The 55810-nt window shown below is 72.3% G+C and carries 53 protein-coding genes, 2 pseudogenes and 1 riboswitch (2 of these 56 running past the window's edge); of the genes and pseudogenes, 31 read left to right on the top strand and 24 right to left on the bottom strand.

Going from position 1 to position 55810, the window contains the following annotated elements:
* Window positions 1-192, bottom strand: partial view of a class D beta-lactamase gene (gene blaOXA / locus BJ999_RS04925; protein WP_179832177.1) — the 5' portion only. It extends 696 nt beyond the left edge of the window; 192 of the gene's 888 nt are visible here — the first part of the coding sequence; the start codon lies at window positions 190-192; its stop codon lies beyond the left edge, outside the window.
* A 240-nt stretch (window positions 193-432) separates the two neighbouring features.
* On the opposite strand from blaOXA, the gene BJ999_RS04920 reads away from it, so the two are divergent.
* The 3 genes from BJ999_RS04920 (at window position 433) to BJ999_RS04910 (ending at window position 3609) form a co-directional block, all read left to right on the top strand.
* A complete protein-coding gene (locus BJ999_RS04920; RefSeq protein WP_179832176.1) occupies window positions 433-2292 on the top strand; it encodes a glycoside hydrolase family 15 protein in 1860 nt (619 codons plus the stop codon).
* Window positions 2289-2774, top strand: a complete 486-nt coding sequence (locus BJ999_RS04915) for a hypothetical protein (protein WP_179832175.1) — start codon at window positions 2289-2291, stop codon at window positions 2772-2774. The genes BJ999_RS04920 and BJ999_RS04915 overlap by 4 nt, the downstream gene beginning before the upstream one ends.
* 88 nt (window positions 2775-2862) lie before the next feature.
* On the top strand, window positions 2863-3609 hold the full coding sequence (locus BJ999_RS04910; protein ID WP_179832174.1) for a sporulation protein: 747 nt from the start codon (window positions 2863-2865) through the stop codon (window positions 3607-3609).
* A gap of 7 nt (window positions 3610-3616) precedes the next feature.
* On the opposite strand, the gene tcuA is transcribed toward BJ999_RS04910, so the two are convergent.
* Complete coding sequence (tcuA, locus tag BJ999_RS04905; RefSeq protein WP_179832173.1) at window positions 3617-5098, bottom strand: FAD-dependent tricarballylate dehydrogenase TcuA; 1482 nt, start codon at window positions 5096-5098, stop codon at window positions 3617-3619.
* A 285-nt stretch (window positions 5099-5383) separates the two neighbouring features.
* On the opposite strand from tcuA, the gene BJ999_RS04900 reads away from it, so the two are divergent.
* From BJ999_RS04900 to BJ999_RS04870, 7 genes are all read left to right on the top strand, one after another.
* Window positions 5384-7054, top strand: a complete 1671-nt coding sequence (locus tag BJ999_RS04900) for a thiamine pyrophosphate-binding protein (protein ID WP_179832172.1) — start codon at window positions 5384-5386, stop codon at window positions 7052-7054.
* Between the two features lie 294 nt (window positions 7055-7348).
* On the top strand, window positions 7349-8695 hold the full coding sequence (locus tag BJ999_RS04895; RefSeq protein WP_229810232.1) for an MFS transporter: 1347 nt from the start codon (window positions 7349-7351) through the stop codon (window positions 8693-8695).
* Window positions 8692-10026, top strand: coding sequence for an MmgE/PrpD family protein (locus BJ999_RS04890; RefSeq protein WP_179832170.1), 1335 nt, complete (start codon window positions 8692-8694; stop codon window positions 10024-10026). The genes BJ999_RS04895 and BJ999_RS04890 overlap by 4 nt, the downstream gene beginning before the upstream one ends.
* A 52-nt stretch (window positions 10027-10078) precedes the next feature.
* Complete coding sequence (locus BJ999_RS04885) at window positions 10079-11035, top strand: asparaginase (RefSeq protein WP_179832169.1); 957 nt, start codon at window positions 10079-10081, stop codon at window positions 11033-11035.
* Between the two features lie 62 nt (window positions 11036-11097).
* Entirely contained in the window at window positions 11098-12009 is a 912-nt protein-coding gene (locus BJ999_RS04880; RefSeq protein ID WP_179832168.1) for a polysaccharide deacetylase family protein, read from the top strand.
* 226 nt (window positions 12010-12235) lie between these two features.
* Complete coding sequence (locus BJ999_RS04875; RefSeq protein ID WP_179832167.1) at window positions 12236-12916, top strand: GntR family transcriptional regulator; 681 nt, start codon at window positions 12236-12238, stop codon at window positions 12914-12916.
* Window positions 12917-13090: 174 nt separating this feature from the next.
* Window positions 13091-16000, top strand: coding sequence for a hypothetical protein (locus BJ999_RS04870; RefSeq protein WP_179832166.1), 2910 nt, complete (start codon window positions 13091-13093; stop codon window positions 15998-16000).
* Window positions 16001-16008: 8 nt separating this feature from the next.
* Here the strand turns inward: BJ999_RS04870 and BJ999_RS42800 are convergent, their stop codons facing one another.
* Together BJ999_RS42800 and BJ999_RS04860 are read right to left on the bottom strand one after the other, a co-directional pair.
* Complete coding sequence (locus tag BJ999_RS42800; protein WP_179832165.1) at window positions 16009-16392, bottom strand: histidine kinase dimerization/phospho-acceptor domain-containing protein; 384 nt, start codon at window positions 16390-16392, stop codon at window positions 16009-16011.
* A gap of 96 nt (window positions 16393-16488) precedes the next feature.
* Window positions 16489-18834: an ATP-binding protein gene (locus BJ999_RS04860; RefSeq protein WP_189269928.1), complete on the bottom strand. Its 2346-nt coding sequence runs from the start codon at window positions 18832-18834 to the stop codon at window positions 16489-16491.
* A gap of 174 nt (window positions 18835-19008) precedes the next feature.
* Here BJ999_RS04860 and BJ999_RS04855 point away from each other — a divergent pair, with 174 nt between their 5' ends.
* Both BJ999_RS04855 and BJ999_RS04850 read left to right on the top strand, forming a co-directional pair.
* Window positions 19009-20265, top strand: coding sequence for a serine/threonine-protein kinase (locus BJ999_RS04855; RefSeq protein ID WP_179832163.1), 1257 nt, complete (start codon window positions 19009-19011; stop codon window positions 20263-20265).
* 14 nt (window positions 20266-20279) lie between these two features.
* On the top strand, window positions 20280-20555 hold the full coding sequence (locus BJ999_RS04850; protein ID WP_179832162.1) for a hypothetical protein: 276 nt from the start codon (window positions 20280-20282) through the stop codon (window positions 20553-20555).
* A gap of 69 nt (window positions 20556-20624) precedes the next feature.
* Here BJ999_RS04850 and BJ999_RS04845 read toward each other — a convergent pair whose 3' ends face one another.
* Complete coding sequence (locus BJ999_RS04845; RefSeq protein ID WP_179832161.1) at window positions 20625-22844, bottom strand: DUF4132 domain-containing protein; 2220 nt, start codon at window positions 22842-22844, stop codon at window positions 20625-20627.
* Between the two features lie 225 nt (window positions 22845-23069).
* On the opposite strand from BJ999_RS04845, the gene BJ999_RS04840 reads away from it, so the two are divergent.
* Entirely contained in the window at window positions 23070-23408 is a 339-nt protein-coding gene (locus tag BJ999_RS04840; RefSeq protein ID WP_179832160.1) for a hypothetical protein, read from the top strand.
* Window positions 23409-23577: 169 nt separating this feature from the next.
* Here BJ999_RS04840 and BJ999_RS04835 read toward each other — a convergent pair whose 3' ends face one another.
* Complete coding sequence (locus BJ999_RS04835) at window positions 23578-24033, bottom strand: DUF6069 family protein (protein WP_218934940.1); 456 nt, start codon at window positions 24031-24033, stop codon at window positions 23578-23580.
* A 112-nt stretch (window positions 24034-24145) separates the two neighbouring features.
* On the opposite strand from BJ999_RS04835, the gene BJ999_RS04830 reads away from it, so the two are divergent.
* The 6 genes from BJ999_RS04830 (at window position 24146) to BJ999_RS04805 (ending at window position 27747) form a co-directional block, all read left to right on the top strand.
* Window positions 24146-24820: a TetR/AcrR family transcriptional regulator gene (locus BJ999_RS04830; protein WP_179832159.1), complete on the top strand. Its 675-nt coding sequence runs from the start codon at window positions 24146-24148 to the stop codon at window positions 24818-24820.
* Window positions 24817-25209, top strand: a complete 393-nt coding sequence (locus tag BJ999_RS04825) for a nuclear transport factor 2 family protein (protein WP_179832158.1) — start codon at window positions 24817-24819, stop codon at window positions 25207-25209. The genes BJ999_RS04830 and BJ999_RS04825 overlap by 4 nt, the downstream gene beginning before the upstream one ends.
* A gap of 132 nt (window positions 25210-25341) precedes the next feature.
* A complete protein-coding gene (locus tag BJ999_RS43960) occupies window positions 25342-25764 on the top strand; it encodes an alpha/beta fold hydrolase (RefSeq protein WP_373292720.1) in 423 nt (140 codons plus the stop codon).
* Entirely contained in the window at window positions 25683-26657 is a 975-nt protein-coding gene (locus BJ999_RS04815; protein ID WP_179832157.1) for a LysR family transcriptional regulator, read from the top strand. Before BJ999_RS43960 ends, BJ999_RS04815 begins: the two co-directional genes overlap by 82 nt.
* A 17-nt stretch (window positions 26658-26674) precedes the next feature.
* Window positions 26675-27217: a sugar O-acetyltransferase gene (locus BJ999_RS04810; RefSeq protein WP_179832156.1), complete on the top strand. Its 543-nt coding sequence runs from the start codon at window positions 26675-26677 to the stop codon at window positions 27215-27217.
* A gap of 74 nt (window positions 27218-27291) precedes the next feature.
* Window positions 27292-27747, top strand: coding sequence for a tellurite resistance TerB family protein (locus BJ999_RS04805; RefSeq protein WP_179832155.1), 456 nt, complete (start codon window positions 27292-27294; stop codon window positions 27745-27747).
* A gap of 27 nt (window positions 27748-27774) precedes the next feature.
* On the opposite strand, the gene BJ999_RS04800 is transcribed toward BJ999_RS04805, so the two are convergent.
* From BJ999_RS04800 to BJ999_RS04790, 3 genes are read right to left on the bottom strand one after another with little or no spacing between them, the layout of a single operon-like run.
* Window positions 27775-28665 carry a M56 family metallopeptidase gene (locus BJ999_RS04800; RefSeq protein WP_179832154.1) on the bottom strand — a complete coding sequence of 297 codons (891 nt, stop codon included), beginning with the start codon at window positions 28663-28665 and terminating at the stop codon, window positions 27775-27777.
* Window positions 28662-29024, bottom strand: coding sequence for a BlaI/MecI/CopY family transcriptional regulator (locus BJ999_RS04795; RefSeq protein WP_179832153.1), 363 nt, complete (start codon window positions 29022-29024; stop codon window positions 28662-28664). Before BJ999_RS04795 ends, BJ999_RS04800 begins: the two co-directional genes overlap by 4 nt.
* Window positions 29025-29029: 5 nt before the next feature.
* Complete coding sequence (locus BJ999_RS04790; RefSeq protein WP_179832152.1) at window positions 29030-29950, bottom strand: cation diffusion facilitator family transporter; 921 nt, start codon at window positions 29948-29950, stop codon at window positions 29030-29032.
* Window positions 29951-30203: 253 nt separating this feature from the next.
* On the opposite strand from BJ999_RS04790, the gene BJ999_RS04785 reads away from it, so the two are divergent.
* Window positions 30204-31619, top strand: coding sequence for a dihydrolipoyl dehydrogenase family protein (locus tag BJ999_RS04785; protein ID WP_179832151.1), 1416 nt, complete (start codon window positions 30204-30206; stop codon window positions 31617-31619).
* A gap of 181 nt (window positions 31620-31800) precedes the next feature.
* Here the strand turns inward: BJ999_RS04785 and BJ999_RS04780 are convergent, their stop codons facing one another.
* From BJ999_RS04780 to BJ999_RS04770, 3 genes are read right to left on the bottom strand one after another with little or no spacing between them, the layout of a single operon-like run.
* A complete protein-coding gene (locus BJ999_RS04780; protein WP_179832150.1) occupies window positions 31801-32313 on the bottom strand; it encodes a dihydrofolate reductase family protein in 513 nt (170 codons plus the stop codon).
* Window positions 32310-33803, bottom strand: a complete 1494-nt coding sequence (locus tag BJ999_RS04775; RefSeq protein ID WP_179832149.1) for an MFS transporter — start codon at window positions 33801-33803, stop codon at window positions 32310-32312. Before BJ999_RS04775 ends, BJ999_RS04780 begins: the two co-directional genes overlap by 4 nt.
* A complete protein-coding gene (locus tag BJ999_RS04770; RefSeq protein ID WP_179832148.1) occupies window positions 33800-34318 on the bottom strand; it encodes an alpha/beta hydrolase fold domain-containing protein in 519 nt (172 codons plus the stop codon). The genes BJ999_RS04775 and BJ999_RS04770 overlap by 4 nt, the downstream gene beginning before the upstream one ends.
* A gap of 109 nt (window positions 34319-34427) precedes the next feature.
* Here BJ999_RS04770 and BJ999_RS04765 point away from each other — a divergent pair, with 109 nt between their 5' ends.
* Window positions 34428-35654, top strand: a complete 1227-nt coding sequence (locus BJ999_RS04765; protein ID WP_218934938.1) for an alpha/beta hydrolase fold domain-containing protein — start codon at window positions 34428-34430, stop codon at window positions 35652-35654.
* 33 nt (window positions 35655-35687) lie between these two features.
* On the opposite strand, the gene BJ999_RS04760 is transcribed toward BJ999_RS04765, so the two are convergent.
* The 6 genes from BJ999_RS04760 to BJ999_RS04735 form a co-directional block, all read right to left on the bottom strand.
* Complete coding sequence (locus tag BJ999_RS04760; RefSeq protein WP_179832147.1) at window positions 35688-36311, bottom strand: DUF305 domain-containing protein; 624 nt, start codon at window positions 36309-36311, stop codon at window positions 35688-35690.
* Window positions 36312-36387: 76 nt separating this feature from the next.
* The gene (locus BJ999_RS04755; RefSeq protein WP_179832146.1) at window positions 36388-36873 is read right to left on the bottom strand and encodes a DUF6153 family protein; all 486 of its coding nucleotides are present in this window, start codon (window positions 36871-36873) and stop codon (window positions 36388-36390) included.
* A gap of 111 nt (window positions 36874-36984) precedes the next feature.
* Window positions 36985-38028 carry a C40 family peptidase gene (locus tag BJ999_RS04750; protein ID WP_179832145.1) on the bottom strand — a complete coding sequence of 348 codons (1044 nt, stop codon included), beginning with the start codon at window positions 38026-38028 and terminating at the stop codon, window positions 36985-36987.
* Window positions 38029-38031: 3 nt separating this feature from the next.
* Window positions 38032-38177: riboswitch (cyclic di-AMP (ydaO/yuaA leader) on the bottom strand.
* A 105-nt stretch (window positions 38178-38282) separates the two neighbouring features.
* On the bottom strand, window positions 38283-39221 hold the full coding sequence (locus tag BJ999_RS04745) for a M56 family metallopeptidase (RefSeq protein ID WP_179832144.1): 939 nt from the start codon (window positions 39219-39221) through the stop codon (window positions 38283-38285).
* Between the two features lie 4 nt (window positions 39222-39225).
* Window positions 39226-39603: a BlaI/MecI/CopY family transcriptional regulator gene (locus BJ999_RS04740; protein ID WP_179832143.1), complete on the bottom strand. Its 378-nt coding sequence runs from the start codon at window positions 39601-39603 to the stop codon at window positions 39226-39228.
* A gap of 4 nt (window positions 39604-39607) precedes the next feature.
* Window positions 39608-41800: an MMPL family transporter gene (locus tag BJ999_RS04735; RefSeq protein WP_179832142.1), complete on the bottom strand. Its 2193-nt coding sequence runs from the start codon at window positions 41798-41800 to the stop codon at window positions 39608-39610.
* A gap of 165 nt (window positions 41801-41965) precedes the next feature.
* On the opposite strand from BJ999_RS04735, the gene BJ999_RS04730 reads away from it, so the two are divergent.
* From BJ999_RS04730 to BJ999_RS04705, 6 genes are all read left to right on the top strand, one after another.
* Entirely contained in the window at window positions 41966-43180 is a 1215-nt protein-coding gene (locus tag BJ999_RS04730) for a sensor histidine kinase (RefSeq protein WP_179832141.1), read from the top strand.
* Window positions 43177-43860: a response regulator gene (locus BJ999_RS04725; RefSeq protein ID WP_179832140.1), complete on the top strand. Its 684-nt coding sequence runs from the start codon at window positions 43177-43179 to the stop codon at window positions 43858-43860. The genes BJ999_RS04730 and BJ999_RS04725 overlap by 4 nt, the downstream gene beginning before the upstream one ends.
* 86 nt (window positions 43861-43946) lie before the next feature.
* Window positions 43947-44558, top strand: a complete 612-nt coding sequence (locus BJ999_RS04720) for a hypothetical protein (protein WP_179832139.1) — start codon at window positions 43947-43949, stop codon at window positions 44556-44558.
* Window positions 44559-44689: 131 nt separating this feature from the next.
* A complete protein-coding gene (locus BJ999_RS04715; RefSeq protein WP_179832138.1) occupies window positions 44690-45775 on the top strand; it encodes an ABC transporter substrate-binding protein in 1086 nt (361 codons plus the stop codon).
* The gene (locus BJ999_RS04710) at window positions 45768-46865 is read left to right on the top strand and encodes a FecCD family ABC transporter permease (RefSeq protein WP_179832137.1); all 1098 of its coding nucleotides are present in this window, start codon (window positions 45768-45770) and stop codon (window positions 46863-46865) included. The genes BJ999_RS04715 and BJ999_RS04710 overlap by 8 nt, the downstream gene beginning before the upstream one ends.
* Window positions 46855-47646: an ABC transporter ATP-binding protein gene (locus tag BJ999_RS04705; RefSeq protein ID WP_179832136.1), complete on the top strand. Its 792-nt coding sequence runs from the start codon at window positions 46855-46857 to the stop codon at window positions 47644-47646. Before BJ999_RS04710 ends, BJ999_RS04705 begins: the two co-directional genes overlap by 11 nt.
* Before the next feature lie 115 nt (window positions 47647-47761).
* Here BJ999_RS04705 and BJ999_RS04700 read toward each other — a convergent pair whose 3' ends face one another.
* Window positions 47762-48250 (bottom strand): nitroreductase family deazaflavin-dependent oxidoreductase, encoded by a 489-nt coding sequence (locus BJ999_RS04700; protein WP_179832135.1) that lies wholly within the window; start codon window positions 48248-48250, stop codon window positions 47762-47764.
* A 38-nt stretch (window positions 48251-48288) separates the two neighbouring features.
* Window positions 48289-48882: a TetR/AcrR family transcriptional regulator gene (locus BJ999_RS04695; protein ID WP_179832134.1), complete on the bottom strand. Its 594-nt coding sequence runs from the start codon at window positions 48880-48882 to the stop codon at window positions 48289-48291.
* 49 nt (window positions 48883-48931) lie between these two features.
* Between BJ999_RS04695 and BJ999_RS04690 the strand changes: the two genes are divergently transcribed.
* Window positions 48932-49723: a fasciclin domain-containing protein gene (locus tag BJ999_RS04690; protein WP_308427243.1), complete on the top strand. Its 792-nt coding sequence runs from the start codon at window positions 48932-48934 to the stop codon at window positions 49721-49723.
* A 312-nt stretch (window positions 49724-50035) separates the two neighbouring features.
* On the opposite strand, the gene BJ999_RS04685 is transcribed toward BJ999_RS04690, so the two are convergent.
* Window positions 50036-50416 (bottom strand): STAS domain-containing protein, encoded by a 381-nt coding sequence (locus BJ999_RS04685; protein ID WP_179832133.1) that lies wholly within the window; start codon window positions 50414-50416, stop codon window positions 50036-50038.
* A 327-nt stretch (window positions 50417-50743) separates the two neighbouring features.
* Here BJ999_RS04685 and BJ999_RS04680 point away from each other — a divergent pair, with 327 nt between their 5' ends.
* Genes BJ999_RS04680 through BJ999_RS04670 form a run of 3 tightly spaced genes read left to right on the top strand, consistent with a single transcriptional unit; the run spans window position 50744 to window position 53975 of the window.
* Window positions 50744-52462: a PP2C family protein-serine/threonine phosphatase gene (locus tag BJ999_RS04680; RefSeq protein WP_179832132.1), complete on the top strand. Its 1719-nt coding sequence runs from the start codon at window positions 50744-50746 to the stop codon at window positions 52460-52462.
* On the top strand, window positions 52459-53571 hold the full coding sequence (locus BJ999_RS04675; RefSeq protein ID WP_229810233.1) for a cobalamin-dependent protein: 1113 nt from the start codon (window positions 52459-52461) through the stop codon (window positions 53569-53571). The genes BJ999_RS04680 and BJ999_RS04675 overlap by 4 nt, the downstream gene beginning before the upstream one ends.
* Window positions 53568-53975, top strand: coding sequence for an STAS domain-containing protein (locus BJ999_RS04670; protein ID WP_179832130.1), 408 nt, complete (start codon window positions 53568-53570; stop codon window positions 53973-53975). The genes BJ999_RS04675 and BJ999_RS04670 overlap by 4 nt, the downstream gene beginning before the upstream one ends.
* A 27-nt stretch (window positions 53976-54002) precedes the next feature.
* Here BJ999_RS04670 and BJ999_RS04665 read toward each other — a convergent pair.
* The 3 genes and pseudogenes from BJ999_RS04665 to BJ999_RS04655 form a co-directional block, all read right to left on the bottom strand.
* A pseudogene (locus tag BJ999_RS04665) lies at window positions 54003-54533 on the bottom strand (response regulator transcription factor); the annotation flags it as partial.
* A 223-nt stretch (window positions 54534-54756) separates the two neighbouring features.
* A pseudogene (locus BJ999_RS41750) lies at window positions 54757-54960 on the bottom strand (histidine kinase); the annotation flags it as partial.
* 386 nt (window positions 54961-55346) lie between these two features.
* A protein-coding gene (locus BJ999_RS04655; protein WP_179832129.1) for an ArsR/SmtB family transcription factor crosses the window boundary here: on the bottom strand, window positions 55347-55810 show its 3' end. It continues 550 nt past the right edge of the window; 464 of the gene's 1014 nt are visible here — the last part of the coding sequence; the start codon falls outside the window, past its right edge; its stop codon occupies window positions 55347-55349.

Here is a 55810-nt window from a genome sequence, read left to right as displayed (position 1 = left end):
GTCGAAGACGGCCCGCAGATCGTCACGCTCGGTGATGCCGGGCCGGATCTGATCGGCGGCGGCGACGACGGCGGCGCCGCGCGGGGCGGAGTCATGGGCGGCGCCGCACGCGGCGGTGCCGAAGAGGGTGAGCGCGGCGAGCGTGGTGGCACCCAGCCGGACGCGCAGAGTTCGGGAGGAAGGCTTGGTCATGCGGTCACTTGATCACCACATGACGGCCTCTGTCCAATATGGATATCGATCAATGAATCATAGTGAACTGCATATCGTTGCAGCTCACCCAAGCGATCCGGCGGTCAGGCGACGTGGCGCCCAACCGACCGCCGCAGCGCTTCCTGCCGGCGAGCGGTCCCGGGCGACGTGGGGGAATCCTGAGGGACATATGAGACAGGAAGGAATGGATGCCCTGAAAACGGATGAGAGCATGGGCTCATGAGAGTCGGCGGTCATCCCGTTGACACCCCGTCCGATCCCGGGCGCACCACGGCCTTCCGGAGCGACGGCTACGCCCCGCTGCGGGACTACGCGGTGATCGGAGACGGACGGAGTGCCGCGCTGATCGCCGCCGACGGGTCCGTGGACTGGCTGGGGATGCCGGATCTGGACTCGCCCTCGGTGTTCGCCGCCCTCCTGGACCCCGTCCGAGGCGGCCGCTTCCTGCTGGAGCCAGAGGAGCCCTACACGGTCGCGCGCCGGTATCTCCCTGGCACGAACGTGCTGGAGACCACGTTCACCACCGGCGGCGGCAGCCTGCGGGTCACCGACGCGCTGACCCTGGAGGCCGATGGGGCCCTGGGGCCGATGCGGGAACTGCAGCGGCGCATCGACGGCGTGGCGGGGACGGTGCCGCTGCGCTGGAGCGTGCAGCCGCGGTTCGGTTACGGTGCCCGCCGCCCACGTATCGCCAGGCGCGCCGGCGTCCCGGTCGCGGTGGCCGGCGCGGACGCGCTCGCCGTCTGCGCCTGGGACGCGGGTGAACCGGAATGCACCGACCGGGCGATCAACGGCCGCCTCGATCTGCGGCGAGGACAGCGGGCCCTGCTGGCGATCCCGCTCGCCCACCAGGAACCGCTCGTCCTGCCGGCCCGTCCCGAATGCGATGCCCGCATGGACCACACCATCGCGGCCTGGCGCGGCTGGGCCCGAGAACGCTCGAACGAGGGCATGTGGCGGGACGCCGTGCTGCGCAGCGCGCTGGCGCTCAAGCTCCTGATCTTCGCGCCCTCGGGGGCGATCGCCGCCGCGGTGACCTCCTCGCTGCCGGAACAGGTCGGAGGCGAACGGAACTGGGACTACCGCTTCTCCTGGGTCCGCGACTCGGCGTTCACCCTCGACGCGTTCCTGAGCCTGGGCTGCCCCGCCGAGGCGCATGCCTACTTCTGGTGGCTCATGCACGCCTCCCAGCTCACACATCCGCGGCTGCGGGTGCTCTACCGGCTGAACGGCGGCGGCCACGCGACGGAACGGACGCTCCCCCTCGACGGATACCGCGGCTCCAGACCGGTGCGGATCGGCAATGCGGCGGGCGCGCAGACCCAGATGGACACCTATGGCGAGCTTTTGCAGATCGGCTGGCTGTACGCGGGCGCCGCCGGACGGCTGGACGCGGACATCGCCCGGCGCCTGGCGGAACTGGCCGACTTCGTCTGCGCCGCCTGGCGGGGGCCGGACTCGGGGATCTGGGAGGTGCGCAGCGCTCCCCTGCACTTCACGCAATCGAAGATGATGTGCTGGGTCGCGCTCGACCGGGCCATCGACCTCTGCGAGCGCGGCCTGATCCAGAGCCGCGGTTCGGCCCGCTGGCGGCTGGCCCGCGCGCAGATACGCGACTTCGTCGAGACGCGTTGCTTCTCCTCACTTCACCACTGCTACACGCGCTCCGCCGGCAGCTCGGACCTGGACGCGGCCGTGCTCCTCGGTCTTCTGCACGGCTACGCGCCTCCGGGCGATCCCCGCATGCGCGCCACGGTCGACACGGTGGCACGGGAGCTCCGGCACGGCCCGTTCGTCGACAGGTACTCCGGCGAGGACGGGGTGAGCGGTACCGAAGGCGCGTTCCTGGCCTGTTCCTTCTGGCTGGCCGAGTGCCTCGCCCGCACCGGGCGCCTCGAACAGGCCACAGCGCTGATGGACGACCTGGTCGGGCTGGCCAACGACGTCGGCCTGTACGGCGAGGAGATCGACCCGGCCACCGGGGCCTTCCTGGGGAACCTGCCCCAGGGGCTGAGTCACCTGGCGTTGATCAGTGCCGCGTGCACCATCGACTCGATCGCCGCCGAGGCGGACGGGTGAGCGCCTGGGGGACCGCCGCGGGCGCCTTCGTCGGCACGCTGGCGCTGACCACCGCCCTTCGCACCGCCAGCGAGCTCAGGCTCACCCGCATGGACCTGCCGTTCCTGCTCGGGACGGCCGTGACCGCCGACCGGGCCCGCGCCAAGGCCATCGGCTACCTCATCCACTTCGCCAACGGAGAGCTGTTCGCGTTCGTCTACTACGCCGTCTTTCTCGCCATCGGCCACGCCGGCTGGTGGCTCGGAGCCCTCTTCGGTCTGGTGCACGGATTGTTCGCCGGCACCGCGCTGGTGAACATCCTGCTGCCGTTGGCCCACCCCCGGATGGGCAGCCCGATGACCAGCGCCCCCAAGGTCGCCCTCTTGGAACCCCCGGGCTTCCTGATGCTCAACTACGGGCCCAGCACACCACTGGTCACCGTCCTCGCCCATGTCGGCTTCGGAGCCATAGTCGGAGGTTTCACCACGCTCGGTCCTGGATGAGCGTCCGGCCGGACGGTGATCGGGCTCGCCCGCCAGGCCTGCGCACGTGATCGATTTCAGGGAGACTGCGTCGGTGATGTTCAGACGTATGCAGAGGTGGTCCGGCGGCGGGGCGGTCGAGGTCGATGCGCAGGTGTTCGCCGGGTCCGTCCGTCCTGGCGGCACCTTCCCCGGGCAGGTGGTCCTCCGGGCAGTCGGGAGGGAGGCCCGGGTAGAGACGATCGTCCTGCGGGTCGTCGCCGAGTATCCGAGTCTGGACACCGGCGAGGCGGAGACCGACGAGATCGGATGCCACTACCTCGACGGGCCGTTCATCATGCGGGAGGAGCAGGAGCATCAGGCCCGCTTCTCGATGCGGCTGCCGTGGGAGACGCCGATCACCGAGTTGGCGGGACAGGCCCTGGGGCCGGTCGTACGGCTACGGACCGCACTGGACGACGAGGACTCGGAGGGAGACGCCGACCATGACCTGATCCATGTCTCCTCGCTCCCGCTCCACGAGGCGATCATGGACGCCTTCGCGGTGGCCGGCTGGACCCTGCAGTCCAGCCGGCTCGTGGGGGAACGCGTGCCGCCCACGGATCAGATCTTCGACTTCCACCAGTCGTACACGCTCACCGACCGCCGCTCCACCGCCGACGGGCCGGGCGACCTGGAGGTCACCTTCCTCACCAACGCGGTCGGCTGTGAGGTGTTCGTCCGGCCCGCCGCGCCCGAGACGCGGTACTGGAGCGACAAGCCTCCCGCCCGCCGTTTCGTCGCGGCGCACCACGACCTCGATCAGGTCGACTGGCCGGCGGAAGCCCGGCGCTGGATCGGTGAAGCGGTCCGCTAGGCCGTCGTCAGGTCGCCGGTGCGAGAGCCGAGGCGAGTCTGCCCGCTTCCGTTCCCGCCTTGCGGCCGAACACCGTGCCCGCCGACAGGCCGCTGCCGCCGGGATAGTTGTGGTAGAAGAGGCCGCCGACCATCTCTCCCGCGGCGAACAGCCCGGGAATCGCCTCACTCTCGTGATCGAGCACCCGTCCGGAGTCGTCGATCCTCACTCCGCCGAAGGTGAACGTGATGCCGCAGGTCACGCCATAAGCCAGATAGGGCGGCTCGTCGAGGGGGAGGGCCCAGTTGCTCTTGGGGGGACGGAGGCCGGCCGTGCTCAGGCCGTCCTTGACGGAGGGATCGAAGTGCCCCGGCCGGGTGGCGGCGTTGTAGTTCTCGACGGTGGCGGTCAGGCCGGAGACGTCGATGCCGGCGAGTTCGGCGAGTTCGGCGATCGAGTTCGCCTCGAATCGGGTGACGCCGGGAACCTGGTACTCGGCCTCGCGCAGGAGCGGTGCCGTCTTGGCGTCGAAGAGCTGGAAGGCACGGGCTCCGGGCTGGAGGAGGATCTGCGCACCGTACTTGGCGTAGGTGTAGTTGCGCAGTTCGGCGCCCTCGTCGAGGAAACGCCTTCCTTCGGTGTTGACCACGATGCTCAGCGGATACGACTGCTTGGTGTGCCGGTTGGTCAGCTCGAAGTCGCCGGTCTCTGGAGCGTTGGCGTCCCAGGCCACCGCGTGGCAGCCGCTCCAGTGCCCGGCGGGCTGGGCGCCCGCGTCCAGTGCCGCCAGCAGGGCCGCACCGGTGTTGTACGGCGTACCGCGCACTTTGGCCAGGTCCCAGTTCGGGCCGAGGTACTGCGCCCGCAGCAACCGGTTGGCCTGGAATCCGCCGGCGGCCAGCACGACCGCCTCGGCGTGGAACTCCTGTTCACCGGCCCCGACACCGACCACTCGGCCGTCGGCGTCCCGCAGCAGCCGGTCCACGGGGGTGGAGCAGCGGATCGTGACGCCCTCCCGTTCGGCTATGAGCCGGTGCCGGGCCACCAGTCCCTTGCCGCCGTCGACGACGGCCAGCGGGAGCCCTCCCCAGAACCGGTAGCGTCCGTCCACTTCGTACGCCTGCCTCTCGTACTGGAGGCGGAAGCGGATTCCGAGATCGTGCATCCAGGTCAGGGCGTTCGCGATGTCATGCACCATCGCGCGGGTCAGTGAGGGATCGCACCGCCCGAGCGTGACGCGGTCCATGTCGCTGCCGAAGTCGTCGGCGGTGTACGGCGCGATGTCGGTGCGCGCGTGGCGTTCGTCGTCCACGACCAGCTCCGTCAGTTCGTCCAGGCCCTGGTACGTCGTCCGGATCGCCCCAGCGGTGAAGTAGGTGTTGCCACCGATCGCCTCGGCCGGGCCCTTCTCCAGCATCAGCACCCGCGCGCCGTACTGGGCGGCCGCATGCGCGGCGCAGAACCCGGCGTTGCCGGTGCCCACGACGATGACGTCTGCCTTGTTGTCCATGGGGGAGCCTTTCGAGTCGGCCGGTCGTGGAGCGGTGACGGGGCTGGGTGCGCCCGGGAGGCGCGCAGCGGACTGGTTCCACGTTCGCAGTGTACATGTGTATACGACGGCCCTCCAGAGTCGGAACCCCGCTCGTGACAGAGCTGATCGCTTCCTCAGGGCGCGGCATCTCGACCATCGACCAACCTCAGACATGGCGTTGATTGTGCAGGTGAGGACGATTTCTCCAATTCCTCGAAACTAGTCATTGAGGATCGTGAATTCATCTGTGTACACTCGCATGCCATGAGCGAGGATGTGGAAGACGTCACAGGCGCGGTCGTCGCCGCCCTGGTCGCCGAGGACACGGACGTGATCTTCGCGCTGATGGGAGACGGCAACGTGGACCTGCTCGCGCGGACAGCGACCGGAACCGACATCACGCTGGTGCACGCCTGCCACGAGCAGGGGGCCGTCGCCATGGCCGACGGCTACGCGCGGTTCTCGGGCAGGCCGGGGGTGGCGAGCGTGACGCACGGCCCCGGCCTCAGCAACACGGCCACCTCGCTGCTGACCGCCGCGGCCGCCCGTTCCGGCGTCGTGCTGCTGGCACCCGACACGCCGACCGGCGATCTCGATCACCCCCAGCGCTTCGACCAGCGCGGATTCGTCGGTGCTGCGGGCGCGTACTTCCGGCCGCTGCACCGGCCCGGCACGGTGTACACCGACACCGCCGCCGTCTTCCGCCATGTGCGCGCCGGCCGGGGGCCGGCGGTGCTCAACGCCCCCACCGACGTCATGCACGCCCGGTTGCCCGCCGGGACCGGTTCCTACGAGCCGTCGGCCGCCCCGCCCTCCCCACCGCCGCCCGATCCCCGCCTCGTCGCCGAAGCGGCGGCGGCCCTCACCGCCGCCCGGCGCCCGGCGATCCTGGTCGGACGGGGGGTGGCCCCGGGCGGCGGGGCGGCCGCCGTGGGAGAGCTCGCCGACCTGCTGGCAGCACCGATCGCCACCACCCTCAAGGCGAAAGGCCTGCTGGCCCACCATGCGCGGCACCTCGGCGTGGCAGGCGGGCTCGGCTCCGGGCGTGCCGGCAGGGTGCTCGCCGAAGCCGACTGCGTCCTCGTGCTCGGAGCGTCGGCCAACCAGTGGACCACCGACGGCGGCACCGTCCTCTCCGGCGGCATGGTGGTGCAGGTCGATCGGGACGGCGAGGCCATCGGCAGGCATTCCGCGGCGGACCTCGCCGTCGTGGGAGACGCCGCGGCCACCGCGGGCGCCCTCTGTGCCCTCATCGGGGGCACCGGCCGCCCCGCCCCCGATGAATGGACGGTCCCGGACGGCCCCGACCAGTTCGTTCCGTCGGCACCCGGCACTTCGCCGGTCCATCCCCGGCTCGCCGTGGAAGCGCTCGACGCCGTCCTGCCGGAGGACCGGCTGCTCGTCGTCGACGCCGGGCACTTCGGCTCCTACGCCCAGCAGACCCTGCGCAGCTGGGATCCCCGCCGCTATGCCTTCACCCACGATTTCGGCGCGATCGGCCAGGCGCTGGGGGTGGCGATCGGCGCCGCGGTCGCCTGTCCCGGTGAACGGGTGACGGCCGTTCTCGGCGACGGATGCCTGATGATGAGCCTGAGCGAACTGTCAACGGTCGTGCGGTACCACATTCCGTTGACCCTCTTCGTCATGAACGACGGGGGCTACGGACAGGAACGCCACAGCCTGACCGCCAAGGGCCTGCCGGACACCGAGGCATGGCACGCGTGGCCGGACATCGGCGACGTGGCCCGGGGGTTCGGCATCCCCGCTCATTGCATCCGGTCCGTACGGGACCTCGACGTGCTCCAGACGCTGCCGGAGACGACCGGACCCGTGCTGTTCGACGTCCACATCGACCCGGAACCACGAAACCCCGCGTTCGCCGAGATCGCCCACCGGCTGGGCGGAGCCGCCCTCAGACAGCCCCCGTCCACGTGACCCTCAGGCCGGCGGCAGGCCGCCCGCCGGCCCGAAAGACGCGGCATCCCGCGTGAGGCCGACCCACCGGAGGCCACCCCTCCGCAACGCCATCAGGGACGACGCCGCACGGCGCCTCCGATCCTCCGCGTCCGCCGGCGCGGCGGGTCGCCAGAGCAGAGCTTGACGCGGCCCCGCCGTGACCCGTCCGAACCGGTCACCACGCCGTTCGCATCCGGTGCCGAGCCATCGGCGGTGCCGAGCCGTCGGCGCCCACGCACCACCGCACGTTCCACGGTGCCACAACCGAAGGAGATGGAAGTTGTGCCGCACGTTCAGGAAAACAAAGACGATACCGGTACTCCGACACCGTCCCTGGCGGAAGCCACAAAAGTAGCCAAGGCCGCCTTTCTCGGCACCGCCATCGAATGGTACGACTTCTACATCTACGCCAGCACCGCGGCACTGGTATTCGGCAAGCAATTCTTTCCCGAGATGTCCGATGTCGCCGCCACCCTCGCCTCCTTCGCGACCATCGCGGTGGCCTTCGCCGCCCGGCCGATCGGGGGGCTGATCTTCGCTCACTTCGGGGACCGCATCGGCCGCAAGGCGACCCTGGTGGTGTCCCTGGTCCTGATGGGCGTCAGCACGATGCTCGTGGGCGTCCTGCCGACGTATGCGACGGCGGGCGCGATCGCCCCCGTGCTCCTGGTGCTGCTCCGCTTCGTCCAGGGGGCCGCCGTGGGCGGCGAATGGGGCGGAGCCGTGCTGATGGCCACCGAGTTCGCCCCGCACGACCGCAGGGCCCGGCTCTCCGCCTGGCCGCAGCAGGGTGTCACCGCGGGGCTGGCCCTCTCGACGGCCGTGCTCCTGCTGATCACCCTCGTCATCCCCGAACAGACCTACCTCGACTGGGGCTGGCGAGTGCCCTTCCTGTCCAGCGCCGCGCTGATCGTGGTGGGGCTGGTGCTCCGGCTGCGGATCAACGAATCCCCCGTGTTCGAGGCCGGCCGCAGGAAGGCCGCCGCCCACGCCGATCCGGGGAAGGTCTCCGGGCTGCCGATCGTGAGCGTCGTCCAGCAGGCTCGCCGGACCACCGTGCTCGCCACCCTCGCCTACGTGTCGGTCAGCACCACGTTCTACGTCGCCTTCATCTTCCTGCTGGCCCACGCGACGGGCGAACTGGAGATGAGCAAGGCCTCCGCCCTCACCGCGGTGCTCATCTCGGCCGGCGCCTACAGCATCGGCCTGCGCCTGTCGGCGGGAACGGCCGACAAGCACGGCAGGCGCACGGCCCTGCTGTGGGGACTGGGCGGAGCCATCGCGGCGATCTTCCCGGTGCTCGCGCTCGTCGAGACCGGGGAGCCGGTTCTCTTCACGGTCGCCCTGGTGCTGTTCGCCTTCCCGGTCGGCTTCGCCTACGCCCCGGTGGGCGTGTACTTCGCCGAGTTGTTCCCGACCGCCATCCGGTACTCGGGCGTGACGGCTGCCAACCAGGCCGGCTCGCTTCTGGGAGCGGCCGTGGCCCCCTTCATCGCCGTCGGCCTCTACGAAGGGATCGGCATGTACGCCGTCGGAGGCTACGTGGTGCTGGTCTCCGTGATCAGCGCCGGCGCCGTCCGGGCGCTCGGCGAGACCCGGCATCTCGACCTGAGGAGGTGAGCGCGACCGTGCACAGCATCGACGACGCCGTGGCCGCGGCGGCCGATCTGGAGATGGGCCGGGTACCCGAGCCGGCCGTCCGGCACGCTCAGCGCGTGATCGCCGACACCGTCGCCGCCGCCGGGGCCACGACACCCGAGATCGCCGCCCTGGTCGCCCTCGACGAGCGCAACGGCCTGGTGACACCGGCCGGCAGGGCGGGGCCGGGGCACACCGCGACAGTGCTCCCGGCACCCGGCAGGCGCACGTATCCCGAGCACGCCGCGTTCCTCAACGCGACCGCCGGAACCGCATTGGAGTTGGACGAGGGCATGCGCCCGACCGGTCATCCGGCCGTGCAGGTGGTCCCGGCGGCGCTCGCCGTCGCCGAACATCTGCACGCATCCGGCACCGACCTCCTGCGCTCGGTCATCGCGGGATACGAGGTGAGCAGCCGGCTGTTCCGGGCGTTCCGGCTGCGGCCGGGCGTGCATCCGCACGGACACCTGGGCGCCCTCGGCGCCGCGGTCGCCGTGGCACTGCTCGACGGCACCGACCCGGTGGCGGCGGCCCGCATCGCCGCCACCGGCCCCGTCCTGGCGATGTGGCAGCCCTGCTACGAGGGCGCGACCGCGCGCAACGCCTTCACCGGGCACGCCGCTGCGAGCGGGGTGCGCGCCACGGCGATGGCGCAGGCCGGGTACAGCGGTTCGGCGGGGGCGCTGGAGGAGGCGTTCGGCCGGGTGGCTGGCGAGATCGTGGACGGCCCGGAGCTGTCGGGACCGCTGGACTACGGCAGGCTCGGCATCACCCGGAACTACTTCAAGGTCCACAGTGCCTGCGCCCTGACGCACTGCGCGATCGAGGCGGCACTGGACCTCGGGACGGTGCCGGCCGCTGCGATCCGGGAGATCCGGGTGGACACGGTCAGCGTCAACCTCAAGATCAACCGGCAGCCGGCCGCGAACGACCTGTCCGGCCGGTTCTCTCTGCCGTACGCGGTGGCGACCGCCCTGCTCCTCGGCGACAGCGGCGTCGAGGCCTTCCGCCACCGCCCCGAAGTCGCCGAACTGGCGCGCAAGGTGACGGTTCGGGCCGATGCCGGGTTCGACGCACGGTGGCCGGAGGCCGCCCCGGCCCGTGTCACCGTGCGGACCGACGGCGGCACCCTGACCTCCGTCGTCGACAACCCGCGCGGTCATCACACCCGGCCTCTCGGCGCGGAGGAGCATCGTGAGAAGTTCGTGGCGCTCCTGGGCGACTCGCCGACCTCCAGAGCATGGTGGGAGCGTCTCACCGGGCTGTCCGCGGTGACCGACTGTGCGGAACTGTTCGCGCGGGCGGAGAGATGATCGGAGGCGGAGCTGTGCGAGAAGGCCGAGCGTCACGAGCGGGGGCGGGACGATGAGCAACGGCACCGTGAGCCTGCTGGCCATGGGCGGCACCGTCGCGGCGGCTCCCGACGAGGGCGGCGCGGCGGCGCGCCATGGCGCGGGCGACCTGGCGGGCACGGTGGGCGGGCTCCCGGTCGCCGTCCGGCCGCGCGACGTGCGCACCGTCTCCAGCCGGGCCGTCACCCTCGACGACATGTGGGCGCTGGCCGCCGCGGTGCGCGAGGAGATCGAGGGCGGCGCCGAGGGCGTCGTGGTCACCCACGGCACCGACACCCTGGAGGAGACGGCGTACGCGCTGGCGATGCTGGTGGACACGGTCGTCCCCGTCGTGGTCACCGGGGCCATGCGCGCCCCCCACCTGCCGGGCGCCGACGGGCCGGCCAACATCAGGGCGGCCATCAGCGCGGCGCTGCACGCACCTCTCGCCCGGTACGGTCCCGTGGTGGTCTTCCAGGACGAGATCCATGTGGCTCGGCTGGTGACCAAGCACCACAGCACCCGGATCGCGGCCTTCGCCTCCCCCTCCGCCGGCCCGGTCGGGTTCCTGGCGGAGGACGAGGTGGAACTGCTGCTCGGCCCGCCGCCCGTCACCGACCGGCTTCCGGCCACCGCACCGCCGGACCGGAGGGTGGAGATCGTACCGGCGATGGCCGGTGCGGACGGGCGGCTGGTCGACGCCATCGCCGCCGAGGTGGACGCCCTCGTGGTGGCCGGGACGGGCGCCGGGCACCTGCCGCCGCCACTGGCCGACGCGCTGGTACGCGTCGTTCGCGGAGACCGGCCCGTGGTCCTCGCCAGCAGATGTGAGGACGGGCCCATCCTGCGGCGCACCTACCGCGGCCACGGTTCGGAGACCCAGCTGCTGGCCGACGGGCTGGTCGCCTCGCGGACGCTGTCACCGCTCAAGGCGAGGCTCCGCCTGGTGTTCGGCCTCTCCGCCGGACTGACCGCCCGGCAGCTCTTCTGATCCCGCCCGCCTCCCGTCCTCGCCGCGCCCGCCGGCCACACCGTCGCCGTTGGAGGAGACAAATGGACACCCTGGCACCACGCGATTTCGTCGGCTACGGTCCGAACCCGCCGGACTTCGTCTGGCCGAACGGCGCACGGCTCGCCGTCAACTTCGTCGTCAACTACGAAGAGGGCGCCGAACGCAACGTCCTGGACGGCGATCCTGCACATGAGACCCTCGTCGAAGCCAGGTACGAGGTTCCGGCCGGGGAGCGTGAACTGTTCGCCGAGTCGACGTTCGAGTACGGCAGCCGCGTCGGCGTGTGGCGGCTGCTGGAGGCGCTGGACGAGCACGGGATCGTGCCCACCATCTTCGCCTCGGCCCTCGCGCTGGAACGCAACACCGCCGTGACCGAGGCGATCAAGGAGCGCGGCTGCGACGTGGTGGGGCACGGCTACCGCTGGATCCCGCACACCGGCCTCACCGCCGAGCAGGAACGCCGCAACATCGTCAACTGCGTCGAAACGCTTGAGCGCCTCACCGGCCGTGCGGTCCAGGGCTGGTTCACCCGTCCTCCCAACACCGTGCGCACACGCTCATTGCTGGCACAGGCCGGCCTGGTCTACGACGCGGGCTCGGTCAGCGACGACATCCCCTACTACGAGGCGGTGGACGGCCGCCCCTTCCTGATCGTCCCTTACTCGCTCGACGTCAACGACACGAAGTTCTACAAGGGGCAGTTCTTCACCGCCGACGACTTCGCGCGCTACGCGATCGACTGCTTCGACACCCTCGCGGGCGAAAGCGTGCGGCGCCCCCGGTTGATGTCGGTCGGCCTGCACCCGAGGATCATCGGCCGTCCGGCCCGGTTGCCCGGACTGCTGCGCCTGATCGAGCACCTCAGCGCGAACGGCGACATCTGGATCGCGGGCCGTGACGAGATCGCCCGCTTCTGGCTGGAGACCTTCCCGCCCGGGTCCGCGCACGGCTGAGCCGGCTCCGGGAGCGCCGACCGGCTGTATACAGCGGCCTACGATCTGGCCCAGGACTCGCTGAGGAGGGGATCCCGGAGCCACTTCGGCGTGCACCCTCCCGCGTGACTTTGGACCGCGATCTGCTGCTGTAGAGGGCGAGTCGACAGCTTCACCTGGGTGCGGCTAGATTGTATGCGGCTGCGCACTGACCTGCGCCGGCAGCGCCACACGACGAAGGAGCGGTATGAAGTCTGCCTCGGCCGGACCGAACCGATCGATCGCGGGCCTCCCCGAGAACCGGCGCCACGCCCTGTACGAGCAACTCAAGCAGTCGATCTATCTCGGCGACCTGGAGCCCGGCCGGTATCTGGTCGAGAGCACGCTCGCAGCCATGTACGAGGTCAGCCGCACTCCCGTCCGGGAGGCGCTGCTGCGCCTGGAGCAGGACGGGCTGGTCGTCCGGGACGGGAGCGGCCTGACGGTCCGCGACCACAGCCCCGACGAGATCCTGGACCTCTACGAGGTGCGGATCCTCCTGGAGCGCGAGGCGGGACGGGCCGCCGCGGGTCGGCGCACGACGCACGACCTGCTGACATTACGGAAAGCAGCCAAGCGCTACGAGTCGGTCGACGTCGACAATCCGCGGGGAATGGTCGAGACGAACCGGGAGTTCCACCAGGCCGTCTGGCGATGTACTCACCAGCTCGCGCTGCTCGACCTGCTCGAACGTCTCGACCTGCACCTGGGCCGCTTCCCCAATACGACACTGACGTACCCGAACCGGCGGGAAGCGACCATCGAGCAGCACCGCGCGATCGTGCGCGCCGTCGAGGCACGGGAACAGGAACGGGCGGGCGACCTCTGCGCCCAGCACTTCAGCGACGCCCGCGACATCCGACTGGCCCAGTGGGAGAACGAGGACTGAGCCGGCAGCGCCGCGCGGCGGAACGGCGACCCGCCGGGTCTTGTCGCCGTCGCACCGGACCGACCACCGCGCCACCGCGCGGCACCGTTCGATGCGCCCGCCGCGGAACCGATCACCCGGGCGGACCGTCGCAGGGTTTCACGGTCGTTCAGAAGATCAGGGACGAAGGGCGCGATGACTCAGTTCCCGCAGTTGCCCGCACCGGCGGACCTCGCCGCCGCCGGGCCCAAGGGCGCCAAGAAGATGCTGGTCAAGGCTGCGGACCCGGTGCCCGCCGCCGAGCTGGCGCCGTTCTTCGAGCACGCCTGCCGGGAGCTCGTGCGGGCGGGCGAGAGCGAGCTCGCGTTCTGGGCGTTCGGGCAGGCGCGCAAGGTCGAGAAGGACCATCCCGCGCTCCTCGACCTCGACCGGGTCCAGGGCGTCTTCCTCGAACTGGTGCCCGCGGGCGGCGTCGGACCGGCCGCGCTGCGCGACTACGCCAAGACGCTCGCCGCGACGTTGCCGGCGGAGGAGGCGCACGCCCGCTTCCGCGAGGTGGTCTGCGCGGGATTCGACGCCGGGCTCATCCCGTACGCCCGGATCTTCCCTGACCTGCGCGCGCTGGCCCGCGCCGCGAAGATCAAGAAGCGGGACGAGGAGGAGTTCCTGGCCGGGCGGCTGCTCCGCGCCGGGCTCATGCCCATCGCGTCCCACCAGGTCTGGGCGGCCGCCCGTGAGCCGCTCGTCGCGATGGCCGGACGCGACGACGACCTGATGAAGCTGCTGATCGCCGCCGAACCCGACCGCGCCCGGCACGAGGAGGAGAGCGGCGAGGAGGTCGCCGAGGAGATCCGGCAGATGTGGCTGGAGTCCTTGGCCGAGAGCGGGGCGGGGGCGCACCTGCCGGCCCGGTGGTTCGGCACCACGGGACGGGGTTGCGCGGCCGAAGTCCTGCTGAAGCTCGCCGACCAGGCAGGGGATCGACTTTTCCCGGACGCCGAGGTGGTCTTCGGCGAGGAGACGGACCCGGCGCTTCCGCCTCCCGACCACCGGCACATCATCCCCCAGGGGCGGATGGGCACCGACTCGCCCCGCTGGTGGGGTTCGGGCTTCGACCTGGGGCAACTGGCCGCGGACGTGGCATCCGGGCCAGAAGGACGCGAGCGTTTCGCCGGCCTGCTGGAGGCGTTCGTCCGCGACCTGGGGTATTACGGCAACGTCGACTACCCGGCCACGGTGAAAGCGCTCTGGGATCTGCCGGAGACCCGGGAGGTGCTGCGCGAAGCCGTCGACGGCTGGAAGGCCGACGCGGGCCGCCCGGACCTTCCCTTCCTGTACAGCGCCCTGCACCAGTTGGTGCGGCTCACCGCCTGCAGCGGTCTGCTCGACCTGGAGCCGGGTGTCGCGGACGGGCTCGACCCCGCCGATCCCGTGGACGCCCTGCTGGCGGCCCTGCGCGGCGGCATCCCCGCCGAGCTGGCCGTTTCCGGCGACGGGACGCCGTCGAAGTCGCCGAAAGCAGGCCGGACGATCGTCCAGCATCTCGGATACCTCACCATCACGGAACGGTCCTGGCACGCCCACGCGTCCGTCACCGGCGACGACGCCCTGTCGATGAGTCTTCCCCAACTGCCCGACGGGCTGCTGCCCTGGTACGACGGCAAGACCGGCCTCCTGTCCCGCATCCAGGACGGCGTCTGGCAGACGTTCCAGGTCGAGGGGCGGACGGGCCGGACCGTCGCGTTGACCCTGGACCCGGGCACCGCCACCGCACGGCCCCAGGCGCCAGGCGCCGCCGAGGTGACGTTCCCGGGCGCCGCCGGGCCGAGCGAGGTCCGGTTGAGCCGCGGTGCGATCACGGTCACCGCCCCCGATGGGACCCGGACGGCGCGGCTGCCCTTCTCGCCTGTCATGAGCACGAAGAGCGGGCTCGTGCCGCCGCCCGGCTGGTGGACGCGGCGGGACCCGGTGGACCCGGACGGATCGGCGGCGCTGCGACGTCTCGACCGCGAGCGGGCGGCGCGCCTGCTGGAGGCGGCGCTGACCGGACCGCGCGCGGCCGCCGACGCGCTGGAGGCCGTGCTGCCCGAGGTGACCGCGCCGGCCCTGCGCGACGGCGTCCTCGAAGCGGCCCGTACGGCCGTCGAGTGCCTCCTGCTGTCCATCGAGTTGCGCGACCGGATCGGCCGTCCCCAGCCTCCTGCACTGCCCGCATTGGTCGTGCCGGCCTCCGACCTCCCCTTCAGGCGCACCAGGGCGCAGACGAGGTGGCTCGTGCGCCAACGGCTCGTGGCCCAAGCGCTTGAGTCGGCGACGACCGACGAACCCGCGGCCGACAGGCCCTACCTCGTCCGGACGGTCTCCCTGCCACCCCGCGGTTACGTGGGCGTCGAGCCGGACACCCTGGCGGGCTACGCGCTCCCGGCCGTCCTGCCGTGGACTTCTGACTCACAGCGCGAAGGCATCCTCGACGTCCTGCGCCTCTGGGCCAACGCTCCGATCGGCGACGGCACGGGCTCCTGCCGGACACTGCGCATCACTCCGGCGGGTGGCGAGGGGCAGTCCAACGCCGAACGTCAGCTGGTCGACAGGCAACTGGAGCGGGAAGCGCCCGGGGAGCTCTGGCGTACCCCGAACGGCGCCCTGCTGATCTTGGACTACCAGCGACACGACCGGACCGCGACGGCCCTGGAGTACGCGCCCGGCGGAACGTTCGAACCGGGCGAGCCGCCCGGCTGGCAGGCGGCTCGGCCGCCCGTCCCCTGCTGGGGCACCGCCGGCCGCGTCGTCCGGCTCATCCGGTTGCTGGCCGATCGCGGTCCCGCGCCGATCGACGCCGCCGCCACCGTCCACGACCTGGCGGAACGTGCGGGCTTCGGGGTGGCGGCCGCCGTCACGGTCTGCAAGATCCCCGCCGAGGTCCTGGACGACGACCTTCCCACCACGGGCGCCGCACTCTCCTACCCCATGCGCGACGCGGTACGGGAACGCCTGCTGCCCGACGACCCGGCCGACCTCTGGATCACCGGCCTCGCGGTGGACGCGGCGGCCGACTGGTGGCGAACCCACGGCGAAGGGCCGTCCGGCCGGACTGGCGGGGGATGACACGGCCGCTAAGGGCGCTCCGAAGCGTCCCTTTGGAGCAACCAGAGCAGGGCGATCACCGTGTTCTCCAAGCGCTCGACGCTCTGCAACGCCTCCTTCAGCGCCGCGAAGGGGTCGGCGACGTCCCTGTTGGTCAGGGCTTCTTCCAACTCCAGTCGTAGCGCGGCAAGCGGTGTGCGCATCTCGTGCGAGACCTGGACGACGAATCGGCGCCGCCTCTCGGCCGGCAGCCATCCCCGGCCGCCCGCACCGACCCCGAGTTCAGGAGTCTCGCCACGACGGTGGGCGTCTGACTGGGGTTCGATCGTTGAGCCGCTCAACATCTTGCCCGTTCCTTTGCGGTCGCTGGTCGTTACACCATCGACTCTCGCTTCCACCAGCGCCCACGACACCGGGAGGACTACCTGTCCGGTACCTGTCCGGCGCTCCCCACGCTCCCCCCGAGCTCCTCGGGCAGATGCCACCACGCACACTCCATCGAGCTCACGTCAGTGGCGATGGAACCAGGCGACGAGCTGAGAGCGGGATGTCAAGTTCAGTTTGCTCAGGATGTTCTCGATATGCCCTTCGGCGGTGCGCTGGGCGATGACGAGCGCGACTGCGATCTGTTTGTTCGACAGGCCCTGAGCGGCCAGTTCGGCGACCTGCCGCTCGCGGCGAGTCAGCGGAGAAGCCGCCTCGGTCGAAGCGGGGGCATGAGAGGGACTGTCCGGTTTCTCACCCAGAGCGTACGCGACGGCTTGGGACAGGGTCAGTTCGGCGCCCCGAGACAATTCGTCCTCATACACTTCGTCCCCCAGGGACTGCCGCGCCTGAACCGCACATCTATCATGTATGGCAAAATATAGCTCAGATCCGAAGAGGAAGAGTTCTTGCTCTTTCTCCCATGCCCGCCGCACGAATCCGAACAGTCGCGCCGCTTTTGCTTCGTTCCCACTGGCGACAAGGAACCAGGCCAGATACTCGATTCCACCGAGCGTCCCCGGGATCTCCGCGAAAGCCTGCTTGATACGCAGAGATTCGGCCAGGTACGTCATGCCTTGCCGGCACCTGCCGGGGTTCGGGGCTCCCTCTCCCCACAAAGCGACGGCATACGCCTGCTGCATGAACGAGTAATTGTAGCTCTCGCCATGGGCCCTGGAAATGTCGATCGCCTCCTGGGCCAGGCTGATGGCGCGTTCGAGATTCCCCTGAAACGCCGTTGCCATCACCAGTGGGGCGCGCAGCAGCACCAGAAGATTCAACTCCCCGAGCGCCCGCTGACGCGTTGTGGTCTCTTCCCCCAGGGCGCTTGCCCGAGCCAGGTCGCCTTGGAAGAAGGAAGCCATGCCCTCGACCGCACGAGCGTGCATCAGGCCGGACTCATCACCCAGCTCACCTGCCAGAGTTCGGCACTTTTCGCACAAGTCATCGATGGCTCGGACGTCCCCCTGCCACAGGGCGATCAAGGCGTCGGCCCACAGTGCCCTGACCCGCTCCCTGGTGGGCCCGGTGTCGCGGGCCACTGCCCGCTCCAGCCAGTATCGGCCTTCGGCAGTCCCGCCACTCATCCAGTAGAAGGCCAGAATTCCCACCATCCGAAGACCGGCATGGGCGTGGTCGGAGGTGGCGAGACCGTAGTCCAACGCGGCCTGCAGATTACTGTGTTCCCGTCTCAGCCTGGCGAGCTTCAGCATCTGATCGGGACCGAACCATTCCGCTTCGGTGCGCTCGGCCAGGGAAAGGTAATGATCTCGATGCCGGGTCTGAAAGATCTGCTCCTGCCCCGAGTCCTCCAGCCGGCCCTCTCCGTACTGGCGCAGGGTCTCCAATAGCCGAAATCGGACTTCGTCGCCATGCTGCTCGCGCAACAACACTGATTTCTCGACCAGACCGGCCAACAGCTTCACCATCGCATCGCCGGTGAGACCGTCATCGACGTCGCTGCCGGCGCAGACGGTCTCGACCGCCTCCAGATCGAAACTGCCGGCGAACACCGAGAGCCGTGCCCACAGCGCCTGCTCCTGTTCGCTGCACAGTTCGAAGCTCCAGTCCATCACGGACCGCAGGGTCTGGTGACGCGGCAGCAATGCCGGATGGTCCTTGCCCCGCAACCGGAACCAGTCGTCCAACCTGGCCACCAGCTCATGGGGCGACAGTACTCGCAAGTAGGGCGCCGCCAACTCCAAGGCCAAGGGGATACCGTCCAGCCGGCGACCGATCTGGACCACATCCGCCCAGTTCTCCTCCGTGATGGTGAACCCGGGTACGACGGCTGAGACACGGTCCGTGAACAACGTCAGCGCCTCATACTGGGGCGCCCCCTTCGACGCCGGGAAACGCGCGTCCCGCTCAGGGACCGGCAGCGGCGGCACCCACAGCGCCTGCTCGCCCGCGACCCCGAGCACATGCCGGCTGGTCGCCAGCACCCGCAGGTCCGGCGCCGACCGCAACAACGTGTTGATGACGAACGCGCACGGCTCCACCAGGTGCTCGCAGTTGTCCACCACCAGGAGCAGATGTCGATCTCGCACGTGATCGACCAGCACCTGCAGCGGCTCGCGGGTGGACCGCTCGTCGACTCCCAAGGCAGCGGCCATGGTGTGCGGAATCAGCGCCGCATCACCCAACTCGGCGAGTTGAACCACCCACACACCGTCGCTGAACGCCCGGTCCAGCTTCCGAGCCGCCCGCATCGCCAACCGGGTCTTGCCCACCCCGCCCACGCCGGTCAACGTCACCAGCCTCGACGTGGACAGTGCGTTCCGCACTGCCGCCAGCTCGTGACGACGGCCCACGAAGTTCGTCACCTCGGCGGGAAGATTCCCCCGCTGACGGTGCCCCTGAACAGGCATGACAGCTTGAGTATAGGCAGGCGACCCCAACTGGGGACAAACCCCGCCCAGAGCCCAGGGCGGCCCCCTTCCCGTCCGGGGGCCCGCCCGGCGGCGGCGACCAGATAGACACGAGTGTCTGGCAGTTGTCCGGATCACTTTCTCACGGCCGTTCCGGACCGATAGATTCCGATCATGGGCTGGGACGGCGACGGGGTACTGGCGGGCCGGTACCGCAATCTCGGCCGGATCGGCCAGGGCGGCATGGGTTCGGTGTGGCGCGCGCACGACATCGACCTCGACCGCGAGGTCGCCGTCAAGGAGCTCCGGGTGCCCGAACAGGCCACCGACCAGGAGCGGCGCGTCTGGTACGCCCGGATGGAGCGCGAGGCCCGCGCCGCCGCCCGGCTGAGGCACACCGGCATCGTCACCGTCTACGACCGGGTGATGGGCCAGGACGGCCGTCCCTGGATCATCATGGAGCTGGTGCGCGGCCGCTCCCTCGAACAGCTGCTGGCCGAGCAGCAGGCGCTCCCCCCGCGCCAGGTCGCCGCGATCGGGCTCGCGATGCTGGACGCCCTCTCGGCCGCCCACGTCCAGGGCGTCGTCCATCGCGACGTCAAGCCCGCCAACGTGCTCCTCGAAGGCGACCGGGTCCTCCTCACCGACTTCGGCATCGCCGCGCTGGAGGGCGACGTCACCATCACCCGTTCGGGCATGGTGCTCGGCACGCCCGCCTACATGTCCCCCGAACAGGTGGAGGGCAAGGCCGTCACCCAGGCCTCGGACCTGTGGTCCCTGGCCGCCACCCTGTACGCGGCGGTCGAGGGGCGCCGTCCGTTCGACGGGCCGAGCCATGGAGCCGTCTTCGTCGCGATCGCCACCCGGCAGCCGCCACCGCCCCAGTGCGGGGGTCCGCTGGCGCAGGTCCTGAACGGCCTGCTGCGCAAGGACCCGAACGAACGGCTCTCCCCCGCCCAGGTCCGCGACCTGCTCAACGCCGTCCTGGACCCCACCGCCGCCACCGCCGAAACCGCGGCCGACGCCGGCCCGCCCTTCCCCCACCGGCCGCCCCGCACCGCGGTCCTCCACCCGCCCACCAGCGACATCCCGCTCCGTCGCTACCGGACGGCCCTCGTCAGAGCCGCCCTCCTGTGCACCGCGCTCGGCGTCCTGGCCTTCCTGACCGGGCCGTGGAGAGGAACCAGCGAGGACCTTCCCCTGGAGTCGTCTTCGGGCAGGGCGGTCCTTCTGCTGCTGCCCGTCGTCGTCGCGTTCATCCTCATCTGCGGGCTGTGGTTCCTGCCGCACCGGCCGACGCTCGTCCTCGCCCTCGTGTCCGCGATCCTCGGGGCCTTCACGTGGAGGCCCTCCTCGTCTTCGTGTACCGGCAGTCCGGCAGGGTCCCGGCCGTCGAACCCAACGTCGGATTCGAGATCTCCTGGATACTGAGCACGCTCGCGTTGATGTTCGCCTTCGCCGCGGTGAACCCGTCACTCGCCGGACGGGTGACGGACCCGCTCGCCCGCCGCGCCCTGCTCACCGCGGCCGTGCTCGTCGAAGGCCTGGTGGCCCTCGCCTGGGTCGTGCCCATCTACGAGCTGGCAGGGTCGGGCCTGGACCTGGACTCCGACCACAGCGCCCCCCTCATGGCCCCTCTCATGCTCCTCGGCCTGATCTGGCTCGGCGCCCAGCCGTTCATCTGGTCGAGCAAGGTCAGAGCCGAGTTCTCCCGCCACTAGAGGAACGGGCGGCCTGCGGTCGGCGCGCTGTTCCGGTCGAGCCGGGCGAGCGGACCGGAGGAGATGTGGTCACTCGGTGAGGCGGTGCAGGTCGGTGATGACCTCGGAGGCGGCCACGGGGTCGAGGTCGCCGAAGGCGAGGGGTCTGCCGGAGTGGCGGCCCGTCATGAGCATGACGCGTCCGATGTGCTGCTCGGCATGCTCCTCGGGGTCGAAGACGCGGATGCCGGGCTCGAAGGTGACCATCACGTGCCGGTCGTCCGGCGTCATGAGCATGACCTGCCGGCGGAAGCCGCCGGTCTCCTTCTCGCCGAGTTCCCAGCCGCGGGACGTCATGCCGAGAATCCTGCCGAAGTGGACCGTGCCGCCCTCGAAGCGCCGCAGGCGGTCGCCGCCCCGTTCGTCCTCCCGGAGGATGTGGACGGGACGTCCGAGCTGCGGGAAAGGCTGCAGGACCTCGTAGTCGGCGAGGATCGCGGCCCAGGCCTGGACGGCCCCCTCGCCGAGGACGAGCGGGTGCGGCAGGGCGATTCGGGCGTCGCCGGGAAGCGTGAAGGCGTCGTCGCGGACGTCGGCGAGGGTGCCGTCCTCGGCCACCCGGAACGTGTCCGTCCCGGCCGACCACACCAGGCGGCGGGCGAGGTGGCGCATGAGCGGGTGCGCGACGAACAGGGAGGCGAACTCCCCGGCCGTCCAGGTGCGCCCGGCCGCCATCGCCGCCTCCAACCGCTTGATCTGGTCCGCGGCGACCGTGCGGACCTCCTTCTTGAGGACGGTGAAGCGTTCGTAGGCCGCGGGGGCGAGGGCGTCGTCGTCCTTCACGCCCGGCTTCGGCAGCGTCTTGCGGGGCTTGCCGCTCTCGTCGGTGACGAAAGGCCTGAGCTCCTCGTCGAAGCCCACCACGAAGCGGCGAGGCCCGTAGTCGAGCGTCATGGAGCCGCCGGCGTCCAAGCCCAGGGCGGGAACGAGCCGGTCGGCCAGTTGCTCCTGGGTGAGCCCGCGCCGTTCGGCGGCGCGCTTCAACGCCTCGCGCGCGGACCGCCGGATCCATTTGTGGTCCTCGGCCTTGTTCGCGAGCCGGTCCAGATGGCGGAGCGCCGCGTCGGTGCCGAGACGGCTGAACAGGCGGAGCGCGGACTGCCCGCCCGATTCCCACACGTACGCCCTGGACCACCGGGCGACGATCGGCGCGAGCCGGTCGGCGGTCCTGTCGTCGCCGAACTCGGCCAAGGCGTACTGCACGCCGGGCGACGCCCACAGTTTGGGATGGCGGTCGGCCCTGTAGAGGGCCCAGGCGAACTCGGCGAGCGACTCCGGATCCAGAGGGCCCACGACCAAGGGCACGCCCGCGTACGGCTTGCGGTTCTCCGAGATGGACAGCATCGTCAGCAGATGCCGGGTCGCGGCCAAGGGGAGCGCGTGCCGGCGCCGGCGAAGCAGGATCCGCGGCAGCTTCTCGGGGTCCCAGCCCTCCGGGAGGCCCGGCAGCGGGTCGGGGTACACGTCGAGCGGGTCGGTGCGCAGCACTGAGACCGCCTGCACGGCCTCGTCCCCGTAGTACCCGGCGGCCTCCACGAGGACGTCGTGGCCGTGGCGTTCCGCCACCGAGCGCAGCGCGGCCTCGGCGCGTTCCCGTTTCGGGCCCGGTTTGCGCAGCGCGTCCGGGATCGTCAGCCTCACGGCGTCCGTCCCGTGCAGTGCGTACCAGGCCTCCTGCGCATCGTTGCGCCCGTCGTCACCGAAGTCCTTGATCATGCCTTGGGCGACGGCGTGGTCCAGGAAGGGTTCGAGGGCGTAGACGCTCCATTTCCTCTTCTTCAACTGGTGCATCACCAGGGGGTAGGCGGCCATCTCGTGACGCGCCACCGCACCGCGATCGGCGCCGACGTTCGAGAAGTCGGCGAAAGCGTCCCAGTAGCGTTCGTCGGCGAGCAGCTTCTCGGCGAGTTCCCGGGGCGCCTGCATGACGAGTCCTATGTAGAGGCGCTCGAACCGCGACCTGGACTGCCACTCGCGCGGCTTCCACAGCTGCAGGGCCTGGCCACCGGCGAAGAACGCGGCGAGTTCGTCCCAGTCGGTGTCCTCGGGCATGCGTTCCTGCGCGTACTTGTACGGGGCCTCCAGCCACTCCTCCCGCCGGCCGGGCGCCCAGCGGACGAAGGTCGGCTCCCTGGGCGTCTTCAACTTGAGGACGACCGGTTCCCCCTTCCCACCGGACCAGGGCGGCTGAACGAGCAGGACGGGCAGCGCGCTGTCGGGGGCGTCCTCGACTTGTCGATCTTGGCTCATCCTGCCCAGTATCGCGGCCGGGAGCACGCCGGTGTCCCGCGTTCGCGTCCACAAGCTCGCGATCCCACCGTCACGCGCCGCCGACCGCGCACCCCGGCCCGTCACGCTCCGCGATGGAGTCGTCACCTGGACGCAAGCGCAGTCCCACCAGCAGGGCAATCGCGCCCCCATGGACTTCGTCCGTACGGTTTGGGTCTTCCCCCGCCACTTCCCCCCGGAGGACTCATGAGACTGCCCTCACGCGCCGCGCCGGCCATCGCGGGCGCCGTTCTGGTGATGGCCGCTCCCGCCGTCACGCCCGCGTCCGCGTCGACCGTCGGCGTGCGCGCCACGGGCATCTTCTTCTACCACTCCCCCGACTCGGGTGATGTGGAGATCGAGGACCCCGACAACGGTGAGTGCCGCCTGTTGCTCCAGGGCGCCACCAGTGCGGACAACCGCACCGACGCCCGCGCGACGCTCTTCCTCGACCAACTCTGCGAAGAGCCCGCGGGCATCACCCTCGATCCCGGCGAGAACAGGACCTTCGCCGGCCCCATCCCGCACAGCGCCATGTTCGGGTGACTCGGACCTGGCGATTCGCAGGTCGTCAGTGGTGCCGCAGCCCGCGGCAGCGGAGCGGCACCACCCTCCGGTTCAGGAGGCCACGCGGTCGGTCACATGCGTGACCGGGCCTCGATCATCGCCCTGACCTCCTTCGCGGTGGGCTCCCTGTCACGCATCCGGTCGGTCGCTATCGGGTGCGGGCGGGCAGGCGGGCGGCGACGAGGGGGATGACGATCGACGCGGCCACGAGGTGGGCGGCGATCAGGGTGAGCCTCGTCCCGACCGTCGCCGAGACGATCAGATCGGGCACGATCGACAGCGCGGTGAGGACGGCGGTGGCCGCGAGGAACGTGCGTCTGGGCGACGCGGCCCAGCGGCGCAGCGCCAGGGCCAGCAGCACGCCGATCGCGCTGAACAGCAGCGTCAGCTGGGTGAAGCCGAGCAGCGGGATCGGCTCGCCGTCGATCTCCAGGGGCACCCCCGCGCCCCTGCCGGCCGCGGCGACGGCGGTGGTGGCCGCGGCGGCGGCGACGCACCCGAACAGGCCGGCGCGCCACATCGGAACGGTGCGGGGGGCCGTCGTGGCGGCGGTCATCGGGGCCTGGACGGCGCCGAGGCCGCTGGAGCCGACGTTGCTGGTCATGGTCTGACCTGACCTTTCGCTGGGGGGGAGGCGTCCACAAGAGACTATGTGTCCGCCGGACACCTGATGTAAGCTAGACACATCGGTGCCGGGTTGACAAGAGGGTGGTGGGATGAAGGCGCTCTGGGATCTCAGCGACCAGCCGGAGAGGCGGCCGCGCATACCGCTCTCGGTGTCGGCGATCGTCGAGGCGGCCATCGCGGTCGCCGACGCGGACGGTATCGAGGCGGTCTCCATGCAGCGCGTCGCCGCCGCCCTCGGCTTCACCAAGATGTCGCTCTACCGGCATGTCTCGAACAAGTCCGAGCTGCTCAGCATCATGATCGACACGGCCGTGGGAGAGCCGCCCGACCTGGGCGAGGTGCCCGGCGGCTGGCGGGCCAGGCTGGAGGAGTTCGTCCGGCGGCTCGCCGAGGTCTGGCGGCGGCACCCCTGGCTGCCCACCGTCACCGTGGGCACCCGCGTCATGGGCCCCCGCGAGGCCGGGTGGACCGAGAGCGCGGTGGCCGCACTGGCCGGAACCGGTCTCACCGGCGACGAGCGCATGGCCGCCGCGTTCCTGCTGTTCGGGCACGTCCGCACCACCCAGTCGATGACCACGGCCGGCACCCAGGCCTGGTCGGGCGGCAGCGAGACGGCCGAACTGATCCGCGGCCGGGCGGACCTGTTCCCCGAGCTCAGCAAGGCGTTGAGCGGCCCCACCCCGACCCTGGACGACAACGCCCGCGCCTTCGGCCTGGACCGCCTCCTCGACGGCCTGGACGCCCTCATCAAGGAGCGATCATGACCGCCCGCAAGCTGGCCGCGGACTATCTCGCCGCCCTGGAGCGCGGCGACCTGGAGGGCGTCCTGGCGCTCTTCCACCCTGAGGCGGTCGTCCACTCCCCGCTGTACGGGCCGCTGCCCGCCGCGGAGTTCTACCCGAGACTGCTGGCCGACACCGGCCGCTCCGAGCTCCACCTTCGCGGCGTCACCCAGGGCGAACGGCTCGTCGGCGTCTGGTTCCGCTTCGACTGGACGCTGTCCTCGGGCACCGCGGCCGGCTTCGAGTGCGTGGACATGCTGGAGCTCGACGGCGAAGGCCTGATCACGACGCTGCGCATCTTCTACGACACCGCGACCACCCGCTCGGCGTTCGAACGCGAGACGGGCGGCTCCTGGCGCCACACCACCTGACGCGACCGGCGCGCAGGCCCGGGGCCGCGGCTTCCCGAAGGTCGTCCGGCCCCGGCGAACCAGCTTCGAAGAGGCCGATTCACGGCGCCGGGCCGGACGGGGCCAGGCGTCGGCGAGGTCGGCGAGCGGGCACTGATCGGCGACTGGTGGGAGCAGTGGCTCCGCTCCACCTGCCCCGCGCTGCTGGTGCACGGCCTGGACAGCTTCGTGCTGCCCACCCCCATGGCCAGGCTGATGGCCCGGCGCCGCCCCGACACGGTGCTGCGCGAGATGCCCGGCTGCGGCCACTGGCCCCACGACGACGACCCCGACGCCTTCGCCGAAACGGTCCGCACGTTCCTCGACCGCCTGAACGGAGCCGGGACGGCCTTCGCACTGCGCGGCTTCCGAGCATCTGGAGACTCCTCCGGCCGTTCGCACAACCGGTCTCCGGCGTGCTCCAACGGTCGGTTGTGCGGGCCTAGGGTGTGCCGGTGGACACCGAGGCATGGCGATCATTCGTCCGGGCGGCCGAGCTCGGGCAGTTGCAGCATGCGGCCGATGAGCTGGGCGTGACGCAGCAGGCGGTCTCCAAGCGGATCGCCGCCCTGGAGCGCGATCTGGAAGTCCGCCTGTTCACACGGACCGCACGCGGGGTCGAGCTGACACTGGACGGCCAGGCGTTCCTTCCCCACGCGCGGAGCGTCGTCGCGGGTGTGGATCGGGCCGTCGCCGCGGTCAGGCCCGGCTCCCGGGCCCTGCGGATCGACGTTCTCGGCTTTCGAAGCGCCCAGTCCGTGGTCATGCACGAGTACTGGCGGTCGCATCCCGGGTCCGACCTCGACCTGGTGACCCTCAGGGTCGACGACCCGCGCGTGGCGGTCGCGGCCATCGAGGCGGGCGATATCGACGCCTCGTTCCGTACCGTCACCGACCCGGCCGTCCTGCCTGCCGACGTGCGGATGGTGCACGCGTTCGACTCCCCGCTGGAACTGCTCGTCGGCCCGAGGCATCCGCTCGCCTCCGCCCGGAAGCTGACGCCGCCGCAGCTGCGCAGGCACCGGATATGGGTTCCGGGCATCGCGCCCCGAAGCGAATGGGGAGAGTTCTACGACCAGCTCGCCACCGAGTTCGACCTGCGCATCGACGCGGCGGGCCCGCATTTCGGAAACGAGGTGCTCCTGGACACCCTCGCGGACTCCGCGGACGTGGCGACTCTTGTCGGGGCACGCGACCGATACCTCTGGCCGACGAGCCACGATCTGCGCCGCATCCCCATCGTGGATCCGGCCATCGCCTACCCGCTCTCGCTCATGATCCCGAGAACGAATCCGCATCCGGAACTGCGTGGAATCATCACCCACCTCGGATGCCTGCCAAGGCTTCCCGAGACGGTCTGGCTCCCGTCCTGGGCGAGGACGCGCGGCGACGGCGGCAGCGCGAACGGTCGCCTGGCGAAGGTGAACTGACCGGATAGGAGCGTGGCATGCCCAGCGGCCATCTCATGCGCATTCACGGCGCCGAGTTCCAGGCCATGGCCGAGAGGGTGCTGCGGGCCACCGAGCTCACCTCGCGTCTGAACGTCCTGCCCTTCGAGGACGAACCGGGCAAGGCCGAGCTGTTCGAGCAGATCCTCGGCAGGCCGCTGCCGGCGAGAGTCACGATCTACCCGCCCTTCTACACCGACCACGGCCTCCGCCTGGACCTGGCGGAGCGGGTGTTCATCAACCAGAACTGCACGTTCCTGGACTACGCCGGCATCCGGCTCGGCGAGCGCGTGATGATCGGACCGAAGGCCACGTTCATCACCGTCGGCCATCCGGTCGATCCCGGGGAGCGGCGGGAGTGGCTGACCGGCGGGCCCATCGACGTGGCGGAGAACGTGTGGATCGGCGCCGGTGCCACGATCCTGCCCGGCGTCTCCATCGGCCGCGACTCTGTGATCGCCGCCGGCGCGGTCGTGGCCGATGACGTCCCGCCGGCGAGCCTCGTGACCGGCGGCAAGGCGACGCTGAACCGGCAGTGGTGACGGCCCGTCAGCTACTACATCTGTAGCAGGGCGGTTAGGGTCGGAAGAGACGACCCGACGAGCGGAGGATCACGATGCCTTTCTGGGACAAGCTGCGCGACTCCACCCAGAGCATGCAGACGCAGCTGCTCAGCAAGAAGAACGAACTGAAGAGCGGGGCTTTCCGGGACGCGAGCATGGCGATGTGCGCGCTGGTCGCGGCGGCCGACGGCAGCGTGGACCCGTCCGAGCGGCAGCGGACCGCGTCCCTGATCGCCTCCAACGAGGTGCTGCAGAACTTCCCGTCCGACGACCTGCAGCGGCGGTTCAACGACAACGTCTCCAAGCTCACCGCCGACTTCGACTTCGGGAAGGTGGCGGTCCTGCAGGACATCGGCAAGACGAAGAAGAAGCCCGCCGAGGCGCGCGCGGTCATCCAGATCGGCATCGTGATCGGCGGTGCGGACGGGCACTTCGACGACAGCGAGAAGGCCGTCGTCCGCGAGGCGTGCTTCGCCGTCGGCCTGGACCCCGCCGAGTTCGAGCTGTGACGGACGGCTCTCACGGACGGCGTCCCGTCACCGGAACGCGAGCAGCGACACCAGGACCGACACGAGAACGTGGTCGAGCTGGAGGGTCGCGGCGGTCAGCGACCCGGTGACGACGCCGTTGCCCATGAACAGCAGCGGGCCGGTGACCGCGTTCTTGGCCGGAGGCGTGCCCAGCAGCGCCTCGACGCGTTCGACGACCCCGGAGTCGGCGAACGCGCTCACCGGCCCGGGGCCCCGCGGCTGCGCGAGGGCGACCTTGGCGATCGTCCGGGCGACGGCGGCGCGGTCGCCGGTCGCCTCCGCGGCGTCCTCGTCCGCCCAGCGCTCCGTCGCCAGCCGCAGCCGGGCGGCCAGGGACCGCAGCGGCGGCAGGACGGCCGAGGCGAGGGCGCCGGCGGCGAGGTAGCGGTGGTGCCGGTGCCTGAGGTGGGACGTCTCGTGCTGGAAGACGACGTGGAGCTCCTCGGACGTCAGATCGCGCAGCAGGCCCCGGGAGACCAGGACCCCGCCGTGCCGGCCGGGGATCGCGACGGCGATCGGGACATCGGTGTCGAGGGGCTCGCGGGCGTCCGCCCGCGCGGTGCGGAGCGCGGCGGCCCGGCGGGCGGCGGCCCTGCCCGCGGCCCCCAGCCCGGCGGCCGACAGCACGGCCGAAGGGATCCCCACCGCGTCCGGGACGGGGCGGTCGTCCCCGAACAGCGCCCATTCGGGGACGTGCGCGGCGGCGGACGGCGCCAGCGTCGCCGCGTAGTTGACGGCCACGAAGAAGCCGGTGCCGAGCGCGGCCACGGCGGTCATCGCCCCGGTCGTCGCCAGCAGCCGCGCCGACCATGACGGATGGAGCCGTAACGGCACCTTCGCCAGCGCGGCGCTCAGCGTCAGCATCAGGGCGAGGGGCAGGAAGGTGAACCAGTTCACCCGCCGGCCTCCGGAGGGTCGAGGAACTCGCGCAGCTTCCGCGCCTCCTCGGCGCTGAGCGACCGCGCGAACCGGTTCAGCACGTTCCCCGGGTCGCTGGCGTGCCGTAGATGGTCGCGCATGCGCCCCGCCACCAGCTCGGACTCGTCGACGGCGAGCCGGTACCGGTAGTGCCGGCCCGCCCGGGTGCGCGAGACCAGCTTCTTCTCGTGCAGCCGGTGCAGGATGGTGTTCACCGTCGTGTAGGCGGGATCACCGTCCAGCCGCTCCACCAGTTCCGCGGTGCTGGCCGCCCCGCCGAGCCCGGCCAGCGCGGCGAGCACCTCTGCCTCCAGTTGCCCGAGCGGCCTGCGCGACACCGTCCTCAGCCCCCCTTCCGCAGCACGTCCGGCTCGAGGTAGACGAGCCGGGCGATCGGAACCGCCGCGCGGATGCGGGCCTCGGCGTCGTTGATCGCGTCGGTCACCTCCCGCGCGTCGTCCTGGAGGTCCACGGCGACCTTCGCGGCGACGAGCAGCTCGTCCGGCCCGAGGTGCATGGTGCGCATGTGGATCACCGCGGGGACGTCGCGGCCCTCCACGATCGCCTGCCTGATCAGCCGCAGGTGCTCCGGGGTCGCGGACTCCCCGACGAGCAGGCTCTTGACCTCGGTGGCCAGCACGATCGCGATGGCCGCCAGCAGCACGCCGATCGCGGCGGTGCCGATCCCGTCCCAGACGCCGTCGCCGGTGATCAGGGTCAGGCCGACGCCCGCGAGCGCGAACACCAGCCCGATCAGCGCACCGGTGTCCTCCAGCAGGATCACCGGCAGCTCCGGCGACTTGGACCGGCGGACGAACTGGACCCAGCTCGACCGTCCGCGGCTGCGGTTCGACTCCTGGACCGCGGTGCGCAGCGCCGCCCCCTCCAGGACGATCGCGACCAGCAGGACGGCGATGGGCACCCACTGCCACTCCTCGATCGGGTGCGGATCGCTGATCTTGTGCCAGGCCTCGTACAGCGCGAACAGCCCGCCCAGGCTGAACAGGACGATCGCCACCAGGAACGCGTAGATGTAGCGCTCCCGCCCGTACCCGAACGGATGCTCCTCGGTCGCGTCCCGTTCCGCGCGCTTCCCGCCGATCAGCAGCAGCGCCTGGTTGCTGGAGTCGGCCACCGAGTGGATCGCCTCCGCCAGCATCGACGACGAACCCGTCAGCGCGAACGCCACGAACTTGGTGACCGCGATCCCGAGGTTCGCGCCCAGCGCGGTGATGACGGCCCTGGTACTGCCTTCGGCGCTCACGGACTCCCCTGTCGTACCGCGCTTGGCAACGTCCGGCCAAGCGTAGGCGGTGATCGCCGCCGATCGCGTTCATCTTCGAGCCGCCGCCCTGCCGGCACCCCTTGTAACTACACTTGTAGCAGAAACGAGGGGCCTCACGCGGACCGACCCTCCGCGGTTTGCGATCATTGACGGGCGGCCGCCCTGCCGAACGCCGCGGAATCCGGCAGGATCCAGGTGGACGAGACTGCGGCCGATCGGAGGGGCTGGGGGCATGGACGAGTTCGATGTCGTGGTGGTGGGGGCCGGGCCGACGGGTGAGAACCTGGCCGAGCGGGCGCACGCCGGCGGGCTAAGCGTGGCGGTCGTGGAGAGCGAGCTGGTAGGCGGGGAGTGTTCGTACTGGGCCTGCATGCCCAGCAAGGCACTGCTGCGCCCGGCCGCCGCACTGGCGGACGCGCGGCGGCTGGCCGGCGCCCGCGAGGCGGTGACCGGGACGCTGGACGCCGAAGCGGTCCTCAGGCGCCGGGACGAGTTCACATCGCACTGGAAGGACGACGGCCAGGTCGCGTGGCTGAACGGTGCCGGGCTCGTCCTGGTACGCGGCCACGGGCGGCTGGACGGGCCCAAGCGCGTCGCGGTGCAGACCCCCGACGGCGGGCGGCGGGTGCTGACCGCCCGCCACGCCGTCGCGGTGTGCACGGGCACCCGCGCGGCGCTGCCCGGGCTGCCGGGCCTGGCCGAGGTGCGCCCCTGGACCAGCCGCGAGGCGACCTCGTCCGAACGGGTGCCGCCGCGGCTGGCCGTCATCGGCGGCGGCGTGGTGGCGTGCGAGATGGCCACGGCCTGGCGGGCGCTCGGCAGCGAGGTGGTGCAGCTGGTGCGCGGGTCGCGCCTGCTGCCGCGGACGGAGCCGTTCGCCGGGGAGGCCGTGGCCGAGGGCCTGCGCGCGGCCGGGGTCGACCTGCGCTTCGGCGCGTCGGTCACCGGAGTCCGCCGCGACGGGCAGGTGACGCTCACCCTGGACGGCGGCGACACGGTCACCGCCGACGAGGTCCTGTTCGCCACCGGACGGACGCCCGCCACCGACGACCTCGGGCTGGACACGGTCGGGCTGGCCCCGGGCCGGCCGATCGAGATCGACTCCACCGGGCTGGCGGCCGGGGTGTCCGGTGGGTGGCTCTACGCGGCCGGGGACGTCAACGGACGCGCGCTGCTGACCCACCAGGGGAAGTACCAGGGACGGATCTTCGGCACGGTGATCGCCGACCGCGCCGCCGGACGCCCCCTCGACACCGCCGCCTGGGGGCGCAGCGTGGCGACCGCCGACGAGCGGGCGGTCCCGCAGGTCGTCTTCACCGATCCCGAGGTCGCGGCCGTCGGCCCCACCCTGGAGGAGGCGACCCGGGAGGGGCGCCGGGTACGGGCGGTCGACTACGCCCTCGGCGACGTCTCCGGGGCCGCGCTGTACGCCGACGGCTACCAGGGCCACGCCCGCGCGGTGGTCGACCTGGACCACGAGACACTCCTCGGCGTCACCTTCGTCGGCGCCGGCGTGGCCGAACTGCTCCACTCCGCCACCATCGCGGTCACCGCCGAAGTCCCCATCTCCCGCCTCTGGCACGCCGTCCCCTCCTACCCCACCATGAGCGAGGTCTGGCTCCGTCTCCTGGAGACCTACCGCGGCTGAACACCCTCGGAATGCGCCGAGACCGCCCCTTCGCACCTCCGGGCCCCGCCAGGAACGCCGGGCCCATCTCGCCGGCGCGCGGCCGCCCGAGGATCCGGTAGTGCCCGGTCCGCTCCAGGTCACGCGATCCGACCGCCCCGGAAGGTGCCGGGACGGCCGGACGCCGGGCCGGTGCCCGCCTCTACCGGACGGGCCGGTAGGTGATCGAGACCGAGCCGGACGGGAACTCGCGGCAGGCCGCGCGCTCGAAGGCGGCCGGAGCCTCGAAGAGCCGCCCGCCGGACCCGGCCACGACCGGATCGACCACGAGGCGCAACTCGTCCAGCAGACCGCGGGCGAGCAGGCCGCGCACCAGGGTCGGGCTGCCGGTGACCAGGAGCGTGCCGTCCAGCCCGGTCACCTCGTCGAGGCCGGAGAGCGGCGTCGAGTTCGCCCACTCCAGCCGGACGTCCGACGAGGTGACGACGTACTTCTGGAAGGCGTTCATGCGGTCGGCCATCGCGCCGTCCGCCGTCGGCCAGTAGGCGGCGTGGTCCTCGTAGGTGCGGCGGCCGACCAGCAGGGCGTCCGCCTCGTCCATACCCGCCATGACGGCGCCGTCGACCTCGTCGTCGTGGAAAGGACCGTGCCACTTCTCCGGGCCTTCGACGACGCCGTCGAGCGTGCTGAACAGTTCCGCGACGATCTTCCTCATGACGCTGCTCCTTCGAGAACGGGGGCCTGAGCCGGGACTTCGGCGGGGCCGGGGACGGGCAGATGCCGGAGCGTCCGCGCGACGAGCACGGCCACGGCGGCCAGCAGGACCGCGCAGACCAGCGCGATCACGTGCAGTTCGGTGGTGAACGCCGCGCGCGCCTCGGCGACGCCCGACCCGTGCGCGACGGCGTGGGCGAGGCCGTCCCGGGCGGCGGACGGCAGGCCGGGCGCGGCCCGGTACACGATCGTGCCGACGCTGCCGAGCAGGGCGACGCCGAGGGCGGAGCCGAGCTCGCTGCCGGTCTGCGACAGCCCTGCCGCCGACCCGGCCCGCTCGGGCGGCAGTGAGCCGAGGACGATGGTGGTGCCGACGCTGATGAGGGGGCCGCTGCCCAGGCAGGTGACGGCGAACCCGGCGGCCAGCGCCGTCGCGTCCGCCGCCGTCGCCACGGCGAGGAACCCCGCGACCGTGACGGCCATCCCGCCCGGCAGCAGCAGCCCCGGCCGGACGCGGCGGCCGAGCAGCGGCGCGGCCTGGAAGGACGCCATCGCCGCGAGCATGCCGGGCAGCATCACCGCCCCCGTCTCCAGCGGCGACAGGCCGTCCACCAGCTGGAAGTGCTGCGCGATGAAGGTCATGGCGCCGCCGGACACCAGGGGGAAGACGGTCAGCGCCGCCATGACGACCGCGAAGACCCGGCCGCCGAACAGCGAGACGTCCAGCAGCGGGTCGGGCAGGCGGCGCTGGCGGCGGACGAACAGCACCCCCGCCGCGACCCCGGCGGGCAGCGCGGCGGCCGGCAGCGGGTGCGGCCCGTGCGCGGCCAGCTCCTTGAGCCCGTAGACGACGGGCAGGATCGTCGCCAGCGACAGCAGGACGCTGGCCGCGTCGAGCCGTCCGCCCGAGAGGTCGCGGTGCTCGGGCAGCAGGAACGGGCCGGCCAGCAGCAGCGGGACCATCGCGGGCACGCCGAGCAGCAGCACCGAGCCCCACCAGAAGTGGTCGAGCAGAAGCCCGCCCGCCAGTGGCCCGACGATGGCGCCGAGCGTGAAGCAGCCCGCCCACACGCCGATCGCGCTCGCCCGCTGCCGGGGATCGGCGAACATCGTCGTGATCATGCCGAGGGTGCACGGGGTGAGCGCGGCCCCGGCGACGCCGAGCACGGCGCGCGCCGCGATCAGCGCGGCCGGGCTCGCGGCGGACGCGGCCAGGCACGAGGCGATCCCGAACGCGGCGGCGCCGGCCAGCAGCAGCCGCCGGCGGCCGATCCGGTCGCCGAGCGCGCCCATCGTGACGAGGAACCCGGCGACCATGAACCCGTACACGTCCATGATCCACAGCTGCTCGGTGCCGCTCGCGCCGAGGGCGATGCTCAGCTCCGGCAGCGCCATGATCATGACGAACATGTCCACCGAGACCAGCAGCGCCGGCAGGGCGAGGACGGCCAGCGCGATCCATTCGCGGCGTCCGGCGCGGGGCGGGGTCATCGGGCGCTCCCCTCGTCGGCGGGGATCTGGTCGACGGGGACGCCGGCGGCCCGCAGGCGCCCGGCGTAGGCGCGCCCGTCGTCGTCCGGGCCGGTGACGACGGTGGCGTCGGCGACCCCGGCCAGGTCGGGCGCGAACCCTTCGGGCAGCCGGGGGCGCACGAGGATCTGGCGTTCCAGCGGCGGCCAGCCCTCGTCCCGGGCCAGCAGGGCGAGCCCGGCGGCGATGGCCGCCCCGGCTCCCCGCCCGGCGACGACGAGGCGCGCGGGCGCGGCACCGAGTTCGGCGGCGTGGTCGGCGGCCCAGCCGAGCGCGGCGGCCGCGTCGTCCAGCGCGCCGGGCCGGGCGGCGTCGAGTTCCGGGGAGAGGGCGACGGCGTGCGGGCCGAGGCCGTCCGGTGCCCCGTCGAAGTGCAGCAACAGGCGCGTGTCGTCCGTACCGGACCAGCGCACGCCGGCCCTCAGTGGCCCGGACGCGCCGCGCAGGTGGATGTCCACCCGTTTCGTCGTTGTCATGGCATCGACCGTGGCAGCGCGGCCCGTCCTGAGGGAAAGGCCGTTCGTGCATGACGGTCGTGCGTGAACGGCATCACCACGGCGGGCGCGGCCCGGCGACAATGGCGGCATGCCGGACGACACCCCACCGCGCGTGCTCAGGCTGCCCCAGGCGCCCGACGCGATCGAGCTGCGCCATCTGCGCGCGTTCGTCGCCGTCGCCGAGGAGCTGAACTTCGGCCGCGCCGCCGGGCGCCTGTACCTGTCGCAGCCCGCACTGAGCCGCCAGATCCAGGGCCTGGAACGCCTGGTCGGCTGCGACCTGCTGAACCGCTCGACGCACCGGGTGGAGCTGACCCTCGCCGGCGAGGCCCTGCTCGACCGGGCGAGGACCCTGCTGGCCGGCGTGGACGACGCGATCGCGACCACCCGCTCGATCGGCGGCGAGGCGTCCGGCCGCGCTGGCAGGCTGTGGCAGCCGATCGCCGACCGCAACCGCCTCGGCGGCGACCTCGGGGAGATGGGTTCCGAGTACGAGACCATGCTCGCCGGCTTCGAGCCGCCGCCGGAGGTCGCGGTCAGGCCGGTGAAGGCGGGCGGCGTCCCGGCCCTGCGGCTGACGCCGCCGGACGCCTCACCGTCGCGCGTCCTCCACCTGCACGGGGGCGGCTTCGTGATGGGCTCGGCGTACGGGTACCGGCCCCTGGCGGGGGCGCTCGCGGCGGCCGCCGGGTGCGAGGTGGTCGTCCCGGACTACCGGCTCGCGCCGGAGTTCCCCTTCCCGGCGGCCCTCGACGACGCGGCGGGCGCCTACCTCTGGCTGCTCGAAACGACACCGCCCGAGCAGATCGTGATCGCCGCCGACTCCTCGGGGGCGAGCCTGGCCCTGTCCCTGCTGCTCGCGCTGAAGGACCGGCGCCTCCCCCTGCCCGGCGGCGCCGCCCTGTTCTGCCCGTGGATCGACCTGGCCTGCACGGTCCTCGAAGAGGAGCCGGCCGGCCCCCAGCCCGTGGTGACCGGCCGCGTGATGCGCCAGTGCGTCGAGCACTACCTCGCGGGGCACACCCTGGACGACCCGCTGGTGAACCCGCTGGCCCGCCCGGACCACCTGCGGGGCCTGCCGCCCCTGCTGGTCCAGGCGGGCACGGGCGACCACCTCGTCGGCCAGGCCCGCCGCCTGGCGGAGGAGGCCTGCGAGCAGGACGTGGACGCGCGCCTGGAGCTCTACCCGGTGGCCACCCACGGGTTCCACCTCTTCTGGACGTTCCTCCCAGAGGCGGCCCGAGCCCTGGACCAGGCAGGACGCTTCATCCGCGACGTCACCACGCCGTCCACCCAACACCGAACCGGCTCCTGAAGAGGGCCGCTCCCGCCCGGCGCCGGGCGATCGTCACCGCTTCAGCAGGGTCCGCATCTTGGCGATCTCGGCGGTCTGGGAGGAGACGATGTTCCCGGCCAACTGCTGGGCGGGCGGGAACTGCCCGGACGACCGTTCGGTCCCGGCCATCGCCACGGCGCCCTCGTGATGCTCGATCATCATCTTCAGGAACGCCTTGTCGAACGCCTCGCCCTTGGCCGCCCCCAGCTCCTTCATGTCCTTCTCGCTCATCATGCCGTCCGTGCCGCCGTGGTGCATGCCGCCCATGCCGGTCGTGCCCGGCGAGGGAACCGGGGCGTCCCAGCTCTTCAGCCACGCGCCGAGCTGCTGGATCTCCGGTGCCTGCGCCTTCTTGATGTCGGCGGCCAGGGCCTTCACCTGCGTCGACGAGGCGCGGGTGGCGGCGAGGCCGGCCATCTCGATCGCCTGCCGGTGATGCGGGATCATCATCTGCGCGAACATGACGTCCTGGCCGTTGTGCGGTCCGGCCTGCCCGCCGCCCGGCGACGCCGAGTGGCCGGGCATGGAGTGAGAGGGCATCGGGTGGCCCGTCGAGCCGCCGTCGTCGCCGTCGCCACAGGCGGCCAGCGCGATCGCCAGGGCCGGGACGGTGAGGAGCGCGAACGCTCGCTTCATGGTGGTGAGCCTTCCGTGTCGAGTGCTGTGATCGGTGGTCGGCGGCGGCGCCCGCTCTCGGGCGCCGCTGGACCTGTCACAGCCTCAGCACGCTCAATCGGTGCAGGGACGGTCTCGGCGGCGGCCGTCCGACCAGCAGGATGCGGATCCGTGTCAGCCTCGACACGGCCACCGGCGGCGTCCTCCGCAGGCACAGCGTGAGAAGAACCGTGACGAGCGCGAGCAGCGTCAGCATGGCCAGGCAGACCTGGCCGCCGGGATGGTCCGAGTGGCGGTCGGAGTGATGGTCGCCGGACCGGTCGTCCTGGGGCGGGCGGTGCCCCGTCACCGCTCCGGTGACGGGGGCCGCGTGCCCGGCGGCCATGGACGGCAGCGGAACGCCGCTCATCTCGACCGGGCTCGACGTGGCTTGGAAGCCGTGCATCGCCAGCAGACCGAGAAGCACGAACAGGCCGGACGCAAGCCGGAGGACGTCGCGGCGCAACGACCGCCTCAGCCGTCCCGCCCGCCGTCCGGTGTTCGCGCCGTCCCGTCCAGGGCGGCCGCCGACGTGCGTTCTCATCCCGGAGCCCAGGGCGGCGAAGGGTGATCGGCCATCGGCGGCCGGGCACCGGGGGCGGGCGGCATCTCGGAGGTCAGGCGGCATCTCGGGGGTCAGGCGACATCTCGGGGGTCAGGCGACACGGACTCCGCCGGCGAACGGGCGGCCGGCGAGGGGGGCGATCTTGACGACGTCGCCGGTCTGCGGTGCGTGGACCATGTTGCCGTTGCCGATGTACATGCCCATGTGGTGCAGGTCGCTGTGGAAGAACACCAGGTCGCCGGGCTTCAGCTGGCTCATGCTCACGTGGGTCCCGGCGTTGTACTGGCTGCCGGTGTAGTGGCCGAGGGTGATGCCGACCTGCGCGTAGGCGTACAGGGTCAGGCCGGAGCAGTCGAAGCCCTTGATGTTGGCGCCCTGCGCGGTGCCGTAGCTCGGGCCGGACGCGGTGCCGCCGCCCCAGGAGTAGGGCACGCCCTGCTGGGCCAGGGCGGCCCGGACGGCCGTCATCGCCTTGGCCGAGGCTCCGCCGGAGCTGAGGTTGGGGATGGAGCCGGGCCGCGCGCCGGCGGTCTTGAACGTGCCGAGCTGCTTCTCGACCTTCTTGAGCTTGACCTGGAGTTCCCGGCGCTTCTTCTTCGCCTCGCCGGTGAGCGCGCGCACCTGGGCGGCGCGCTGCTCGGCGGCCTTGCGGGACCGGTCGGCGCCCTGCATCACCTGGAGCATCTGCGTGATGCGGGTGTCGTTCTGCTTGGCGAAGTAGTTGAGGGTGGCCGACTGGTCCAGGACGGCCTGCGGGTCGGAGGACGAGGCGAAGGTGATGGCCGGGTCCGCCGGGCCGTTCTTGTAGCTGTCCGCGGCGATCTTCGCCATGCGTTCGCGCGCCTCGTCCAGTGCCTGCTTCTGGCGCAGGGCGCTGCCCTTGGCGAGTTTCGCGGCGTGCTCGGCCTGCTTGAGGCGTTCGCGCAGGCCGTTGTACTGCTCGCTGAGCTTCTCGGCCTCGTCGGCGAGCTTCTCCTGTTGCGCGGTCAGTTGCTTGCGCGTCGGCTTGGGCTCGGCGTGGGCGGGCGCGGGCGCGAGGAGCCCGGCGGACAGCGCGAAGGCGGCCGTCCATGCCGTGCCGGTGCGGATCCTGCGGCGGGCTGTCGTTCGGGGGCCGGCAGCTCGTCGCTGCATGCGGTGTCCTCTCCTGTACCGCCTACCGGGTCAGCTGACGGGTTCGGGCCGGAGTCGCCCTACCGTCCTGGTGGGACGGATTCACCCCTGAAGATCGGGTCCCCGGTTCCCCGGACGGAGCCGTCCGCGGGATTCGGCGCGGTCGCCGGCCGTCCCCGGCGGGGACGTCGGACCGTGACCTCCTACGGAGCGTAGGAGGTTTACGGTCGGTTCGCCACCGAAGCGGAGGATTTCCCCAAAAGCCACATACCGCCTCAGCACGTCGCGGCGAGCTCGGCGATCGCCACGGCCCCGGCCAGGAGCGGCGCGGCCACCGCCGCCACCACGAAGAGACCCGCCGCGAGCCGGACGGCGCGCCGCGGCCTCGCCCGAGCGGCGCCCTCCAACCGCAGCACCCGCTCCATCAGCGCACCGGCGGCCGGCGCGCCCGCGGCCCCGAGCGCCCCCGCGACGGCGGGCGCCGCCGAAAGCCGGCACAGCGCGCCGACCAGCGGCTGCGTGCCGTGGGCGCGGACCGCGGCGTCGTCCGCGGCCATCTCCAGCAGCAGCGGCAGCCGCGCCTTCGCGCGCCGGACGGTCGGCAGCCACGGCAGCATGGCGTGGACCAGGTCCACGGCCAGCAGGAGCACGTGGTGGCGCTGGCGCAGGTGCGCCCGCTCATGCGCCAGGACGGCGCCGAGCTCTTCGGCGCTGAGCACCTGCTGGGCCCCGGTGCTGACCACGATCGCGCGGTGCCGGGACGGCAGCGAGTACGCCACGGCCACGGGGTGGTCGAGGACGAGGACGTCCGGATGGCGGCGGTCCTCGCGGGCGACCAGCCGCAGCATCTCCCGGTGCCGCCGGCGGTGGCGCACGGCCCGGCCGAGCCTCGGCAGGCCGCGGGCGAGCACGGCGGCGCAGGCCGCGACGAGGACGGCGGTCGCGACGGCCGCGGCGGCGGTGGCGATCCGGCCGTGGTGGGGCAGGCAGTCGCGCAGCCGGGACAGGAATCCGTGGCCCGGGCCCGGCGGCGCGAGCAGCGCCGCCGCCGCGATCCCCGCCGCGGCGATGCACGTTCCGGCGAGAGCGGCCGCCCAGCAGGCGACGGCCGTCCCGGGGCCGACGGCCGAGCGCCTGAGGAGATCCAGAACGGGCCCCGCCGCGCACCCCAGCACGACCACCGAAACGACCAGGCCGGTCACCAGGACGATCACGCGGTCACGCGTCCTCGCCGGCGGTCCGCCGCCGCAGGGCGTCCAGGAGGTGCCGGGCGTCCTCCGGCGGGACGCTCTCGGCGAACCTCGCCAGGATGGCGCCGTGGTCCGCGGCCTCGCTCAACGCGTCCATCATCAGCTCGACCGCGTACTCCTCCCGCGGCCGCGTCGGGCCGTAGCGGAAGGCCGGGCCGTCCTGCGTGCGCCGGAGGAGGCCCTTCTGCGCCAGGCGTTCGGCCACGGTCTGCACGGTGTTGTAGGCCAGCGCCTTCTCCGCGTCCTCGTTCAGCTCGGCCAGCAGTTCACGGACCCGCAGCGGACGGGGGGCCGCCCAGAGCACGTCCATGATGGAGCGTTCGAGCGATCCTCCGAGTGCGGACACGCGGTCACCTCCGTCCCGCCCACATTGTGCCGGACGTCTCCCGCGAACCGGCCCCCTGGAGCGGGGTTTCTCCAGCATGGGCGGGGCCCCGACGGCCGGGCATCCACCAGTTGGCTCGGCCGCACAGCTCCATCACCGCGGGGACGAGGACCATCCGGACGACGGTGGCGTCGACGAACACGGCGACGGCCATCCCGAGCCCGATCTGCTTGACCGAGACGTCGGGGCCGAGCAGGGACGTCGAGAAGACGGCGATCATGATGGCGGCCGCGGCGGTGATGACCTTGGCGGTGCGCGCCAGGCCGCGGGTGACGGCCGTCCGGGTGTCGCCGGTGCGCTCGTACTCCTCCCGGACCCGCGAGATCAGGAAGACCTCGTAGTCCATGGACAGGCCGAACAGGAGCGGGAACATCATCATCGGTACCCAGGTGGTGATCGGCATGGCGGTGGGGAAACCGAGGGCCGAGCCGAGCCACCCCCACTGGACGACCGCGACCAGCACGCCGTAGGCGGCGCCGATCGACAGCAGGTTCATCACCGCGGCCTGCAGCGCGATCGTGACCGACCGGACCAGCGCGACCAGCAGCGCCAGGGACAGGGCGACGACGACCGCGATCATCAGGGGCAGACGGGAGCCGACCTCCTCGGCGATGTCGATCGCGCCGGCGTTCGGGCCGCCCACCTGGACCCCGCCGCCGCCCGGCGCCCCGGGCAGGACGTCGTCGCGCAGCCGGTGCACCAGATCCGCGGTCGCCTCGTCCTGGGCGCCGCTCTCGGGGAAGGCCATGAACGTGGCCGCCCGCCCGTCCTTACTGATCCGGGGCGGTGTGACGGAGGCGATGCCCTCGGTCCGGCCGACCGCCTCGACGACGGGACGCAGATCGGCGTCCGCGGACCCGACCCGCGCGGCGAAGATCAGGGGCGCGCCGTAGCCGGGCCCGAAGCCCTCGGAGAGAATCGTGTACGAGGTGTGGCTGCTCCGGTCGTGCGGCTGGACGCTCGCGTCGGGCAGGCTCAGCCGCATCGACAGCACGGGGGCGGCCAGCACCAGCAGGCCCGTCCCCGCCAGGACCGCGGCGGCCAGCGGCCTGCGCTGCACCACGGCGGCCCAGCGCTCGGCGGGGGCACGGCGCTCGCGGGAACGCGGGCGGGACGCGCGGCGCGGCAGCCGCAGCGAGTCGATCCGGCGACCGGTGAAGCCCAGGAGCGCCGGCAGCAGCGTCACCGCGGCGACCATCGTGACCAGCACCGTCACCGACGCGGCGATGGCCACGCCGGTCATCAGCCGCTGCCCCATCACGACCAGTCCGAGCAGCGCGATCACCACGGTCGTGCCGGCGAACAGCACGGCGCGTCCGGCGGTGGCGATGGCCTTGGCCGTGGCGCCCTCGGGGTCGTCGCCGTCCTGCCGGGCCTCCCGGTAGCGGGTCACGATGAACAGCGCGTAGTCGATGCCGATGCCGAGGCCGACCAGCGCGGCGACGAGGACCGTGAAGTCCGGCGCGGGGACGAGGTGCCCCACCAGTTTGATCAGGGCGATGCCGCCGAGGATCGCCGTCAGTGCCGTCGCGATCGGCAGGCCCATCGCGACCAGCGACCCGAAGGAGACGAACAGGATCACCGCCGCGGTCAGGAGGCCCACGCCCTCGGCCGGGCCCTGCGGGGGCGTCTCGGCCTTCTCCGCCCGCTCGCCGCCCAGCCCCAGCGTCACGCCGTCGCCGGAGGCGTCCTTGACCGCGGCCACCAGCGGCTCGACGTCGGACCTCTTCGCCTCCTCGTCGGTCAGGGGGATGGTCGTCCGGGCGATGCGGCGATCCCGCGTCACCAGGCTCCCGTCCTGGTACGGCGAGGTCACCGGCCCGGTCACGGGCGAGGCGTCCAGCTCGGCGATGACCTTCTCGATCCGCTGCCGGGCGGCGGGGTCGTCGATCCCCTTCGCCGCCCTGACCGCGAGGGTCAGGGTGTCGCCCCGCCGCTCGGGGAAGTGCGCCTCGATCAGCTTCTGCGCCTTGGCGGATCCGGAGTCTCCGCCGGAGAAGTCGTTGTCGGACGGGGCACCGTAGCCGAAGCCTGCGAACGCCACGGCGAGCACGCCGACGAGCCAGGCCAGGAGGACCAGGCGGCGGCGCCGGTGGCAGAAGCGGGCCAGCGCCGCGAGGGCGCCGTCCGGTCGAGGGGGTACGGAGTGATCGCTCATGGCGGCGATCGTCGCGCCGGCGGGGCGGCCGCCGCGTCTGACGGCGGACGGCGGCGCCTACGCGTTCGGGCGTACGCCGCGCCGGGGTCCGCTACACCTGACGGAGGAGCGGATCGCGCGCCTGAGCGCAGGAGCGTCCGCGCACCGCGACAGTAGGATCCCGGCATGGAACGCCGTACCGGGACGTTCTCCCTGCGCGCGGCGACGCACGACACGCTGCTCGCGCTCCTCGTCACCGTGATGCAGGTCCAGGGAACGGTCGCCCGTGTCGCCGCCGAAGGGGCGACACGGCCGCTCGCCGACCTGGGAGACCTCGGATACGCGCTGCTGGTGGTGAGCGGCCTGGCCGTGGCCGTCCGCCGCCGCCGGCCGGTGCCGGTGTTCGCCGTCACCGCTCTCGCCAGCCTGGCGTACTACGGTCTCGGCTTCCCCGACGGACCCGGCTGGCTCGCGCTCTTCGTCTCCCTGTACACCCTCGTGGCCTACGGCGACGGACGCCGGTCACTGGTGATCGCCGGTGCGGGGATCAGCGTGCTGGCCGCCGTCTGGCTGTACACGGCGGCCGACATCGAGCCGCGGGCCGCCATCGGCTGGGTGTTCTTCCGCGTCGGCGCGTCGGTCATGAGCGCGGCTCTCGGCGAGTCCGTCCGGTCCCGCCGGGTCATCGCGGCCGACGCCGAGAAGCGCGCGGAACTGGCCGAACGGACCCGCGAGGAAGAAGCTCGGGCGCGCGTGGACGCCGAACGCCTCCGGATCGCCCGCGAGGTCCACGACACCGTCGCCCACGCGGTGGCGATCATCAACGTGCAGTCCGGGGTCACCGCGCACGTGCTCGACAAGCGTCCGGAGCAGGCGCGCGAAGCGCTGCGGACCATCGAGCAGACCAGTTCGCGGGCGCTGCGGGAGATGCGGGCCGTCCTCGGCGTCCTGCGCGACGACGGCGACGGCCGCGCACCGCACCCCGGCCTGGACCAGATCGCCGAGCTGACCGCCAAGGCCCGCGAAGCGGGGCTGGACGTCACGCTGGAGGCGTCCCCTCCCGCGGCGCCGCTGCCGAGCGCGGTGGGCAACGCCGCCTACCGGATCCTCCAGGAGTCGGTCACCAACGTGATCCGCCACGTCGGCCCCACCCGGGTGACGGTCGCGCTGACCCCCGGGACCGACGCCCTGGAGATCCGCGTGACCGACGAGGGCCGCCGCACCGCGAACGGCGGCGCGACCGCCCCGGGCGACCCCGGCCACGGGATCCTGGGCATGCGCGAGCGCTGCCGGCTGCTCGGCGGCGAGTTCGACGCCGGCCCGACTCCGGGCGGGGGGTTCGAGGTGACGGCCCGGCTCCCCCTCGCACCGACCGGGCCGCGACGGGAGGCGGCACCTTGAGCGCGCCGTCCACGGCGCCGATCAAGGTGCTGCTCGCCGACGACGAGGGCCTCGTGCGGTCCGGGTTCGCGCTGCTGATCGACGTCGAGGACGACATCGCCGTGGTCGCGGAGGCGACCGACGGCCTCCAGGCCGTCGAGATGGCCCGCGCCACCCGCCCCGACGTCGTCCTCATGGACATCCGCATGCCGAGGCTGGACGGCATCCAGGCCACGGCGCGGATCACCGCGATGCGCGGGCTGCAGGACGTCCGGGTCCTCATCCTCACCACCTACGACACCGACGCCTACGTCTTCGAGGCACTGCAGGCCGGGGCCAGCGGCTTCCTGCTGAAGGACGCCGGGCCGGCGGAGCTCCTGCACGCCATCCGGGTGGTCGCCGCCGGAGAGGCCCTGCTCGCACCCCGCATCACCAGGCGCCTCATCAGCAAGTTCACCGCGTGGCACACGGTGTCCGCGAACGCGCGGGACCGGCTCGCGCCGCTCACCGACCGCGAGCGGGAGGTGCTGGCCCTGATCGCACGGGGGCTGAGCAACCAGGAGATCGGCGCCGAACTGTTCATCAGCCCGGCCACCGCGCGCACCCACGTCAGCCGCACGATGACGAAACTCGGAGCGCGCGACCGCGCCCAGCTGGTCGTCATCGCCTACCAGACGGGCCTGGCAACCCCCGACGCATGACGACGAGCGGCGGAGAACGACGCCGGCCACGGCCGCGGTCGCCCGGTCCGCCATCGCCGGAAACCGTGTGGGAGTATCCCCATCAGATGGGTCTCTGGTCGGTGGTGCGCTGGGTGCGTGCGGCAGGCTTCGCCGCCGCGTGCGCTGGCCTCGCCGCGCTCGGGCACCTGGCCGGCGGCGGCGGCCTCGACCGGTCCGCGACGCTGGTCGGCTTCCTTCTCGTCCTCGGTCCCGCGCTGGCGCTGACCGGCCGGGAGCGGACCTTCGCGTCGATCGTGCCCGCCACCGCCGCTTCGCAGGTCGTCCTGCACGTCCTGCTCATGCGCGCCGCCGGGCATCCTCTGGTGGCGGCTCGCCCGGACACCGCCGCCATGGACGGCGGCGGGGAGCCGATGGCCCACAGCGGCGTTCCCGGTCTGGGCATGCTGCTCATGCACGCGGTGAGCGTGCTGGTCACGTCCGCTTGGCTGGAGTGGGGCGAGGCGCGGCTGTGCGCGCTCGTGCGGGTACTGGCGGGCTGGGTCCTGCGCCCGCTGGTGTTCCTGCTCGTGTTCGCGGCCGGACGCTCCCCCGGCGTCCGGCGGCCCGTACCGCGCGGTCGCGCCGATGAGCGGGCCCCGGTTCAGGCCGTCCTCCGGTACGCCGTGGCCCGTCGTGGGCCTCCCGGGGTCGGGAACGCCCTGGGCGCCACCGCGTGATCCGTGACTTTCTGATCTGAGCGCTCCCAGGGCGACGCATGTCGCCGGGCTCGGCACGACGCCGCCCGGATGTCTTTTCGCATCCCTCCCGAGGAGTCGTCGACGACTCCGGCTGGAAAGAGAGCATGCTCATGAACCGTCCCCTTCCCTTGCGCGCCCTCGCGGCGGCGATGTCCGCCGCGCTCGCGACGGTGCCGGCCGCCGCCTGCGGCGAGTCCCCCGCCGACCCCGGTTCCGGTGCGGCGTCCGTGACCGGACCGGCGCGCAGGACGTCCTATCCCCTGTCGTTCGACAACTGCGGGACCAAGGTCACCTTCACCCGGCCGCCGCGGCGGGTGCTGATCCTCAACGGCACCTCGGTCGGCGAGGTGGAGAGCTTCCTGACGCTCGGTCTGGAGAAGAGCGTCCTGGCCAACGCCCAGACCTACGGCGTGTCCGACGACCCGTCCATGATCGCCCGGATCCGGGCGCTGCCGACCGGCGGGCTGACGATGAACAGGAACTTCGACGTCCCCGCCGAGCAGGTGCTGAGGCTCAAGCCCGACCTCGTGGTCTCCACCTGGTCGGGCGGGTTCGACGCCAAGCGCGGATTCGCCACCCGGGAGCAGCTCGCCGCCGCGGGGATCACGTCGCTGGTCAACCCGGTCAACTGCGCCAACGGAAAACCGGACGCCACCGAGGCCGAGAAGCGGGCGTACAGGGCCCAGTCGATCAACTCCTCGCTGGAGTTCATGGCGCTGCTCGGCCGGATCTTCGACGTCCAGCAGCGCGCCCTCGCGGTGGTCTCCGGCCTGCGCGCCCGCGTCGAGGCCGTGCGCGCGAGGACGGCCGGCAGACCCGCCAGGAAGGTCGTCATCGCCTACCCGGGCATGTCCATGATGAACGCCAACGGCCTGCCCGCCGTGATGACGGGAGGCGTCTACGACGACGTCATCAAGGCGGCCGGAGGGGTCAACGCGTTCTCCGGGCGCGGTGAGGACGCCACCCGCACCCTCAACAAGGAGCAGCTCGCCACCGCGCAGGTGGACGTCCTGGTGGTCGGGCTGTTCACCCCGGAGGAGAAGGGCGACGCCGAGGCCGCGAAGCTGTTCGCCGCCTACCCGCAGTGGAACGCCGCCAAGACGCGGACGTACACGGTCGTGTCCGACAGCGTCTACCTCGGCCCCCTCAACGCCCTGGGCGTCGAGAAGATCGCCAAGGTGATCGGCGATGCCTGACACCCTGACCCGCGAGGCGCCGGCCCGCACCCGCGGGCCGCACCTCGTCTCCGGTGCCGGGACGGGTCTCCTGCTGGCCGTGCTCGGCGCCGCCCTGGTCGCGTCCATGGTGCTCGGGATCTCGGTGGGCTCGGTGAACCTCCCGTTCGGGAAGGTGTGGAGCGTCCTGTGGGCCCATCTGTCCGGGCGGGGCGACACCGCCGACCCGCTGCTCGGCCAGGTCGTCTGGGACATCCGCACACCCCGCGTGCTGCTGGCGGCGCTGGCCGGCGCGGGCCTGTCCGTCGCGGGCGCCGCGCTCCAGGCGCTGGTCCGCAACCCGCTCGCCGACCCCTACGTCCTCGGCGTCTCCTCCGCGGCCTCCCTCGGGGCCGTGCTCGTGCCGGCGCTCGGCGGCACCGCGCTCGGCGGCGCGGCCGGCGCGCTGGGCGTGACCGGTGCCGCCTTCGGCGCCGCGCTGCTGTCGGCGCTGCTGGTGTACCTGCTGGCCCAGCGCGCGGGACGGCTGCTGGACTCGTGGCTGGTGCTGACCGGCGTCGCCGTCGGGTACCTGTGCACCGCCGCGACGACGTTCGTCCAGCTCCAGCTCAACCCGACCGAACTGCAGGGGATGATGTTCTGGCTGATGGGCAGCGTGGCCGGCGCCACCTGGACCGATCTCGGCCTTCCCACCGCGCTGATTGCGGCCTGCCTGGCCTACCTGATGCTCCAGGCACGTCCGCTCAACGCGCTCCTCGCCGGGGAGGACGCGGCGACGGGGATCGGCGTTTCGGTCGCGGCGCTGCGCGTCACGCTGCTGCTGATCGGCTCGCTGCTCACGGCCACGGTGGTGAGCGTCGTGGGCGGCATCGGGTTCATCGGCCTGATGGTCCCGCACATGGCCCGGTTCGTGGTCGGCTCCGACCATCGCCGCGTCCTGCCCGTGGCGCTGCTGGCCGGGGCGGTGTTCATGGTGCTGGTGGATCTGGCGGCCCGGATCGCCGACCGTCCCAACGAACTGCCGGTCGGGGTCTTCACCACGGGGCTCGGCGTCCCGTTCTTCCTCTTCCTGCTGCGCCGCCGCGCCTCCGGAGGCACGCATGCGCCTTGACCTGCACGGCGTGAGCGTCCGGATCGACGCCCGCCCCATCGTCGCCGACGTGCACCTGAGCGCGGGATCGGGCGAGTTCGTGGCGCTGGTCGGTCCGAACGGCAGCGGCAAGTCCACCCTGCTGAGGACGGTGTACCGGTCGCTGCGACCGTCCGGCGGCGTCGTCCGTCTCGGCGGCGAGGACCTGTGGCGGATGTCGCCCCGGCGGGCCGCGCGGCGCCGCGCCGTCCTGCCGCAGCACGGCGAGGTCGGCGGCGACTTCTCGGTCGCGGAGGCCGTCGCCGTCGGCCGGACGGCGCACCGGCGCCCGCTCGACCGCGAGAGCGGGGCCGACCGCTCGGCGATCGCGGACGCGCTGAAGCGGGTCGGCATGGACTGGGCCGCCGACCGGCCGGTGTCGACCCTCTCGGGAGGAGAGCGGCAGCGCGTGCTGCTGGCCCGTGCCCTCGCACAGGAGGCCCCGCTGCTGATCCTGGACGAACCCACCAACCACCTCGACGCCGGCGCGCAGTTCGCCCTGCTCGACCTGATCCGCTCACTCGGGCTCACCCTGCTGGCGGCCCTGCACGACCTGGACCACGCCGCCGCCTACGCCGACCAGGTCGTCGTGCTGCGCGAGGGCGTGGTGGCCGGGCACGGTCCGCCCCTTGAGGTGCTGACACCCGAGTTCATCCAGGACGTGTTCGGAGTACGCGCGCACATCGGCCCGCATCCCCTCACCGGCCGTCCCCACATCGCCTTGGCCTCACCCGAGCCGTTCAGCACGCCAGGAGGTCCGTGATGCCCCGTTAGCCCGAAGACCGACGCGCGCCCATCGCCGCAGCGGTCGGGATGCTCGGCCCCCCTCGTCGTCCCCGCCCGGCGGGGGTACCGGGCCCCCGCGCCGCGGGATCGGATCAGCTCGTCGGCGACGGGGGGCGCGGGGTGAAGCGTACGAAGGGGATGTGCCGGCCGACCTGGCGGTAGTCCTCGACGCCGCCGTCGACGGCGAAGCCCATGAGCCTGCAGAGCCGGCGCGCGGCGGTCGGGTGGCGGGGGGCGTACCGGGCCATGATCTCGCCGCCTTCGCCGGTCGGGATCGGGGACGCGGTCGCCTGGACGCGCCTCCCGCCGATCTGGAGGGTGACGTCCGGGTTCGCCGTGACGTTGCGGTACCAGTCCGCTCGGGGGCCGAACCCGGAGGCGGCCACGTAGCCGTGCGCGTCCCTCTGGACGACCTCGATGACGGCCTGGCGCGGCAGGCCCGAGACGCGGCCGGTGTGCGTGAGCAGCATGACGCGGCGTCCCAGTACCGGCCCGAGCCCCAGGCGGTACAGCCGGATGGGCAGCCGCCACAGCAGGCGGTGCAGTCCGGCCGGCGGAGCGGGCCTGTCGATGATCTCCATGTTCAGTCCTTCACCAGGTCGGGGGGCGTCGGGAACCCTCATGCCCGGCCCTCCAGCAGGTCGGACGCCGCGGACAGGGCGTCGCCGACCGGGAGGTCGCCGTCGATCATGTAGTGCAGCATCACCCCGTCGATCGCCGCGGTGATCAGGGTGGCCGCGCCGGACGGGCGTCCCCGCGGCCAGTCCGGGTGCAGCGCCCGGAGGCGGTCCGCGATCCGCGCGCGGGCCTGCCGGAGCTCGTCGCGCAGCACCGCGCCCAGCGCGGGATCGCGCATCGCGCCCACGATGAGCTCGGCGGCCAGCCGTGACCCCGGCTCCTCGGCCGGGGCCTGGGCCAGCAGGTTCCGCATCGTCTCCAGCGCCGCGCGCTCGTCCGGCGCCGCCAGGAGCTCGGCGACCATGGGCCCGACGATCAGGTCCGTGGCCTGCCGGAAGATCGCCGCGTTCAGCCCGGCCAGCCCGCCGAAGTGGTAGTGGATCAGGCCAGGGTTGGTCCCGGCGCGCTCGGCCACCGCGCGGGTGGAGACGCCCGGCCAGCCCTCCAGGTCCAGCAGCGCGATCCCGGCGTCCACCAGCTGCCGCCGCCGGCGGTCGCCGCGCGCCGAATTTGGTCGATCGGCCAAGTTGGTCACCTGACCAAGTTAACACGGCAGGGCGGCTCCGGCCGGGCGTGCCCGGGACGTGGAAGGCCCGCCGCCGGAGGCGCGGCTCGCGCCCGTCCCCGGCCTGGACACGTGGCGGCAGTGGGTCGCCGAGTGGGACGCTGCTCCCGGCTCCCACACGCTCCGCTGCCGCGCCACCGACGGGACCGGCCACACGCAGTTTCCGACAAAGGAGTTCACCGTGTACCGCAACCGCATCGTCGCCGGCGTCCTCGCCGCGACCGCCCTCGCCACCGGCGCGACGGCCTGCTCCGGCGACGACAAGGACGACGCCGCGGCGGCCCCGGCCGGATCGTCCGCGCCGGCGGCCTCGCCGAGCGGCGTGCCGGGGGCCGGCATACCGTTCGGGCCCGCGTGCTCGGCGGTGCCGGCGTCCGGCAAGGGCAGTTTCCAGGGCATGTCCACCGACCCGGTCGCGACCGCCGCGTCCAGCAACCCGGTGCTGTCCACGCTGGTCGGCGCCGTGAAGAAGGCCGGCCTGGTCGACACGCTCAACGGGTCGAAGAACATCACGGTGTTCGCGCCCACCAACGACGCGTTCAAGAAGATCCCGAAGGCGACGCTCGACAAGGCCATGGCGGACAAGAAGACGCTGACGAGCATCCTCACCTACCACGTGATCGGCCGGCGGGTCTCGCCGGCCGGGCTGGGGACGGGCGACTTCAAGACGCTGAACGGCGCCATGCTCAAAAGCAGCGGCTCGGGCGACTCCTACACGGTCGGCGAGGACGCGAACGTCGTCTGCGGCAACGTCCAGACCGCCAACGCGACCGTCTACATCATCGACAGCGTTCTCATGCCGCCCAAGTGACCCCGTCTCACGGCCCGGGACCCGGGCATCGCCAGGGTCCCGGGCCGTGCCGGGCGCATCCGGGCCAGGGTGTCGCCGTGGAGGAGATCTCGACACGGCGACGTGTCGTTCGGCGCCGAGCCTCCCGACCGCCGCCATTCCGCCGGAGAGGACGCCGGTCGCTCGACCGCCAAGGATGTGTCCTGGTCGAGATATGAGAGTGGCAGCCGGGACAGGTGGTGCCGGATCGATCTCAGGTCTTCCCGTGGATGACGGATCCCGTCATCGCGAGCCAGGGAGCCGACCTCGGGCCGCGTGAACGGCCGGCGCCTTTCAGGAGGCGTCCTGGCGCGCGTTCGGGACCAAGGGGGAAGGCGGCGCACCGGCCTGGTCGGCGGCGACCTTCGCGAAGGCGTGCCGGAGCGTAGGGCTGATCATGATGTGCGCGTCGAGGCCCGTGCGTTGCAGGATCCGGTGGCACACCGGGCTCGGGCGGCTGAGGACCAGCCGGCCCCGCCGGGCCGTGACGGTCTTCCAGAGTCCCACCAGAGCCCCCAGCCCGGAGGAATCGCAGAACGCCACATCCTGGAGATCGAGGATGATCCGCCAAGCGGCCGACGCGTGAGAAAGCACATGTTCCCGGAAGGCGTCCGCCGTGAGGTAATCGATTTCACCTTCGACGCGTACGAGAATGCAGGTGTCGCGGTTCTCCACGCGTATTCGGAGTCTGTCGTGAGGGTCGCGCCACAGCCGAAGCGACGTATGATTCCCGTCTTGTACCGCGTCCATCACCAGACCCGACCTCCTGTCGAGGCGAGGCTACCCCGGAACGCCGGGGGCATTCATGGCCTCCGATCATGAGGCGCCGATCACGTGGCTGACCTGGTCGCCCTCCCGCCGGACGGCGGCCCGCGGAGGAAGCAGAACGGATCTTTGCCTTTCGGCAACTGTCTTGTTGTGGTTAGGGTGGCGGTGAGGACGAGGTTCTCGTTCGGCGGCTCAGCTGAGGAAGGAAGTGGTCCCGCCGCAGGCTGCGACGTGATGGAACTGACCCAAGGCATAGACGGCGCTCAGCGCGTTCTCGACCCGGCGCTGGGGCCCGGTCCGTACCCCGCGCTGGCCGTGAATCCGAGCGGTACCGTCATCCGGCTCAATGACGCGGCACGCCTCCTGCTCGGCATGAATCCGGGCGCCCTCCTGGACGACGCGGCGCCCGCCTGGCTGGCCGACGCGCACCATGCGGTGACCGGCGCCCCCCTCTCCGATGTGACCGAGGCCGATCTGTCGCAGCCGGGCATCTCGCGCCCGGTCGCGCACGGCTCGATCGGCGACCGGGCCTTCGAGGCCCACGGCGTGCCCGACGAGAGCCACAGCGCCCCCGACACTCCGCCGGGGCCCGGGCCGGGGACGGTCTGGTGGCTGTTCGACGTCACCGCGCACCGGCGGCTGGAGCGAGAGCTCGCCGACGAGCGGGAACGCACGGCCTTCCTGGCGGAGGCGTCCAGCCAGTTGCTGGCGTCGCTGAACTTGGAACGGTGCATGGAGGTGACCGTCCACCTGGCGGCGCGCTACCTCGCCGACGCCGCCCTGGTGATCGCGCCCGGTTCCGGGCGCGCCTACCCCGTCTCCTACTGCGGCCCTGACGGCCAGGTGGACCACCAGGAGCTCGTCGTGGACCCCGCGGAGGTGCCGGGGCTCGCGGAGGCGATGCAGGGGTTCCCTCCGATGCCGTCCCGCTGGCTCGACCCGGCGGCCGCGCCTCCCTGGATCCTCCGCGCCGATCTGGGCGACCTCGCCGCGATGGTGGTGACCGCGCTTCCGGGGCACGGTGTGCCCGCGGGGGCGCTGGTGCTGCTCCGGCGCGGCGGGCGGCACGCGTTCTCCGACGGCGAGGAGATGATCGCCCGCCTGTTCGCGGCACGGGCCGGCGCGGCGATGTCGGCCGCCCGCGTGTACGCCGAGCAGGCGTCCATCACCGAGACGCTGATGCGCGAGCTGCTGCCGCCGCGCACCCGGGAGCTGGGCGAGGTGGAACTGGCGGCCCGCTACCGGCCGTCGGGCGCCGGAGAGCGCGTCGGAGGCGACTTCTACGATCTGCACCCCGCGGCCGAGGGCTCCGACCCGGAGCAGGAGTCGCTGGTCGTGCTCGGCGACGTGTGCGGCAAGGGCCTGGAGGCCGCCGTGCTCACCGGCAAGATCCGCAACACGCTCCGGGCGCTGCTCCCGCTGGCCGACGACCACAAGCGGGTGCTGGAGCTGCTGAACGGGACGCTGCTGAACAGCGAGTCCACCCGCTTCGTGACCCTCGTGCTGGCCTCGGTGCGGCGGGAGGGCGGTCATGTGCGGCTGCGCCTGACGAGCGCGGGCCACACCCGCCCGCTGATCGTGCGGGCCGGCGGGGAGGTCGAGACCGCCGACACGGGCGGGTCGCTGATCGGGGTGCTGGACAAGATCACCTCCACGACCGCCACCGTGCTGCTGGAGCCGGGCGACACGTGCCTGCTCTACACCGACGGCATCACCGAGGCCTTCGGCGGCCCGTTGGGCGACGAGATGTTCGGCGACGAGCGGCTGAGCGGCGAGCTCGCCCGCTGCGGGGGCATGCCCCCGGAGGCCCTCGTCGAGCGGGTGCACATGCTCGCCTCCGAATGGGTGGGCACCGGCAAGCACGACGACATGGCCGTGGTCGCCATCACCGCTCCCCGGCGCTTCCACCTGAGCGCCGTAGGGGGGCAGGGGCCGGGGAGGTTCACCGCGTGAACGGAACCACGGAGCACCAAGGGCCTTCCTCCGAGCTCGCCACGGCGACGGACGGACTCTGGGACGCCGTCATCGCGGGCGACGAGTACGCCGCCGCCGACGCCGTCACGACCGCGCTCGACCGGGGGGCGGACGCCGAGACCGTCCTACTGGAGATCATCGCGCCGCTCCAGGCCCGGGTGGGCCGGGAGTGGGCGGCCAACCGGCTCACGGTCGCGCAGGAGCACACCGCGACGGCGATCAACGAACGGTCGATCGCGGCGCTGGCGCACCATCCGGCGGTGCGCAAGGCCCTGGAACGGCATGGCGAGAGGCCGCGCGGCCGGGTGGCGGTCGCGTGCATCGACGGGGAGTGGCACGCGCTGCCGGCGCGGATCCTGGCCGAGGTGCTGCGGCTGCGCGGCTGGCAGGTCGACTACCTCGGCGCCCAGGTGCCGACTCCGCACCTGATCGCCCACGTGCACCGGACGAACCCGGCCGTGGTGGCGCTGTCGTCCTCGATCGCCACCCGGCTGCCCTCCGCGCACGCCGCCGTCACCGCCTGCCAGGCGACCGGAACCCCCGTCCTGGTGGGCGGCGCCGCGTACGGGCCGGACGGCCGGTACGCCGCCCTGCTCGGCGCCGACGGCTGGGCCCCCGACGCCCGCTCCGCCGCCGACCGGCTGGCGGAGGGGCCGCTGGGCAAGCCGCCGCCCGTCCGCCAGGTCATCGACGACCTGCCGCACCTGGCCGACCAGGAGTACACGCAGATCACCCGGACCGCGCGCGGGCTCGTGCGGTACGTGGTGACCGAGCTGCCGGCCCGCTTCCCGGCGATGGCGGACTATACCGACCAGCAGCGCCGCCGCACCGCCGAGGACATCGCCCACATCGTCGACTTCCTCGGGGCCGCCCTCTATGTGGACGACCCCGAGCTGTTCACCGGGTTCATCGGCTGGACGGCGGGCATCCTCACCGCGCGCGGCGTGCCCGCCCGCAGCCTCCTGCCGGGTCTGGATCTGCTGGCCGAGCAACTCGTCGACTATCCCCGGGCCACGGACCTGCTCTCCCGCGCCCGCGACACCCTCCGGCACCCACTGCCGGAGGCCGCCGAAGGAAGGATTGCATGACCGCCTTTGTTCCCGATACTCCGCTGCGCGTCGTCGCCACCCTCTCCGGGACGCACGCGCTGCGGATCGAGATTGAGGGTGATCTGGACTTCTACACCGCCGACACGCTGGTGGCCACCGTCCGGACGCAGATGGAGGACAACCCCGACGTCCGCGAGCTGGAGCTCGCCTGCGGCGGGATGGGCCTGTGCGACTCGGCGGGCCTGGCCGCGCTGCTGATGGTCCGCCGCCGGACGTCCGCGGCCGGCGTCCACCTCGCGCTGACCGGCCGGAGCGGGCGGCTCGACCGGCTCCTGGACGTCACGGGGACGCTGCACCACCTCACCGGCGACCCGGCCGAGACCGCCAAGGACCAGGATCAGGCGCGGGAGCAGGACCAGGAGCAGGAACTGCCCCGGCAGTGACCTCCTGACGACCGCCGGGGCTCCGGACTAGGTTCTGTTCAGGTAGGCGAGGACGGCGAGGACGCGGCGGTTGCCGTCGCCGTCGTCGGGGATGCCGAGCTTGCCGAACATGGAGGTCGTGTACTTGCTGATGGCGCTCTCGCTGAGGAAGAGGCGGCGGCCGACGGCCTGGTTGGACAGCCCCTCCGCCATGAGGCCCAGCACGGACCGCTCGCGGTCGGTGAGCCGGTCGAGGCTCCGGTCCGCGGGCCCGCCGGTCAGCAGCCTCGCGATGACGGCCGGGTCCATGGCGGTCCCGCCGGCCGCGACGCGCTCCAGGGCGCCGATGAACTGGTCGGCGTCGAACACGCACTCCTTGAGCAGGTAGCCGACGCCGCCGGAGCCGTCGGCCGGCAGCTCGCGGGCGTACAGCTGCTCGACGTGCTGGGACAGGATGAGGACCGGCAGCCCGGGCGTCTCGCGGCGGGCGGCCAGGGCCGCGCGCAGGCCCTCGTCCGACTGGTCCGGCGGCATGCGAACGTCGATCACGGACACGTCCGGACGCCACGTCCGCAGCGCGTGCGTGCCTGACCGCGTTGGTGAGCAGCTCGGCGACTCCGAAGTACAGGGCCGATTCGATCGGCGGGTCCAGGCGGGGCCGGGCGCCGGCGCCGACGGCCACCTCCAGGGGGAGGCCCAGGGCGAGGGCGCGGACGGCGTCGAGGAGCCCGCGCTCGGTGAGCACCGGCGGGCTGATGCCCTGGATCAGCTCGCGCAGCTCGGTGATCGACGTGGCCGCGTCGACCCGTGCTTCGCGCATCACCGCCTTCGCGCGGCGGGGGTCGGTCTCCATCAGCTTCTCCGCCGTCGCGAGGGAGAGCCCGAGCGAGACGAGGCGGGCCTGCGCCCCGTCGTGCAGGTCGCGCTCGATCCGGCGGATCTCGGCGGCCTGCGCGACCGTGGTGTCGGCGCGCTGGGCCGTCAGCTCCCGCACGCGGTCCGCCATCACCATCGCGGGCGAGGGGCGAGCCGCGACCACGCCCGCGGTGAACGGCGCGATTCCCATGAACCGCAGGTCACGCCAGTTGGCGGGGTCCTTCCACCGGATCCTCCGCTTCTGGTCCATCAGGGCGTCGCGGCGAGTGCGCTCGTAACCGAAGCCGTTCCACCAGTACCCGGTGGACAGCTGCATCACCGGCCCTGGCCGCCGGTACCCGGGCGGGATCACGGTGCCCGTCCAGCGCGCGACGAGGAGGCGGACCGTCCAGCAGATCGGACGGGCCAGGACGAGTGTTCCCGCACAGATCCTGGTGAGACCAGGAGTGGGTCTAGCCCCACCTCTCTGTAGGCCCAGGCCGACACGCCAGGCTCCCGGGGGGCCGGGAGGCGGCGTCAGGTGGGCGAGTGCGTCGCGGCAGGGGTGTTCGGGGGGCGGGTGGCGTCCGCGAGTGCTTCGCCGGTGGCCGTCCGGTAGTAGAGGACGGAGCGTCCGGCGCGGCGGCGGTCGATCAGGCGGGCGTCGAAGAGGACCCGGAGGTGGCGGCCGACCGAGCCGAGGCCCTGGCCGGTCAGCGCCACGAGCTGCGTGGTGCTCAGCGGCGTGGCGAGCAGGACGAGGACCCGGGCGCGGCCCGGGCCGAGGAGGCGTTCGAGCGCCTCGGGGACGGCGGCCTCGCCCGCGCCCGCCAGCGGGGCCGAGCAGGGGTAGACGATCGCGTACCGGTCGGGGTCCGGCTCCTCCCAGGCCACCCAGCCTCCGCGCGGCGTGACCGGGACGAACAGCAGCCGGGCGCCGGAGATGTCGTGCGGCGGGTAGTCGTGGACGTTGATCTGGAGGCGGCCGTCGCCGAGCCAGC

This window comes from Actinomadura citrea, assembly GCF_013409045.1.
Taxonomy (GTDB): Bacteria; Actinomycetota; Actinomycetes; order Streptosporangiales; family Streptosporangiaceae; genus Spirillospora; species Spirillospora citrea.
Note: the sequence above shows the minus strand (reverse complement) of the source record. Positions and strands in the feature narration are given on the sequence as shown.

Excerpts from the sequence above, each read along its gene's own strand:
- BJ999_RS04920 (WP_179832176.1), top strand. The coding sequence starts at position 433 with ATGAGAGTCGGCGGTCATCCCGTTGACACCCCGTCCGATCCCGGGCGC.
- BJ999_RS04910 (WP_179832174.1), top strand. The coding sequence starts at position 2,863 with ATGCAGAGGTGGTCCGGCGGCGGGGCGGTCGAGGTCGATGCGCAGGTG.
- tcuA (WP_179832173.1), bottom strand. The coding sequence starts at position 5,098 with ATGGACAACAAGGCAGACGTCATCGTCGTGGGCACCGGCAACGCCGGG.
- BJ999_RS04900 (WP_179832172.1), top strand. The coding sequence starts at position 5,384 with ATGAGCGAGGATGTGGAAGACGTCACAGGCGCGGTCGTCGCCGCCCTG.
- BJ999_RS04895 (WP_229810232.1), top strand. The coding sequence starts at position 7,349 with ATGGAAGTTGTGCCGCACGTTCAGGAAAACAAAGACGATACCGGTACT.
- BJ999_RS04885 (WP_179832169.1), top strand. The coding sequence starts at position 10,079 with ATGAGCAACGGCACCGTGAGCCTGCTGGCCATGGGCGGCACCGTCGCG.
- BJ999_RS04880 (WP_179832168.1), top strand. The coding sequence starts at position 11,098 with ATGGACACCCTGGCACCACGCGATTTCGTCGGCTACGGTCCGAACCCG.
- BJ999_RS04875 (WP_179832167.1), top strand. The coding sequence starts at position 12,236 with ATGAAGTCTGCCTCGGCCGGACCGAACCGATCGATCGCGGGCCTCCCC.
- BJ999_RS04870 (WP_179832166.1), top strand. The coding sequence starts at position 13,091 with ATGACTCAGTTCCCGCAGTTGCCCGCACCGGCGGACCTCGCCGCCGCC.
- BJ999_RS04860 (WP_189269928.1), bottom strand. The coding sequence starts at position 18,834 with ATGCCTGTTCAGGGGCACCGTCAGCGGGGGAATCTTCCCGCCGAGGTG.
- BJ999_RS04855 (WP_179832163.1), top strand. The coding sequence starts at position 19,009 with ATGGGCTGGGACGGCGACGGGGTACTGGCGGGCCGGTACCGCAATCTC.
- BJ999_RS04850 (WP_179832162.1), top strand. The coding sequence starts at position 20,280 with ATGTTCGCCTTCGCCGCGGTGAACCCGTCACTCGCCGGACGGGTGACG.
- BJ999_RS04845 (WP_179832161.1), bottom strand. The coding sequence starts at position 22,844 with ATGAGCCAAGATCGACAAGTCGAGGACGCCCCCGACAGCGCGCTGCCC.
- BJ999_RS04840 (WP_179832160.1), top strand. The coding sequence starts at position 23,070 with ATGAGACTGCCCTCACGCGCCGCGCCGGCCATCGCGGGCGCCGTTCTG.
- BJ999_RS04835 (WP_218934940.1), bottom strand. The coding sequence starts at position 24,033 with ATGACCAGCAACGTCGGCTCCAGCGGCCTCGGCGCCGTCCAGGCCCCG.
- BJ999_RS04830 (WP_179832159.1), top strand. The coding sequence starts at position 24,146 with ATGAAGGCGCTCTGGGATCTCAGCGACCAGCCGGAGAGGCGGCCGCGC.
- BJ999_RS04825 (WP_179832158.1), top strand. The coding sequence starts at position 24,817 with ATGACCGCCCGCAAGCTGGCCGCGGACTATCTCGCCGCCCTGGAGCGC.
- BJ999_RS04810 (WP_179832156.1), top strand. The coding sequence starts at position 26,675 with ATGCCCAGCGGCCATCTCATGCGCATTCACGGCGCCGAGTTCCAGGCC.
- BJ999_RS04805 (WP_179832155.1), top strand. The coding sequence starts at position 27,292 with ATGCCTTTCTGGGACAAGCTGCGCGACTCCACCCAGAGCATGCAGACG.
- BJ999_RS04785 (WP_179832151.1), top strand. The coding sequence starts at position 30,204 with ATGGACGAGTTCGATGTCGTGGTGGTGGGGGCCGGGCCGACGGGTGAG.
- BJ999_RS04780 (WP_179832150.1), bottom strand. The coding sequence starts at position 32,313 with ATGAGGAAGATCGTCGCGGAACTGTTCAGCACGCTCGACGGCGTCGTC.
- BJ999_RS04775 (WP_179832149.1), bottom strand. The coding sequence starts at position 33,803 with ATGACCCCGCCCCGCGCCGGACGCCGCGAATGGATCGCGCTGGCCGTC.
- BJ999_RS04770 (WP_179832148.1), bottom strand. The coding sequence starts at position 34,318 with ATGACAACGACGAAACGGGTGGACATCCACCTGCGCGGCGCGTCCGGG.
- BJ999_RS04765 (WP_218934938.1), top strand. The coding sequence starts at position 34,428 with ATGCCGGACGACACCCCACCGCGCGTGCTCAGGCTGCCCCAGGCGCCC.
- BJ999_RS04760 (WP_179832147.1), bottom strand. The coding sequence starts at position 36,311 with ATGAAGCGAGCGTTCGCGCTCCTCACCGTCCCGGCCCTGGCGATCGCG.
- BJ999_RS04755 (WP_179832146.1), bottom strand. The coding sequence starts at position 36,873 with ATGAGAACGCACGTCGGCGGCCGCCCTGGACGGGACGGCGCGAACACC.
- BJ999_RS04750 (WP_179832145.1), bottom strand. The coding sequence starts at position 38,028 with ATGCAGCGACGAGCTGCCGGCCCCCGAACGACAGCCCGCCGCAGGATC.
- BJ999_RS04735 (WP_179832142.1), bottom strand. The coding sequence starts at position 41,800 with ATGAGCGATCACTCCGTACCCCCTCGACCGGACGGCGCCCTCGCGGCG.
- BJ999_RS04730 (WP_179832141.1), top strand. The coding sequence starts at position 41,966 with ATGGAACGCCGTACCGGGACGTTCTCCCTGCGCGCGGCGACGCACGAC.
- BJ999_RS04720 (WP_179832139.1), top strand. The coding sequence starts at position 43,947 with ATGGGTCTCTGGTCGGTGGTGCGCTGGGTGCGTGCGGCAGGCTTCGCC.
- BJ999_RS04715 (WP_179832138.1), top strand. The coding sequence starts at position 44,690 with ATGAACCGTCCCCTTCCCTTGCGCGCCCTCGCGGCGGCGATGTCCGCC.
- BJ999_RS04710 (WP_179832137.1), top strand. The coding sequence starts at position 45,768 with ATGCCTGACACCCTGACCCGCGAGGCGCCGGCCCGCACCCGCGGGCCG.
- BJ999_RS04705 (WP_179832136.1), top strand. The coding sequence starts at position 46,855 with ATGCGCCTTGACCTGCACGGCGTGAGCGTCCGGATCGACGCCCGCCCC.
- BJ999_RS04700 (WP_179832135.1), bottom strand. The coding sequence starts at position 48,250 with ATGGAGATCATCGACAGGCCCGCTCCGCCGGCCGGACTGCACCGCCTG.
- BJ999_RS04680 (WP_179832132.1), top strand. The coding sequence starts at position 50,744 with ATGGAACTGACCCAAGGCATAGACGGCGCTCAGCGCGTTCTCGACCCG.
- BJ999_RS04670 (WP_179832130.1), top strand. The coding sequence starts at position 53,568 with ATGACCGCCTTTGTTCCCGATACTCCGCTGCGCGTCGTCGCCACCCTC.